The sequence below is a fragment of the Amycolatopsis sp. NPDC028719 genome, from assembly GCF_055565395.1.
On sequence record NZ_JBVHUL010000007.1, the window covers coordinates 309,989 to 364,527 of the forward strand.

The following is a 54,539-nucleotide window of genomic DNA, read 5'->3' on the forward strand; positions in this document are numbered from 1 at the left end:
TCGGCGACCTCCCCGCCGACCGGGTCGCCTGGGGCTTTCCCCAGGCCGGTGGCGGTTTCGACGCGGACGGCGTGCTCCGTGCGGGGCTGCTGCCGTCGGTCGTCTTCGGCACCCTCGGCCGGCCCCCGGCCGACCGGGAACGGGCCGCGCGCCAGGCGTTTCGAGAGGCCGGGTTCCGGCTCAAGGAGCGGCCCGACTTCCGCGGCTGGCTGTGGGTCCATTTCGTGTCGGACGCCGGCCTGTTCTCACAGGGCTTGAAGCGGGGTTCCCTGTCCGAGCTGGTGGGGGCCGGGGGCGACCTGCGCGAGGGGCTGCTGGCCGGCCGGGAGCTGCTGCCGCTCCTCCGGGCGCGCGGCGTCGACCTGCGACGGCACCGGGGCGGTGTGCTGCCGTTCCGGGCGCCCACCTGGCTGACGGCCCCCGCGCTCGCCTGGCTGACCGCTCATGTCGCGCTCGCGCGCGTGAGTCTCGCCGCGCACTCCGACCCCGACGCCGAGGAACCACGTGAGGTCTGCCGGGACACCCTGGCCGAAGCACGACGGCTGGGCGTCTCGGTACCGCGGCTGGAAGCGGCGGAGCCGTATTTCGCCCCGGAGCGGAAGGAAAAGTCATGACCACCGCCGAGAAGCACGAGTTCCCCATGGCCCGCACGTGCCCGTTCGCGCCGCCGCCGGCGTACGAAGAGATCCGCGAAGGAGAGCCGGTCTCGCGGGTTCGCCTGCCCGACGGCGGGCAGGGCTGGGTGGTCAGCCGCCACGAAGACGTGCGAACGGTGGTGAACGACCGGCGGTTCAGCGCAGACCGGCAGCACCCGGACTTCCCGGCGCTGGTCGAGGGCGAGGCGGCGTCCCGGCGGCCGGACGAGGAGCGCATGCTGATCGCGATGGACGCGCCCGAGCACGGGCCGGCGCGCAAAGCCGTGCTCGGCGAGTTCACGGTGCGCCGGCTGGAGGCGCTGCGGCCACGGATCCAGGAGATCGTCGACCGGCGGATCGACGCGCTGCTGGCCGGCCCGAAGCCCGGTGACCTGGTGGAGGCGCTGTCGCTGCCGGTTCCGTCGTTGGTGATCTGCGAGATGCGCGCAACCCGGAGCAGCTCGCGATGATCGAGGCCGACCCGGACACCACGCTGAACGCGGTCGAGGAAATGCTGCGGTACTTCACGATCGTCGACGTGGCGACGGCCCGGCTGTGCGTCGAAGACATCGAGGTCGGCGGGCAGCTGATCCGCGCCGGCGAAGGCGTGCTGGCGCTCGGTTGTTCGGCCGACCGGGACCCGCGGGCGTTCGAGAACCCGGACGAGCTCGACATCGAGCGCGGCGCGCGCCACCACCTCGCGTTCGGGTTCGGGCCGCACCAGTGCCTCGGCCAGAACCTGGCCCGGATGGATCTGCAGATCGTGTTCGACACGCTGTTCCGCCGCGTCCCCACGTTGGCGCTCGCGGTGGATGTCGCCTCGCCCGCGTGCCGTCGATCCTGTCCGCCTGGCCCGGTGGTGCGGGCAGCAGCTGGGCAGCCCACCGGCGGAGGAGATGTTCAGCTCCGGGTTCCTGTCTGCCGTCATGGGGCTGCGGCTGGCCGACGGCCGAGAGGTCGTGGTCAAGGTTCGTCCGGACTCGCCGCGGATCGCGGCCTGCGTCGAAGTCCAGCGCCGCCTGTTCCAGGCCGGCTATCCCTGCCTCCGGCCGCTCACCGGCGCCGTGCCTTTCGGTGGCGACGTCGCCACCGCGGAGGCCTACGTCCCCGGCGGTGCGCTGCTCCCGAGTGCGGAGCACGCGGCCGAGGCCTTCGCCGAGGCGTTCGCGCGGCTGATCCGGCTGGCCCCTCGGCCGGCCGAGGTGTCCACGCTCGATCCGGCGCCGTCGTGGGCGGCCTGGAACCACGCCGGGGACGGGTTGTGGCCGTGCCCGGAGGAAGACCCTGATGCCGACCTCGACGAGGTGGCCGGGCCGGCGTGGATCGACGATGCCGGGCGCCGTGCCCGGGACCGGCTGCGAGACAACGGCTCCCCGGCGGTGCTCGGCCACTGCGACTGGCTTGCCGGCAACCTGCGCTGGAGCGGGGACGCGCTGCTGGTGGTGCATGACTGGGACAGCGTGATCGCTGAGAGCGAAGCCGTCTTGGCCGGCTTCGCCGCCGCGCTGTATTCGACCGTCAAAGTGGACGAACTGGCCACCGTCGAGGACACGGAGCGGTTCCTCGACGCGTATTGCCGGGCGCGGGGCCGGGAGTTCGGCGCCGGCGAGCTCCGGCGGTCGTGGGCGGCGGGCGTCTGGACCAGGGCCTACGACGCCAAGTACCAGCACGCGGCCGGGCGGCCCAGCACCTCACTGACGGAGGATGAGGCCCGCGAGCGGCTCCGTCGGGCGGCGTCGCCGCGGTGCTGCTGAAGACGTCGGCGTCCCGCCATACCCGGGGCGGAGCGGAGCCGGCCGCCGCTCACGCACAGCGTCCGCTGCGAGCGAAATCACCCGACCCACAGCGCGATCGACTCCGAATCCCGTTCCGGCATGAATTCCTCACAGCGGCGAGAGGTGGGAAACGATGAGCCACGGACGGGAACTGGTGGACGAGCGGGACGCGGCCCGCCGGGTCGACGAGGTCACCGGCGCGCTGGAGCAGCTGACCGCGGCGCTGGACGAGGACGAGCGGCTGCCGGTGATCCTGCAGCGCGTGTGCCGGCAGGTCGTGCCCGCGGTGCCCGACACCGACCTGGCCAGCATCACGCTGTTGCGCGAGGGCGCCCCCTACACCGTCGCGGCCACCGGCGACGGGGCTCGCCGGATCGATCAGGCCCAGTACGACACCGGCCAAGGACCGTGCCCGGAAGCCGCCCGCACCGGGACCCTGCAGCGGTACGCCGGCAATGACGCGGCGGCGCGGTGGCCGCAGTTCGCCGCGGCCGCCGGCACGGACACCGTGGCCGGCTACCTGTCGGCGCCGCTGTTCATCGACCGTGAGTACCAGGGCTCGCTCAACCTCTACGGCACCGCCGGCCAGGGCTTCGGCACCCTGGACGTGGCGCTGCCGGAGCTCTGCACCACCGCCGCCGAAGCCGCGCTGCGCCCGCCGCTACACCGCCGCCCAGGAGACCATCGAGCAACTGCGCACCGCCCTGTCTTCCCGCGCGGTGATAGACCAGGCCGAAGGCATCCTCATGGCGCTGCACCGCATCTCCGCCGACGACGCGTTCGGGCGGTTGGTCGAGCAGTCCCAGGAACCGGACGGATGAACATGGTGACCGAACCGCCGGGCGAGCGCGATCCCGTGACGCCCGGCCGCACCGGCTCCGAGGTGGTCACCGTCCGGGCCGGGGCGGAGCTTCCCGATGCGCGCGTCGCGACGAAGACCTTCGCGCCCGCCTGGGACGCGCCCGCCGGTGCCGAGGTCGTCATCGACCTGTCGGCCGTGACCTACCTGCCGCTGGAAGCCGTCGTTCCGCTGGTGACCCTGGCCCGCCACCGCGAGGCTCGGGGCGGCGCGGTGCGGATCATCACCTCACCGCAGGCCCACCGGAAGCTCACGCTGCTCGGGCTGCACGCCGTGCTCACGCTCCACCCCGCCGGCCGAAGACACCACCCGTATGGACACTTCGCGGCTCAGGTCGCGGTGCGCCCACCGTCCACGTCGAGGATGGCGCCTTGCACGAAACTCGCCTCGCCGCCGGCGAGGTAGGTGATGGCAGCGGCGATCTCTTCGGCCGCCGCCGGCCGTCCGGCCGGTGCCGCGGCGGCCATGCGGTCGAGTCCCGGCCCGAAGCTCCGGGTCCCCTCGGTTCGGGTGGGGCCCGGGCTGACCGCGTTGACCCGCACGCCGTCCGGCCCGAACTCGGCCGCCCAGGCTTTGGTCAGCAGGGCCAAGGCGGCTTTGCTGGAGCCGTACACGGCGAAGCCGGGCATCCCGAAACGGGCGGCCATGCTCAGCACGTTGACGATGGTCCCGTGGCCGCGGGCGGCCATGGCGGGTGCCAGTCCGGCCACCAGGAGCAGCGGTGCCCGGACGTTCACCGCGTAGACGGAGTGCAAGTCGTCGTCGTGGACATCGGCCGTCGGTGCCGGGGCCGGATAGACGGCGGCGTTGTTGACGAGGACGTCGACGTGTCCGCCGCCGAGGTCGGCGGCTTGGCGGGCCAGGGCGCGTACCGAACCGGCGTCGCCGAGGTCGGTGGCGAGGAAGTCGGCCTTGCCGCCCGCACGGCGGATCGCGGAGACGACCGCGTCGCCTCGGGCGGTGTTCCGCCCGCCGACGATCACATGGGCGCCACGTCCGGCGAGCGAGACCGCCACCGCCCGGCCGATCCCGCTGGTGGCGCCGGTGACGAGAGCCGTGGAACCCGGCAGGTCGGTAGTCACTCGAAGAAGTCCTTTCGGTGGTGCACGGGAAAGTTCAGGCTCGGTCGTGGACGGTGATGGCATAGCCGTCGGGGTCGGTGAAGGTGAACGTTCGCCCGAACGGGCCGTCGAAAGGCGCCACCGTGATCGGGACGCCGCCGCCGGCCAGCCGGTCGTGCAGCGCTTGCGGGTCGTCGGCGCCCAGCCACAGGACGACCCCGGCACCGGGATGGGGTGTGACGGCGTCGAGGTCGACGCCGGGTAGCGCCTCGCGGACGGCGAACGCGGGCGTCGTGGCGAAGACGACGGCGTGCGCAGGAGCGCCCGGCGCCCGCTGCAGCCCGAGCTGGGATACGTAGAAGTCCGCGGCGCGGCCGAGGTCGCGAACCTGCAGGCCGATGAAGTCGGGGCCACTGACGGTCATGCCATCTCCTCCGAGAGTGTGTCAACATGCTGACACGCACATCTTGTGTCAGCATGTTGACATGAGTCAAGAGCAGATTCTTCAGCCGGTCGACGAGTCGGTCGGGTACATGCTGAAGAAGGCGTCCACCGCGCTGCGCTCGGCGATGGATCAGGCGCTGCGGCCGCTGGACCTGACAGTGCCGCAGTACGCGTGCCTCGAGGTGCTGCGACAGCGGCCGGGACTGTCCGGAGCAGAGCTGGCCCGTGCGGTCTTCGTCTCCCGCCAGTCGATGAACCTGGTGCTGAAGGGCTTGGAAGACCGGGGATTGCTGACGCGGCCGCCCGTGTCCGGCCACGGCAAAGCCCTGCCGACGGAGCTGACCTCCGCCGGCCGGGAACGGTTGCTGGCCGCGAGTCAGGTGCTCGGCGTCGTGGAGCACAAGATGCTCGCGGCGTTGGCGCCGGCCGCCCGGCGTCGGCTGTGCGCGGACCTCGCGTCCATCGCGGCCGCACTGGGCGACGAGGCCGGGCCGGGCGGAAGCTAGTGTCGCGCGTCGAAAGTCGTTGACGGCTGCGGGTTCTGGGCGGTGGGTCGCGCGATGACATGAATGAGTCATTCACTGCGTCGGGCGAGGTGAATGGGTCATTCACCGCATCGGCGCGGCCGGGAGTCTGGGCGCGCGGGTTGACTTCGCCGGAAGTCCGGCGAAGGCGAGGATGTCGTCGTAGTAGCCGTCGGCGGGCGCTAGGCACGACGGCGGGACACTGGGGCCTTGAAGCGGGTCAGAGCTTCTTGAGTCGCCGCCGGTTGACCGTCAGGACCTCGTCCGACAGGTCCGGGGCCGCGTCGGCGATCGCCCGGGAGAGGAGCAGTGCGCCGACCATCTGGCTGAACAGTGCCACCGCGCGCTCGCGGGCTTCGGCGGGCGTGAGTTCGGTGCCGGACTGACGGGCGCGGTCGAGCAGCATGTCGGTGATGGTGGCGAAGTAGCCGTCGAGCCCGCGCCGGTATTCGGCCTGGGCGGCGGCGCCGTGGCGGCCGGCGTCGGAGACGAGGGCGGCCGAGGCGCAGCCGATCTCCGGGTGGTCCCGGTGCTCGGCGTTGACGTACTCGTCGATCATGTCGTGCAGGGCCGCGCGCGCCGAGCGGGGGTGCGCTTCCCGGATGGCGTCGAGCGTCTCGAGCGAGTCGGTGAAGCCCTGGTGGAGGACTTCGAGAGCGAGGTCGTCCTTCGAGGCGAAGTGGTTGTAAAACCCGCCGTGCGTCATGCCGGCCGACTTCATCAGCTCCTCGATGCCGATGCCGTCGATGCCGCGCAGCCGGAATCCCGCGCCGGCCGCGTGGACGATCTTCTCGTGGTTGAGCCGCTTCTGCTCCTGCGTGATGCGGGGCACGTCGACCACCTCCCTGGCGAGCTCGCCACCGATGATACTCATCATCAAACCGAGTGTCCACGGAGGAGTCCGGCTTGACAGTTAATGATGACGACTGCAATCATAAATTTTGATGATGGACGTCATCGAAAACTGAGGGGACGGTCATGAACTTCGGAACCATCGGCGCCGGGACGGTCGCGCAGGCGATCGCGGGCCACCTCGTGACGGCCGGCCACCAGGTGACGCTCGCCAACAGCCGCGGCCCGGACACACTGCTCGACGTCGTGACCCGGCTGGGGCCGCTCGCGAGCGCGGGCGCACCCGCGGATGCGGCCGCCGCCGACATGGTCTTCCTCGCCGTGAGGTGGCCACAGGTCGGCGACGCGCTGGCCGGGCTGCCCGAGTGGAACGGCCGCATCCTGGTCGACACCACCAACACCTTCGCCGACCTCGAGGACGGGACGGCGAGCGAGTTCGTCGCCGACCGTGCGCCGGGCGCGCGCGTGGTCAAGGCCTTCAACACCCTCCACGCCCCGTACATCGCCGCCGATCCCCGGCACGCGGAAGGACGGCAGCTGCTGTTCTACGCCGGTGACGACAAGGCCGCCAAGGCGGAGTTCCACGCCGTCGCCGACGCCCTCGGATTCGCGCCGGTCGACGCCGGGACGCTGCGCGAGGGTGGCCGCCTGATGCAGGTCGGCGGCCCGCTCTCGGCACTGCACGCCCTGAAGCAGGACTGAAGCCATGAAAGCCTTGGCCTATGAGAAGGCACACTCGCTCGACGCGTTCGCCATCGAGCTGACCGAAGTCGCCGAACCCCGGCTGCGCGACGGTGACCTGCTGGTCGAAGTCCGGGCGATCGGCATCAACCCGGGCGAAGCCGCGATCCGGCGGACGCGCAGCGCCGAACCCGGCGGACGGGTCGTCCTCGGCTGGGAGTTCGCCGGGGTCGTCGCCGCGGCCGGGCCCACGGCCACCGGGTTCGCTGTCGGGGACCGGGTGCTGGGTACCGGCGACTTCACCCGCGACGGCAGCTGGGCCGAGCGCGTCGCGGTCGACCACCGGGTGGTGGCCAAGATCCCGGACCGGCTCGCGTTCACCGACGCCGCGTCGCTGCCCATCGGTGTCCTCACGGCCTGGGAATCGCTGTTTCGCGACCAGGACGCGCTGCTGCCCGGTGTCGGCCGCGTGCTCGTCGTCGGCGGAGCCGGCGGCGTCGGGTCGATGGCCACGCAACTGCTCAAGGCCGCGACGCCGGCCTTCGTGATCAGCACGGCCTCGCGGCCCGAGTCGCGGGAGTGGGCGACGGCGATGGGTGCCGACCTGGTCGTCGACCACCGCGGCGACCTGGCCGGGCAGCTCCGCACGGCGGGGATCGACCACGTCGACCTGGTGTTCTCGACCTCGGGCACCAGCAGCCACCTGGGGGCGATCGTCGAGGTGCTGCGCCCCTTCGGTCACCTGGCCGCCACCGACCTCACCGGCTCCTTCGACCCGGGGGCCTTCGCGGGCAAGTCGCTGTCGCTGCACAGCGAGATGGTGTTCAGCAAGATCGTGGCCGGCGGTGACGCCGGCAGCCAGGGCCGGATCCTCGCCCGGGCGGTGGACGACGTCGCGGCGGGCCGGCTGCGCCCGATCGTCACCACCACGCTCGAGGGGTTGACCGCCGAGACCATGAAGACGGCGCACACCCTTGCCGAAAGCGGCCGGACCATCGGGAAGACCGTGATCCGGGTAGCCGGCTGAAGCCGGTGAACGCGTTTACTCGACGAAAGGAATTCCCTGACATGACAACGGATCTGCTCGACGGTGAGTACGTCCCCAGTGCCGACGCGACGACCCGCGGTCAGGTCGAGCTCTACGAGCGCACCGACGGCCGCGAAGGCGCGACGATCGAGGGTGGCCCCGTGGTGGTGGTGACCATGCGCGGCGCCCGTTCGGGCAAGCTGCGCAAGGTCGCCCTGATGCGCATCGAGCGTGACGGCGTCTACGCCATCGGCGCGGCGGCCGGCGGCCAGGCTCGCAACCCGAGCTGGTTCCACAACCTCGTGGCGAACCCGACGGTGCAGCTGCAGGACGGTCCCGACCGCCGGCTGATGACCGCCCGGGTGGCCGAAGGTGCGGAGCGCGAGAACTGGCTGGCCTACACCGAAGAGCTCTACCCGTTTTTCGCCGGCCTTCGCGCCCGGGCGATCGAGGCCGGCAACCGCGAGGTGCCGCTGATCCTGCTCGAACCCACCGAGAGCTGACCGGACCCGGCACGGGCGCCCGGGGCGCGCACCCAGGGTGCTGGCAAAGTCGGTCGCCGGCCCGCGCCGGTCGCTGCCGCCTGAGCTTTCGAACGGCGTACTGGTGTCGCCAGATCTCCGAGCCGCCCACGCGGACCTGACTTCGCCGGGACTCCGGGGTTCGGACCCGGGCGCCCGCCGGGAATCGCTTTCGTGGAATCCATTCGTTCCTTTTCGAGTCGGCCGACAGAAGTGAAACTTTCATTTCCGGCTGGACGTCCATTCGAAATCTGTGCTACAACCCGAATACCCTTGAGCAGACTTCCTATGTCGAGGGGTCGAGGATCTCCGCCGAAGGGATTTCGCATGCCCGGGCTCAGCTCTCCGTTCCGGCTCTTGGTGACTGCCGCGCTACTCGTGCTGGCCGTCGGTGGCTCTCCGCCGAGTGCTGCCGCCACGACGACGGCCCAAGCGGCCACGCCGAGCGCCGGGTGCGGCAAGAGTCCCACGCTCACCAGCGGCAAACGCACGATCCAGAGCAACGGCAAGAGCCGCAGCTTCATCCTGAAGATCCCCGACACCTACGACACCAGCACACCGCACCGGCTGGCCTTCGGCTTCCACTGGCTGGGCGGCACCGCCGAGCAGGTCGCCTCGGGCGGGAGCGACGGCTACGCCTGGGCCTACTACGGCATGCAGTCGCAGTCGGGCGACTCCACGATCTTCGTGGCGCCCCAGGGCCTCGACAACGGCTGGGGCAATTCCGGCGGCGAGGACGTGACCTTCACCGACGACCTGGTCCGGCTGATCGAGAACGACCTCTGCGTCGACACGACGCAGCTGTTCTCCGTGGGCTTCAGCTACGGCGGCGCGATGAGCTACGCACTCGCGTGTGCCCGGGCGAACGTCTTCCGCGCGGTCGCGGCGATCGCCGCCCCCGGCGCGATCAGCGGGTGCAGCGGCGGCACCCAGCCCATCGCCTACCTGGGCATCCACGGCGTGTCGGACAACATCGGCGCCGGACGCGGTTTGCGGGACACCTTCGTCCGCAACAACGGCTGCACCCCGCAGAACGCCCCCGAACCCGCGGCGGGCAGCAAAACCCACTACCTCACCGCCTATTCGGGCTGCCGGACCGGCTACCCGGTGGTCTGGGCCCCGTTCGACGGCGGCCACCAGCAGGGCCCGGTGGACGGCTGCACCGGGTGCGAAAGCGGCGCGCGGAGCTGGACGAAGACCGAGATCTGGAAGTTCTTCAGCCAGTTCGGCGGCACCGACCCGAACCCCGCCCCGCCGGTGCAGGCCGGCGTGAACTACTCCCTGGTGGCCGCGCACAGCGGCAAGTCCGCGGACGTCAGCGGGGCGTCCACCGCCGCGGGTGCCGCGCTGGTCCAGTGGGCTCCGCACACCGCGGCGAACCAGCAGTTCGACTTCCTGGCGACGAGCGACGGGTACTACCGGATCCGCGCCCGGCACAGCGGACTCGTCCTGCAGGTCGCGAGCACGGCCTCCGGTGCGGACATCACCCAGCAGCCGGACACCGGCGCGACGACCCAGCAGTGGCGGGTGACCGACCAGGGCGGCGGCGCGGTGAGCCTGCTCAACCGGGCCAGCGGCCTCGCCATGGACGTCTGGGGCGCCTCGACCGCCGACGGGGCCCGGATTTCGCAGTACGCCGCCTCCGGCGGCACCAACCAGCGGTTCCAGCTCCAGCGCGCCTGAGGATCGGAGAACGCAGATGCCCGACCTGACCCGGAGACAGGCGATCCGGCTGGGCGCCGCGGTGGTGCCCCTCGTGTGGACGGCGACGGCGCGGCCCGGCTCGCCCGCGCCCGCGGACGTCCGGGCGGTGAACGACCTCGCGCTGTGGTACGACAAACCGGCCGGCACCGAGTGGCTGCGCGCGCTGCCGATCGGCAACGGCAGGCTGGGCGCCATGGTGTACGGCAACACCGACACCGAACGCCTGCAGCTCAACGAGGACACGGTCTGGGCGGGCGGCCCCCACGACTACAGCAACACCCAGGGCGCGGGGGCGCTGCCGCAGATCCGGCAGCTGGTGTTCTCGAACCAGTGGACGCAGGCGCAGTCCCTGATCGACCAGAAGATGCTCGGCTCCCCGGCCGCCCAGCAGCCGTACCAGCCCGTCGGCACCCTCAGCCTCGCGCTCTCCGGCGGCAGCGCCGCTTCGTACCAGCGCTGGCTCGACCTCACCACGGCCACTACGGTCGTCACCTACGTCGCGAACAACGTGCGGTACCGGCGCGAAGTGTTCGCCAGCGCCGTGGACCAGGTGATCGTCCTGCGGTTGACGGCCGAGACACCCGGCTCGATCTCGTTTTCGGCGTCGCTGGGCACCCCGCAGCGGGCGACGACGTCCAGCCCGAACGGCACCGCCATCGCGCTGGACGGCGTTTCGAGCGACAGCCGGGGCATCGCCGGTTCGGTCCGGTTCCTCGCCCAGGTGAGCGCCACCGCCGAGGGCGGGAGCACCAGCAGTTCCGGTGGCACGCTGCGGGTGTCCGGCGCCAACGCCGTGACGCTGCTGATCTCGGTCGGCACCAGCTACGTCGACTACCGCACGGTGAACGGGGACTATCAGGGCATCGCGCGGTCGAGGCTGGCCGCCGCCCAGGCGCTCTCCTACGACGCGCTGCGCAGCCGGCACGTGGCCGACTACCAGAAGCTGTTCGGGCGGACCACCCTCGACCTCGGCCGCACCGCGGCGGCCGACCAGCCGACCGACGTCCGGATCGCCCAGCACAACAGTGTCAGCGACCCGCAGTTCGCCGCCCTGCTCTTCCAGTTCGGGCGCTACCTGCTGATCTCCTCCTCGCGGCCGGGCACCCAGCCCGCCAACCTGCAGGGCATCTGGAACGACCAGCTGAACCCGTCGTGGGAATCGAAGTACACGCTCAACGCCAACCTGCCGATGAACTACTGGCCGGCCGACGTCACCAACCTCGCCGAGTGCTACGAACCGGTGTTCGCCATGATCTCCGACCTCGCGGTCACCGGAGCCCGCACCGCGCAGGTCGAGTACGGCGCCCGCGGCTGGGTCACCCACCACAACACCGACGGCTGGCGTGGATCCTCCATCGTGGACTTCGCGCAGGCCGGCATGTGGCAGACCGGCGGGGCCTGGCTCGCCACCATGATCTGGGACCACTACCGGTTCACCGGCGACGTCGAGTTCCTGCGCACGCGCTACCCGCTGCTGAAGGGCGCCGCCCAGTTCTTCCTCGACACCCTGGTGACCGAGCCCTCGCTGGGCTACCTGGTCACCAACCCGTCGAACTCGCCCGAGCTGAACCACCACGCGAACGCGTCCGTGTGCGCGGGGCCGACGATGGACATGCAGATCCTCCGAGACCTGTTCGACGGCTGTGCCGGCGCGTGCCAGGTGCTGGGCGTCGACGCCGCCTTCGCCGACCAGGTCAAGGCGGCCCGGCAGCGGCTGGCGCCGATGAAGGTCGGCTCGCGCGGGAACGTCCAGGAATGGCTCTACGACTGGGTGGAGACCGAGCGGACCCACCGGCACATCTCGCACCTGTACGGGCTGTACCCCAGCAACCAGATCAGCAAGCGCGGCACGCCCCAGCTGTTCACCGCGGCCCGCAAGACGCTCGAACTGCGCGGCGACGACGGCACCGGCTGGTCACTGGCCTGGAAGATCAACTACTGGGCCCGGATGGAAGAGGGCGCCAAGGCACACGACCTGCTCCGGCTCCTCGTGCGCACGGACCGGCTGGCGCCCAACATGTTCGACCTGCACCCGCCGTTCCAGATCGACGGCAACTTCGGCGCGACGTCCGGCATCGCCGAACTGCTGCTGCACAGCCACAACGGCGAGCTGCACGTGCTGCCCGCGCTGCCGCCGGCCTGGCCGGCCGGCAGCGTCACGGGCCTGCGCGGCCGCGGCGGCTACACGGTCGGCGCGGCTTGGAGCAGCGGCTCGGCGACGCAGCTGACCATCACGCCGGACCGCGACGGCGACGTCAAGGTCCGCAGCCGGATGTTCACGGCGACCTACGAAGTGCTCGACACCACGAGCGGCGCCAAGGTCCAGCCGGTGACCGTCGAGGCCGATCTGGTCCGCTTCGCGGGCCAAGCGGGCCACACCTACCGCGCCACCGCGCTCGGCGGACCGCCACCGGTGGTGGAACCCGGGGTGAACTACCGGCTCGTCGCCCAGCACAGCGGCAAATCGGCCGACATCAACGGCGGCTCCACCAGTGCCGGGGCGGCGTTGATCCAGTGGCAGGCCACCAGCGGACCGAACCAGCAGTTCGACTTCCTCGCTTCGGACGGCGGTTTCCACCGCATCCGATCCCGCGGCAGCGGTTTGGTCCTCCAGGTCGCGTCCACCGCCACCGGCGCCGACATCACGCAGCAGCCGGACACCGGCGCGACGACCCAGCAGTGGCGGGTGACCGACCAGGGCGGCGGCGTGGTGAGCCTGGTCAACCGCGCGAGCGGCCTCGCGATGGACGTGTGGAGCGCGTCGACCGCCGACGGCGCGCGCATCTCGCAGTGGACCGTGACCGGGGCCGCCAACCAGCTTTTCCAGCTCCAGCGCGGGTGAGGAGGCCGGCCACGCGATCCGGGACACCGTCGACCGGACCCTCGAAGTGCCCCGCCCGGGGCGGGGCTGTCATCGGGAGAGCTGGAGGTCGACGAACCGGGGCCGGTTGTTGTCGATGTTCGCGTAGAGGTCGGCGAGCTTCTCGCTGTTCGTGTTGTACGAGATGACCAGGTGCCCCGGCCGGCTGATCTCCGGGTGCGCGGCGACGTTGTAGGTGTAGCGGCCGTTCCCGGCCTCCGGCGCGGTGTACACCGTCTCGCCGCCGGTGAAGGGACCGGCCGGGGTCCTCGCGTGGTAGGCGTGGATGGTGTCGGTCAGGCCCGAGTCGAACGTCGTCAGCAGGTATTCGCCGCCGACCGGGGTGACGCCGAAGGAACTGCCGACGTTGCCGAGCAGCCGCGCCGACGCCGCCGGGTCGCCCGTCCAGCCGGCCGCGGTGCGGAACTGCCACGGCCCGTCGAGCCGGCCGATCGGGGCGCGGGCGAGGTGCAGGTACTTCGTGAAGCCGTCCCCTTCGACGCCGTAGATGTAGGTCCACGCGCCGTCCCGCATCAGCTCGGTGCCCCACTGGACGCCGCCGGCCGAAGGCACGTCGGTCAGCTTTTCGAGCCGGAACGTGTGCGGGTCGAGGGTCGCGAGCTTCGTGCGCGTCCAGGCGAAGTTGAACGGTGGCGGGTCGTCGGTCGGCTGCTGCTCGAATTCGAGGACGCGCAGCTTGCCACCGTCGACGATGCCGTCGCCGTTCCAGTACCAGTGGTCGTTCGGCACGCCCGGGCTCTGCGGCGTCGGCCCGACGAGCGATCGCGGGTGCTTCGGCGGGCCGGGTGCGATGGTCGTCAGCAGGTGCTTCGCGTCCGATGTGGACAGTACGGCCGAGTTGTGCGTGAACGGCGATGACTCGGGCAGGCTGTCGTCGGCGCGCACCGGTCCGAAGAAGGTGTCGTTGAACAGCCACGCGACCAGTCCGGACGGCAGCGTCGTGGAGTAGGTGCCGTCGCCCGCGGCCCAGCCGACGCCGGATCGGCGGCCGAAGTCCTGCCAGCGCTGGGTGAGCGCGGTGTCGGCCTGCGCGCCGACGATCCGCAGCGGCCGGCCGGCTGCCGCGGCGGGCCCGGCCAGGGCGAGCGAGGCGATGACGGCGGCGCACAGCGCCAAGGTGCGGCGGGCGATCATGAGCCCGGTCCTCTCCGACGAGGCTGACAACGTTGACAACGGCTTCAGTGTCGGGCCGCGTTGTCAGCGTTGTCAACGCATGGAGCAGGACAGAAACGTGGTCAAGAGCGCGTCGGTTTCCGCCTGATTGCCACGAGTCGCCGGTGAATCCGGCAGGCCCGGCCGGCGGGTACGGCATGCCGTACGGGACGGGTGCGGCCTGGCGCTTGGCCGAGGTGAGCCTGACGAGACCGATGACCCCGGCGACGACGCCGCGCCGTTCGCGGAGCTTCAAGATCAGCGCGACGGTCGTGCCGGCGGCTGCGCCCGTGCCGAGTCCCGAGAAGGCGCGGCCGGCCATCAGGAGGCCGCCGGCGCCGGCGAAGGCGGCCAGCAGGACGCCGATGAGCAGGAAGCAGGTCCCGGACGACGGTGCGCCGACGGTAATTTCGCTGCGAAGAACACGCGTTACACGGCCCGTCCGAGCACCCAGGGATCGCTGCGAAGGGTGTCAGCCTGATTTATAGTCCCACCGTGGCGAGGCATTCCGCCGTTCACCTGGCGAACCTGGATCTCAACCTGCTGGTGGTGCTGCGGGAGCTGCTCCGGGAGCGGAACGTCACCCGGGCGGCGGCTCGGCTCGGGGTGTCGCAGCCCGCGGCGAGTGCCGCGCTCGCCCGGTTGCGCCGGCACTTCGGCGACGAACTGCTCGTGCGGTCCGGGAACGGCTATGTGCTGTCCGCGCTCGCCGTTCAGCTGGCCGACCCGGTCGAGGCGGTGTGCACCGGCGCGGAGCGGCTCTTCGGGACCGGTCACGACTTCGACCCCGGTGCGTCCGCCCGCGAGTTCACGCTGTTCATGGCGGACTACACGATCGAGGTGCTGGGCTCGCGGCTGTCCGCGCTGCTCGCGGAGCAGGCGCCGGACGTCCAGCTGCACGTCCGGCTGGTGCGGGAGGCGTTCGCGAGCGACATCGCGGACACGATCCGCTTGATCGACGGGATGGTGGCACCCCCGGCCGGCCGCTTCGAGCTGCCCGACGTGCGCTCGGTCGCCTTGTTCACCGACCGCTGGGTCTGCGTGGTCGACGCGGCGAACGCCGGGGTGGGTGCCGAACTCGGCCTCGAACAGCTCGCCGCCATGCCGTGGGTCGCGCCGTTCCAGCCGGATCGCGGCTTCCCGCCCGCCGCGCCGATGAGCCGTCAGCTCGCGCTCTTCGGCATCCAGCCGAAGATCCGCGTCCGCGTCGAGAGCTACCAGGCCGTACCGCACTTCGTGGCGGGGACCGACCGGGTCGCGCTCCTGCAGGAACGTCTCGCCACGCGCGTCGCCGGACGTCTCGGCCTGCGCGTCCTGCCGTGTCCCGGTGATCCGGAACCGATCGTGGAACGGTTCTGGTGGCACGCCGGCTACGACGGCGACCCGGCCCACCGCTGGCTCCGGACCGTGCTGACCGACCTCGCTCGCGACCTCCGGGTATAACTCCGGCTGATACTCCCGCAGCGCGATTCTCTATTTCCGGGGGCGCGGCACCGCGACCTAGCGTGTGATCCATGCCGCACCCCCTCACCGAGCTGAAGGTCCACACCGTCCGCAAGCCCGCCGGCGCGAGCGCCCACCAGGTCGCCGCCGACGTCTGCGTCGTCGGCGCCGGCATCGCCGGGCTGTCCGCCGCCATCGAGTCCGCCCGGCTCGGCCGCGACGTCGTGCTCGTCGACGCGCTGCCGGTGCTCGGCGGCCAGATGGTCAACTCCCTGATCGGGTTGTTCTGCGGGGTGTTCGGGAACGCCCCGGACTACCGCCAGCTGACGCACGGGATCTTCGACGACATCTTCCGCGACCTGGACGCCACGGGCGACCTCTTCCGGCAGCGACGGCACACGATGACGGTCGGCTACGACGAAGTGGCGCTCGGCCGGTGGGTCGAAGACACCGTGCGGGAGCACGGCATCCGGGTGATCACCGGCGCGGCGATCACCGGCGTCGTGCGCGGCGGCGACCGCATCGACTCGGTCACCTTCGCGACCAGGTACGGCCCGGTCGACGTCGCCGCCACCGGGTTCGTCGACGCGAGCGGGGACGCCTCCCTGGTCTGGGAGGCGGGACTGCCGTGCCGCCTGCCGGAGCGCGAGATCTACGGCTCGCAGCAGCTCGTCGTCGAGCACGTCGCCGAGCAGGCCGCGCCCGAGCCGGACGAGCTGGCCGAGCGCGTCGGCGCCAAAGCCGCCCAGTACGGCCTGCGCCGGCACGACGGGCTCGCCTTCCACTTCCCCGGCCGGGGGACCTCGGTGCTCAACATGACGCACATCGAGGCCCCGCTCGAGCCGATCGCCGCGGCCCAGGCCCAGCTCGAAGGCAAGGCCCAGGCCGATCGGGTGGTGGCGTTCCTGCGGGCGGAGTTCCCCGAGGCGTTCGGGAGCGCCCGCGTCCGGGCTTACGGACTCCCCGGCCGGCGGCAGACGCGCTGGGCGCAGGGAGTGCACCAGCTGACCCTCGACGAAGTGCGGGCCGGCACGCGCTTTCCCGACGCGGTCGCGCGGACCGCGTGGCCGGTGGAACTGCACGACACGGCCGAGGGCTACGTGTGGGAGACGTTCGGGCCCGAGCACGTGCACTACGTCCCGTTGCGCTCGATGACCCCGCCTGACGTCCACAACGTCCTGGTCGCGGGCCGGTGCGTCGACGGTGACGCGGCCGCGCTGTCGAGCGTGCGCGTGATGGGACCGTGCGGGGCGATGGGCATGGCCGCCGCGCACGCCCTGGACCTGGCCGGGAAGGACAGCGTGCACGACGTCGACCACGGCGAGCTGGCCGGCCGGCTGGCCCCCAACCTCGAGAACTGAAGCGGAGGAAACGCGATGGTCCGCAGCGACTTCCCGCCCGGCTCGGTCCGCTGGGCGACCCGCCGCGCGCAGTGGCGCGCACTCGGGCTCACCGACGAAGACCTCCGCAAGCCGAAGATCGCCGTCGTCAACTCTTCGTCGGATCTGGCGATCTGCTTCAGCCACCTCGACGAGATCGCGGCGCGGGTCAAGCAGGGGATCGCGGCCGCCGGCGGACTGGCGTTCGAGGTGCGCACGACCGCGCCGAGCGACTTCATCCACTCGGCCGGGCACGGCGGCGGGTACATCCTCTCGGCGCGGGACCTCATCGTGAACGACATCGAAGTCGGCGTCGAGGGCGCGCAGCTGGACGGCATGGTCTGCCTGGCCAGCTGCGACAAGACCGCACCGGCCCAGCTGATGGCCGCCGGGCGGCTGGACCTCCCGACCCTGCTCGTCGCCTGCGGCTACCAGCCCAGCGGCTGCTTCCGCGGCGGCCACTGCGACATCGAGGACGTCTTCCTCCACGCCTGCGGCAAGTCCACTGTGGACGAGCTGACCGAGATGAGCGACGGCGCCGTCGGCGGCCCCGGCGTTTGTCCCGGCATGGGGACCGCCAACTCGATGCACGTCGTCGCCGAAGCACTCGGCATGGCGCTGCCGGGAACCACCCCCGTCGCGGCGAACTCGCCGTCGATGTGGGCCGCGGCCGACGCCGCCGCGGCGCGCATCGTGCGGATGGTGGAGGAGGACCTGCGCCCCCGCCGGATCATGACGGCCGCCACGTTCGGCAACGCCGTCCGCGTGGCCCTCGCGGTGGGCGCCTCGATCAACACCGTGAAGCACCTGCAGGCGGTGGCCGAAGAGTCCGATGTGGACGTCGACGTCCTCGGCCTCTACGCCGAGCTCGGCGCGGACACCCCGGTGGTGTCCGCGGTCCGGCCGAACGGGCCGCACCTCATCGAGCAGTTCGAGGCCGCGGGCGGCGCGCGGGCGGTGCTGAAACAGCTCGGCGACCTGATCGACCCGGCGCCGATGACCGTCAGCGGCTCCACGGTGGGCGACAACGTCGCCGCGGCCGAGGTCGCGGACCCGGAAATCATCCGCCCGGCCGGCCGGCCGTTCACCACCGAGCCGTTGATCGTGGTCCTCCGTGGGTCGCTGACCCCCGACGGCGGGATCGTCAAGCTCGCGGTCGGCGACGAGCGGCCGGCCGCCTTCACCGGCCCCGCACGGTGTTTCGAAAGCCAGGAGGACGCGGTCGCCGCGCTGGCGGACGGAAGGATCACCGTGGGCGACGTCGTGGTCGTCCGCGGGCTCGGACCGCGGGGCCGGCCCGGCATGGGCATGGCGTCGCAGATCGTCTTCGCCCTCGACCGCGCCGGGCTCACCGGCCAGGTCGCCGTGGTCACCGACGGCCAGCTGTCCGGGCTCGTCAACCGCGGCATCGTCGTCGGCGAGGTCCGTCCCGAAGCCGCCGACGGCGGTCCGCTGTCCCTCGTCCGCGACGGCGACACCGTCCACATCGACCTGCCCGGACGGGTCTGCGAGCTGCGCGTCGAGCCCGGCGAACTCGCCGCGCGAAAGCCGCAGCCCGTCACGGACCACCACGAGACCGGCTGGTTGTCGGTCTACCGGCGCACCGTGCGCCCCCTTGGCCAAGGAGCCGTGCTGCGTCCTTGACACGAGAGCCCCTCCGCACCCCCCGACCAAGGCACCCCCACGACCCGGAGGCCGCAATGGCGCTGCCCGAAGTCCCCCCGTCCACCGTCATCACCGAGGCCGACGAACGGCGCTCCGCCCGCGGCGGCGCGTTCTCGATGTTCGTCGACAGCTTCGACGTCTACCTGCCCGCGCTCGTGCTGCCGGCCGCCATGGCGTACTTCATGCCAGCGAACCTGTCGCCGGAGATCCGCGCGACGTTCACCACGCTGCTGTTCACGGTCGGGCTGCTCGCGCGGCCGATCGGCAGCGTCATCTTCGGCAACCTGTCCGACCGGATCGGCCGCAAGCCCGTGACCATGATCAGCGGCTGGGGCTTCACGATCGTCACCCTGCTCATCGGGCTGCTGCCCGGCTACGCGGTGTGGAACTACGGCGCGATCGCCGTGTTCGCCGTGCTGCGGCTGATCGGCGGGATCTTCCTCGCCGGCGGCTACGCCGCACCGATGCCGCTCGCGCTGGAACAGGCGAAGCCCGCGCGGCGCGGCCGGGTCGGCGGGCTCATCGGCGTCGGCGCACCCGGCTCGTTCCTGGTGATCAACCTGCTCCTGCTCGGCCTGCTCGACGTCCTGCCCCACGGCGGTTTCCTGTCCTGGGGCTGGCGGATCCCGTTCTTCCTCGGGTTCGTGCTCGGCCTGGTGTACCTGTGGCACTACCGCGGCGTGAAGGAAGACGACTCGGTGTTCCGGGGGCGCCGCACGGGGCGGCAGCCCGTGGCGGAGCTGTTCACCACGCACCGCGCGCTGTTCTTCAGCGTCTTCCTGTTCACCTGCGGGTACTGGTTCGCCACCCAGATGTCGGTGTCGTTCCTGCCGACCCTGCTGGTGCAGGTGCTGGACCAGAGCCCGCGGATGTCCTCCACGGTCGAGATCATCAGCTCGGTCCTCACGATCGTCCTGATCCTGGTGCTCGCCGCGGTCGGCCAGCGGATCGGCCGGCGCGCGCTGCTGATGCGCTGGGCGCTGGTGCTCACGTTCGTCGTGGGCGGCGCGTTCGCGGTGCTCGCGGTGGCCGGCCGGGCCGGGGCGCCGACGTGGGTGATCGGGCTGATCGCCGTGGTGGCGAAGGTCCTGCCGTCCGCGCCGCTCGGCGTCATCCTGGTGTACCTCAACGAGCGGTTCCCGGCATCCGTGCGGGCGAGCGGGTACGGCATCGGCTACATGTTCGGGCTGATCCTGCCCGGGCTCTACACCTTCTGGCTGCTGGCGCTCAGCTCGATCATGCCGTACGAGTTCACCCCGATCGCGCTGATCGTCTTCGGCGGCCTGCTGATGTTCGAGGCCGTGCGCCGGGGTCCGGAGACCAACGGCGTCGCCGACCCGGTCCCGGCGGCCGCCCGGCAGGAGGTCGCGCCGTGATCCTCACCGACGACGAAAAGGCCATGCGGGACGGCGCCGACGGGCCCGCGGTCGCGGCGGCCATGGACCTGCTCATCCGCTACGGCGACGCGCTGGGTGCCGAGCACCTGTGCGACACCCGCAACGTCGCCGGGACGAGCACCCAGCCGTCCCCGGTGAAGGCGAAGCTGGTGGCCGAAGGCGGCTGGAACAAGGCGTTCGCGGTGCTCAACCTCGACTGCGACGACGTCGTCGAGATCCCCGACATGCGAGTGCCGACCTGCCAGCTGCAACAGGGCTTCGGCCCGGATTCCGTCGGCGTGGTGCCCTACCCGAAGGAGTTCGTCGAGCTGCAGAGCGACGCCGAAGCGTTCTACGGGCGGCGCGGGGTGAACATCCTCGCCACCTGCACGCCGTACCAGGTCGGCAACCTCCCGGTCCGCGGCGAGCACTGCGCGTGGATGGAGTCGTCCGCGGTCGTGTACGCCAACTCCGTGCTCGGCGCCCGGACCAACTGCGAAGGCGGGACGTCGACCGGCGCGGCGTCGCTGACCGGGAAGATCCCGTGCTGGGGCAACCACCTGCCGGAAAACCGGTTCGGCACGCACCTCGTCGAAGTGGACGCGGGCGTCCGCGACTTCATGGACTGGGGCATGCTCGGCTACTTCGCGGGCGGGCTGGTCCAGGACGAACGCCCGGTGGTCACCGGGGCGTTCCCGCGGCCTGATCTGGTGGACCTGAAGCACTTCGGCGCGGCCGCAGCGTCTTCCGGCGGGGTCGAGCTGTACCACCTGCCGGGGATCACGCCCGAGGCACCGACGGTCGAAGCGGCCTTCGCCGGCCGCCCGCCTTCCGCCGTCCACTATGGACCCCGGGAGCGGCGCGAGGTCTACGAGACGCTGAACGACCAGGGCCGCTCGACCGACGTCGACTTCGTGCTGCTGGGCTGTCCGCACGCGTCGATCGACCAGATCCGCGCCGCCGCCCGCGCCCTGGACGGCAAGCGGCTGCACTCGGGCACGCAGTTGTGGATCATGACGCCCCGGGCACTCAAGGCGGTCGCGGACCGCAGCGGCTACACGGCCGTGATCGAGGCGGCGGGCGGGCGACTGCTCGCGGACTCGTGCCCGGCCATGTCCCGCGTCGCGCCGCCGGGCACCCGCGTCTTCGCCACCGACTCGGCGAAACAGGCGCACTACCTGCCCGCGATCCTCGGGATCGAGGCGTGGTTCGGCTCCCTGGAGGACTGCGTGGACGCCGCGGTCACCGGGCGCTGGCGAGGTGACCTGCGATGACGGTCCTGCGCGGCCGGACGATCGTCCCCGGCGTCGTCGAGGGTGAAGCGCTGGTGTCGCACGAGACGATCTCGGGCTGGGGCGGCATCGACCCGGCCACCGGGACGATCATCGAGCGCCGCCACGAACTGCACGGGGTGTGCTTCACCGGAAAGATCCTCGTCTTCCCCGGGGCGAAGGGATCGTCGGGCTGGTCGGGGTTCTTCCAGTCGACCCGCCTGCTGGGCACGGCGCCGCTGGGCATGATCTTCACGGTGGTGACGACGAAGGTGGCACTGGGCGCGGTGGTGACCCGGGTGCCCGCGCTGAGCGACCTCGACCACGACCCGGTCGAGGTGATCCACACCGGCGACCGCCTCCGCCTCGACGCCGACCACGGCCTCGTGGAGATCCTTTAGTGCGCCCATGATCGGCAGCCGAGCGCTTGACTGTCTTGTGCGCTTCGAGCGAGACGGGGGAGTTCGCGGCGAGCACCGCGACCGGCCGGTCGCCCCGCGCGGCCTGAGCCCGGTCGCGGTAGGCCGTCGGCGTGGCCTGGCCGACGTGCTCACGGGGCGCTCCTCTCCAGCCGGGCGAACCGGCTGCGGTGGAAGACCAGCGGGCCCACGGCGGGCTCGGCGTCGGCGCCGCGGACGCCGAGGGTGGCGATCAGATGGTCGCCCGCCTCGAATTCGGTGTCCAGCGTGCACACGAACCGGGTGGGGCCACCGAGGACGTGCACGGCGCCCTCCGGGGTCGCCGCGGTGGCCAGTCCCGCGAACCGGTCGCCGTCGCGGGCGGCCAATGCGCGGGCGGCCGCTTCGTGGCCGTCGGCGAGCACACTGATCCCCAGTGCGGGCAGCGTGCGCAGAACCTTCCAGGTCCGCGAAGCCCGTTGCACGCAGATCGCGACCAGCGGCGGATCGAGCGATACCGGGACGAAGGTGCTTACGGCCATGCCGACCCGGACGTCGCCGTCGACCCCGCAGACCGCGACCACCCCGCTCGGGCAGGTGCCGAACGCGTGCCGCAGCGCCTTCTGGTCGAGTCCGCCGATCGTGATCATGGTCGTGTCCTCTCCGGGGTCCGTGCGGTGAGCCGCCGCCGGATCGCGAGCAGCTCGCGCGGTGCGTCGAACGCGGTGGCGCCCACCAGCTCGCCGCCGTCGTGGTGCAGGAACAGGCCGTCCCGGCTGGTCGTGGTGGTGGCCGCGTCGCCGCGCCCGACGTGCTGGATCCGCACGCCGTGCTGGTCGGACCAGACGTCGCCGGAGGTGGTGAATTCCGTGGCCGGGCGGGTGCCGGTCAGCGCGCGGGCGACCCAGGAGGCCTGTTCGCGGGCGGCGGTCCAGTGCTCCGTACGCGTTTCGCGGCCCGTGACCGGGTCGAGCCGGCGGGCGCAGTCGCCGATCGCCCAGACCGCGTCGGCGACCGCGAAGTCCGGCCCGCACCGAATGCCGCCGAGAACGTCGAGCCCCGATCCTTCGAGCCACCCGGTGGCCGGGACGGTGCCGACGCCGACCACGACGATGTCGGCGTCGAGGCGGGTGCCGTCGGCGAGTTCGACGGCCTCGACCCGGTCACCGCCGCGGGCCGCGGTCACGCCACGCCCGCACAGCACCCGCACGCCGTGGTCGCGGTGCAGCGCCGTGACCCGGTCGGAGACCGGTGCAGGCAGCACCCGGGCCAGGACCCGGGGCGCCGCTTCGACGATCGTGACGTCGAGGCCGAGTGCGCGCGCCGAGGCGGCGACCTCGCCGCCGACGAACCCGCCGCCGACCACGACGAGCCGGGAGCCGCGGGCGAGGTCGGCTCGCAGGGCCAGTGCGTCCTCGCGGGTGCGCAGGTAGTGCACCCCGGCCCGGCCGTCCAGCCCCGGGATCCGGCGGGGCCGGGCCCCGGTGGCGAGGACGAGCGGGCCGAACCGGAGCGGGCCGCCGGTGGTGGCCAGCCGCCGGTCGGCGAGGTCGAGGCCGGTCGCGGTGTGTCCCGGCCGGTGGTCGACGCCGAGGTCGCGCAGCGCGCCGGGCGGGAGCAGGGCCGGTGCCGGTGCCGAGGTGGTCAGCATTTCCTTCGACAGCGCCGGTTTGTCGTAGGGCAGCCACGGTTCCCGGTCGAGGAGGACGATGTCCTCGTCGAACCCGTGGGTGCGGAGTGCCTGGGCGGCCCGGACTCCCGCGACCGACGCGCCGACGATGACCGCCGGCGCGGTCATCGGGCGGAGAGCCGGATCGCCCGGGCCGGGCAGTCCGCCTCGGCTTCGCGGAGGGCGGCGTCGTCGCCCGCCACCGGGTGGCCGTCCCGGACGACGGCGAGAGCGGTGTCCTCGTCGAGGTCGAAGACGTCGGGCGCCGCGACGACGCAGTTCCCGTAGCCGCTGCAGAGCGTCGTGTCCACGTCGACGTGGTAGGTCATCGCGGCCTCACCCCTTCTCGAAGCGCACGGGCAGGGCGGCGGGCCCGAAGTGGGAGCCGCCGCGAAGGCCGGTCCAGGTCGCCGCGCCGTCCCGCCGCAGCGGCGGGTAGCCGGCCAAAGTCGTCAGCAGGATCGCCAGTTCGGTGCGGGCCAACGCCGCGCCGAGGCACTGGTGGATGCCCCAGCCGAAGCCCAGGTGGCCGCGGGCGTCGCGGCCGGGGTCGAAGCGGTCGGGGTCGGGGAACCGGTCCGGATCCCGGTTGGCGGCGGCGAGCGAGGCCAGCACGGCGTCGCCTTCGGCCAGCCGGGTCCCGCCGAGCTCGGCCGGGCACGTGGTCCGCCGGGCCGCACCCTGCGCGGGGCTGCGCAGCCGCAGCATCTCCTCGACGTACCGGGGCGCGAGGGCCGGGTCCTGCCGCAGCCGCTCTTGGTGCTCGGGGTGTTCGACCAGCAGGTGGACCAGTGAGCTCGCGGAGTTCATCGTCGTCTCGTGCCCGGCGACCGCGAACGTCGCGAGGATGCCGGCCTGCTCGCCGGCGGTGATCGGGTGGCCGTCGGCTTCGGCGTCGAGCAGGGCCGTGATGAAGTCGTCCGGCCGGGCCGCGCGGTGTTCGGCGAGCTCGTGGTGCATGAGCTCGTGGATGTCCCGGTCCACGGCCGCGAAGTCGACGCGGTCGTCGTCGGCGGCGATGCTGTCCCACATCCGCTCGGTGAGCTCCCGGAACCGCTCGACGGTGTCCGCCGAGAACCCGACGACCTCGGTCAGCACCCGCAGCGGCAGCGGCAGGGCGACCTCGCGGACGAAGTCCCCGCCGCCGCGGGCGGCGAAACCGGCGACGAGGTCGGTGACGGTCCGCTCCAGGAACGGCTTGAGCCGCCGGACCCGGCCGGGGGAGAGCGCCTCTGTCATCAGGCGGCGGTAGGCGGTGTGCACCGGGGGGTCGAAGTCGATGGGGATGGCGCGCTGGGTCCCGTTGACCGGCAGGCGGTGCCCGGACGCGGAGGAGTAGGTGGCCGGGTCCCGCAGCACTTCGCGGACGTCGTCGAACCGGGTGACCAGCCAGAACCCGCCGCGCCGCTCCGAGCGGACGACCCGGTTCGCGGCGCGCGCGGCGGTGTAGGCGCTCCACACCGTCGGCTCGGTCAGGGCGGGGTCGTACGGGTCGAAGTCGAGCGTCGGTGGATGAGCGTGCGACACGGCGGTCACCGCCCGGTTTCGCGGGGGCCGACGTACCCGGTCTGCCCCGCTTCGGAACCCAGGGCGAGCACGGGACCGTTCAGGTCTTCCTGCCACACCAGGGCTTCCATCCCGATCTGCAGCGGGTGGTCCTGGACGGTGTAGACGCCGAGGCCGTCCGGCCCCTGGTAGTGCGCGTGTTCCAGCCAGCCCGGCGCCGACAGCAGGAGGTCGCCCGCTTCCCAGCTGATGTCCTGGCCGTCCACGGTGCTGACCCCGGACCCGGCGAAGTGGTAGTTGATCGCGACGGAGGAGTGCCGGTGCCCGCGTCCGCGCGGCCGGGCCGGCAGCCCCGGCGGCATGAACGAGGCCGTGACGAAGAAGTTGTGCGTCGCGCCCTGCTTGCGCTGGGTGGCCGGGTTGTACAGCGCCATGATCGTCCGCCCGCCGTCGCCGGCGCGCTGCGACAGGTGCGGCGCGACCTCGGCCCACGGCCAGTGCAGCGCCCGGGATTCGACGACCTCGACGTCGACCAGGAACTCGTAGCCGCGAAGGCGGGCGCCCCGGTCCCCGATGGCGATGTCCGGCGCGGTGCCGCGCGTGTAGGCGGTGCTGCCGGGCTCGGCGTCGCCGTCGCCGGCGGGCCGCCAGTCCTCCGGCAGGTCTTCGGCGTAGTGCACGCCCAGTTTCTCCAGCAGCGCGGCGTTCGAATAGCTCAGCCGGGCCCACACTTCGCCGGAGTCGTTGTGGAAGCGGAACGGCTTCATGGACGGGAGGTTCGCGGCATCGAGGTGCGCGAAGGGAATGACACCGCCGTCCACTTCGATGCGGCCGCGGCCGGCGATGCCGATTTCCACGCGGTGGGCGTTCTCGCGCAGCGGTGCCGTCGTTTCACCGGGGTTGAGCACCTCGATCGTGACGGAGATGCCGGGCGCGAGGCCGAGCCCGGGCGCGGTGGCCGACGGGTGCACGATGCGGGCGGCCCGGCGGCCGTTGGCCGGGCGAGGCGCGCGGGCGAGGCGCTCGATCTCGGCCTCGATTTCGGCCCGGGCGATCTTCAGCGGGGTCCACGGCTGCGGCGTCGCGGCGGCGTGCCCGCTGACGTCGACCATGCGGGTGGCGCTCACGGTTTCGGTGGTGCTCATCAGGCTTGGCCTTCCAGGAGTGGTTCGGTGGCGGGAAGCACCTCCGCGGTCGCGGCGGGCGAGCCGCGGAGGGTCAGGGCGGCGGCGAGGCTTACCAGCCCGGAGACGGCGAGGTAGAGGGAAACGGCGGTCGCGGCACCGGTGGCGGTGTAGAGGAGCGTGGCGACGATCGGCGCGATCGCCCCGCCGAGGACGCTGCCGATGCCATAGGCCACCGACGCTCCGCTGTAGCGGATCGCGGCGGGGAAGGCCTCGGAGATGAAGGCGCCGTAGGGACCCGACGCCAGCCCGATCCCGATCCCGGCGACGGCGCAGGCGGTCAGCGTGCCCGCGGTGGAGCCGGTTTCGAGCAGCCAGAAGTACGGGAACGCCCATAGCGTGAGGAGCACGGCGGCGGACGCGACCACCCGGCGCCGGCCGAGGCGCTGGGCGAGCAGCGCCCCCAGCGGGATCGCGGCGGCCCAGACCAGCGCGCTCACGATCGTCACGACGAACATGACCGACGCGGAGACCAGCTTTTCGGCGGCCACGTAACCCAAGGTGAAGACGAGCAGCACGTTGCCCAGCGCGGAGGCGACGATGTTCACCCCGGCCGCGGGGACCCAGGTGCGCGGCGCGCGGAACACGTCGGCGATCGGTGCCCGGCGCACCTCCCGGCGGTCCCGGAGCCGGTTGAACTCCGGGCTTTCCGCCAGCTTGAGCCGCAGGACCAGGCCGAACGCGACGAGCACGGCACTGACCAGGAACGGGATCCGCCACCCCCACACGGCGAACGCCGGGCCGTCGATCCCGAGGCGGACCAGGAGGAACACCAGGCTGCCGAGGACGATTCCGAGGGGCAGCCCGATCTGGGGCAGGGAGCTGTGGAGGGTGCGCCGGGACGGCGTGGCGTGCTCGAGCGCGAGGAGGGTGGCGCCACCCCACTCGCCGCCGACGCCGAGGCCCTGGCCGAACCGGAGCACGACGAGCAGGACGGGTGCCGCCACCCCGATCGCCGAGTAGGTCGGCAGCAGTCCGATGAGGACGGTGCCGATGCCCATGATCAGCAGCGACAGCACGAGCATGCTGCGCCGCCCGATCCGGTCGCCGAAGTGCCCCATCAGGGCGCCCCCGACGGGCCGGGCGACCATGCCGACGGCGAAGGTCGACAACGCGGCGAGGGTGCCCGCGGCGGGGGAGGCGCTCGGGAAGAACGCCCGGCCGAACACCAGGGCGGCGGCCGTGCCGTAGATGAAGAAGTCGTACCACTCGATGGTGGTGCCGACGAGGCCCGCGAGCGCGACCCGGCGCGATCGTCTCGCAGGTGCGGGGGAGCCGGACATCGTTGTCTCTCCTTGCTCGCTGTGGTCTCAGGTTTCGGTGAGCAGGGCCGCGCCCTGGCCGAGCAGGGCCCGTACTGCGCGGATGCCGTCGTCGGAAAGGTCCGTGAGCGGCGGGCGGACGCGGGCGGAGCGGAGCAGGCCCCGCTCGCGCAGCACCCACTTCGCCGGCGCCGGGTTCGTTTCGACGAACAGCAGGTCCACCAAGGGGTGCAGGCCGTAGTGCAGTTCGCGGGCGGTGGCGTGGTCGCCCGCCTCCCAGGCTTCGTACATGCGGGCGACGGCGGTGGGCGCGAGGTTGCTGACGGCGCTGATGAAGCCGGCCCCGCCGAGGGCCAGCAGCGGCAACCCGAGCAGTTCGATGCCGGACCACACGAGCAGTTCGGGGCCGCACAGCTTCAGCACGCGGGAGAAGTGCTCGAAGTCCTTGGTGGTTTCCTTGATCCCGACCACGTTCTCGTGCTCGCGGAACAGCCGGGCGACGGTGTCGGGCGCGATGTCGACGGCCGTGCGGGACGGCACGTTGTAGATCACGATGGGCAGGTCGGGGAACTCCCGCGCGATCGTCGAATACCAGCGGTGGAGGCCGTCCTGGGTCGGCCGCGCGTAGTACGGGGTGATGACCAGCACGGCGTCCGCACCGGCGTCGCGCGCGGACCCGGTGATCTCCAGCGTTTCCTCCAGCTTCGCCGAGCCCGTGCCGGGGACGAACGGGACGGCGTCGTCGACTTCGGCCGCGATCGTGCGGATGGCGGCGATCCGCTCGGCGACGCTTTGGGCGGACGGCTCGCCCGTCGAGCCGCCGACGGAGATGCCGTGCGAGCCCGAGTCCAGCTGCCAGCGCACCAGCTTCCGCAACGAGGTCAGGTCGAGCGCGCCGTCGTCGGTGAACGGCGTGACGACCGGGGCGAGGGAACCGCGGATCCGGGTGGGGTCGCTTCGGAACTTCATGACGTACCTCCGATGAGCAGCCGGGCGACGGCGAGATCGGACAGTCCCATGCCCATGCCCTTGAACACGGTGGGGCGAGTGCGGTCCGGGCGCGTCACCTTGCCCGTCACCACGTCGGCGAGCGGGTGGACCGCGTGCCACTCGGCTGCGGGAGCCGAGCCGAAGTGCTCCCGCAGCTCCCGCGAACCGCGGCGCGCGTTCGGTTCGCTGTCGACGACGACCAGCCCGGCGCTGTCCAGCAGTTCGTGGTGGAACTCGGCGTGGGTCGGCAGGATCGCGCCCACCGCGTTGAGGTGGGCGCCACGGGCGAGGTGTTCGGGCCGCAGGAACGGCTCGGCGGCGCGCGTGATCAGGGTGACGATCGGCGCGTCCTCGGTGGCTTCGGGCACCGAAGACGCCACTGCGACGTCGAGGCCCAGCCGGTCGCGGACCTGCGCGGCGAGCGCTTCGGCTTTCGCCGCGGTGCGGTTCCACACCCGCACCCGCCGCACCGGGCGCACGGCGGCGACCGCTTCCACCTGGCGCAGCGCCTGCCGCCCGGCGCCCAGCACGGCCAGTTCGGTGGCGCCGGGGTCGGCGAGCCAGCGGGTGGCGAGCCCGGACGCCGCCGCGGTCCGCAGCGCGCCGGCCACCCCGGCCTCGGCCAGGCCCCGCGCCGATCCGTCCACTGTGGAGAAGATCGTCATCAGCGCGGTCGCACCCAGCGGGGTGTTCACCCAGGTCTTGAAGACGGCGAGCTCGTCGTCGCGATCGACCGCACCCAGCGCGTGCGCGCTGCCGCGGGCGTCGCCGGCCGGCCAGGTGGCCATGGTCTTGTCCAGGTTCCACGCGGTACCCGCGGCTTCGTGGGTGAGCACCTGTTCGAGCGAGTCGATCACCTGCGGCAGCCGCAGTGCGGCGCTGACTTCGGCTTCGTCCCAGAGTTTCACCGGGCGACCCCCGCTCGCCGGGAGGCGGCGACCGGCTCGTCGACCACGCCGTTGCGCAGCACACCCACCCCCGACACCTCCACTTCCAGTTCGTCGCCGGGGGCCAGGAACCGCGGCGGGTCCATGCGGAACCCGATGCCCCGCGGCGTCCCGGTCGCGATCAGGTCGCCGGGGCGCAGCGGGGTGAACGTGCTGACGTAGGCCACGATGTCGGCGAAGCCGAAGGTCAGCCGGTCCGTCGAGTCGTGCTGGACCACGGCGCCGTTGAGGCGGGTGGTGACCCGCAGCGGCTCGGTGCCGAGCTCGTCGGTCGTGGTCAGCCACGGGCCGGCCGCGCCGCTGCCGGCCCAGTTCTTGCCCGCGGTGGCCTGGCTGGAGTGCAGCTGCCAGGTCCGGACGCTGTTCTCGGCGAGACAGGTGACGCCGGCGACGTGCCGCCAGGCGTCCTCGGCCGGGATGCGGCGCCCCGCCTTGCCGATGACCAACGCCGCTTCCCCCTCCCAGTCCAGCGAGTCCGCGTCGGCGGGGCGCACGACGGGAGTCCCCGCGCCGACCAGGGAGTCGGCGAACCGGGTGAACAGGGTGGGATGCGCCGGGGCGGTCTCGTCGCCGCCGCGGCCGGACTCGCTCGCGTGCGCCGCGTAGTTGAACCCGACGCAGAGGATCTTCGGGTGGGCGCCGACCGGCGGCTCCCAGGACACCGAGGCCGGATCGACGCGGGGATCGTCCGCCCGAGCCGGAACGGGGTCGCGAAGCAGGTCTTCGAACGACGGGACCCGGTGGTCGAGCCGGGCGATCCCGTCGTGGTCGACGACGCCGAAAGCGGGAGCGCCCTCGGCGGTGCGGAACCGGGCGAGCCTCACACCGTCACCGCCGCCGGGACACCACGGGTCACGGGGGCTCGCAGCCCCCGCTCTTCCAGCAACGGCAGCACATCGCGCGTGAAGTCGGCCAGGCCGGCGTCGTAGTCGACCCACGTGAGCAGGGCCCCGTCGATGCCCGCCGCGCTGAGCAGCTCCAGCCGCCCGGCGATCGTCTCGGCGGTGCCGACGAGCGGGAAGCCGCCGGCGCCCGCGGCGAACCGCTGCCGCATCGTCGCGGCGACCACGGGCGGCATCGTCTGCGCTTCGATGCCCTGCAGCCGCATCCACGCGTCGACGCTCTCGGTGTCCTCGTACTCCACCGAGAACCGGCGCAGGTAGGCGTCCGCCTCGGCCTGGGTGTCGCGCTGGACGACGACGGTGTGCGTCCAAACCTTCACGTCGCGGCCGAACTCCGCGCGGGCCATCGCCTTGTAGCCTTCGACCTGCTGCCGGATCTTGGCCTCGTCCTCGCTCTGCACGATCACGAAGCACAGGTCGGCGTGCTCGGCGGCGAACTTCATCCCCCGCGGGGACCCACCGGCGTTCATGATCGGGATGCGGCTCTGCCGCGGCTTCGGCATCGACACCCCGCCGACGACGTCGAAGAACTTCCCGTGGAAGTCGAACTCCTCGGTCTCGTGCCACAACCGCTGGAGCACCTCGAGCCACTCGGCGAGGTGGTCGTAGCGCTCGTCGTGCTCGCGCAGCGGTGCGCCGAACATCTCCAGCTCGGGCCGGTTCCAGCCGCCCACGACGTTGAGCGCGAACCGCCCACCCGAGATGAGGTCGACCGTCGCGGCCTGCTTGGCGGCGACGATCGGGTGCATCGTGGGGGCGTGCGAGGTGGCGAAGACCCCGATGCGCTCGGTCGCCGCCGCGATCCCGGCCGCCCAGGTGAACGGGTCCATCACCGTGCCCGCCCGGTGCAGCGGCCGGTTCGGGGCGTAGCCCTTCCAGCGTGCGAACGGCACGACCGCCTCGAACCCGGCGCGGTCCGCGGCCTGCGCGGTGCGCAGCGAGAAGTCCCAGGACGTCGTGGGCGCTTCCGGCACGCGGGTGAGCGCGGCGCCGGAGCCGTTGGTGCAGAACAAGCCGAGCTTGAGGGTGTTGTCGCCGAGCAGCGGGTTCATCGCAGACCTCCTCGTCTGTGGTGGCACTCACGCTAAGGAGGCGGTTCCGATAACACCACTACCGATAATGGGATGGAGCTATACGAGAACTCTTATGGCGTGCTAGCGTCCGGCTCGTGGATTCCCGCGTGCCGCTGCGCCGTCTCGAGGTGTTCTGCCTCGTGGTCGACGAGGGCGGCGTCACGCGGGCGGCCGAACGGCTGATGGTCGCCCAGCCCGGGGTGTCCGCCCAGCTGCGCTCACTGGAGAAGTCCTTGGGTGCCACCTTGTTCGTGCGAGCGGGCAGTACCCTCACCCTCACCGAAGCCGGCCAACGGTTCTACCTGTGGGCCAAGGAAGTGCTGGCGGGCAGCGTCCAGGTGCAGCGGGACGTCGACGAGCTCGCGGCGGGGACGGCGGGCTCCCTGACCGTGGCCTCGAGCATGGCCATCGGCACCTACCTCCTCCCGCCGCTGGTGACGGACCTGCGCGTCGACCGCCCGCGCGCCGACATCACCGTGCACATCAGCGAGCCGAAGGCGGCGTTGCGCGACGCCGAAATCGGCGGGGTCGACTTCGCGGTGACCACCTGGCTCGACGACCCGCTCCCGGACACCCTGCAGGCGGAGAAGCTCTGGGAAGAACCGCTCGTGCTCGTCGCCGCCCCGCGGGGACCGCCGGACGCGGACGCGGTGGACCTGGCCGAAGTCGGGACGCTGCCACTGGTGGGGGTTCCGAAGGACGTCGCGTTCCACCGGATGGTGGTCGACCAGCTCCGGCGGCACGGGATGCCCGAGCTCCCCGCGGTCATCCGCCTCGGCCACGCCGAAGCGATCAAGCGTGCCGTCGCGGTCAACAACTGGGTCGGCTTGGCGCCCCGGTACTGCGTGGAGGACGACGTGGCGGCGGGGCGCCTGCGCACCGTGGCGATCCGGGACGCCACACTGGTCGAAGGAATCGGTCTCTACCACCGCAGCGCCAAGTACTTCTCACCCCTGCAGCAGGCCGCCCTCGCCGCATTGCGCCGCACTGCCGAGCGCAAGCGGCCCGCACGCGAGTCCTGACCACCCGGAGCTTCGGGCTCTTCCCTGGCACCCAGCCGGTGCGAGCCGGACATGGTGCCGGAGATCCTCGCCCGCCCGGTAACCCTTGCACGCGGCCGTGCACGGCCCTGAGAAGCCGGGCGGCTGAGATGCGGAACGCGGGCCCCAAAAGCTCGCCGAGCACTGGGAAGCCGCCATCGACGAAGCGGCTGGGACGGCTCTGGACCCCGCCTGCCGGGCTCGGCTCCAGGCCCAGACGGCTAACCGGAGGTCAGGTTCTGCGTGCCCATCGCCGCCAGGAAGGCGAGCTTGTCCCGCGCGTCGGTGCCCGGCCGGGGTGTGTAGACCACGACCCGGAGGTTCGAGCCCTGGGTGGTGAGCACGTCGGAGTCCAGGTCGACCGGACCGAGTTCCGGGTGCTCGATCACCTTGTGCCCGCTCTGGTGCTCGGCGACCGACGCGGCCGCCCACAGTTCCCGGAAGCGGGGTGCCCGCCGCAGCCGGGTGATCAGCGTCTTGACGTCCGGGTCGCCGGGGTAGCGGCTGGTCGTGGCGCGCAGGTCGGCCACGAGGGACTCCTCGAACGCGGCCCGCTCCCCGGGGCTGAACCGCGCTGGGTTCGGCATGCCCTCGAACTGCATGAGCAGCAGGTTGCGGTGGTCCTCGGTCACCGTCGTGGGGTCGCCGAAGCTCGCGGCGAACAAGGGGTTCCAGTGCAGCAGCTGCCAAGTGGCGTCGTACACGGCGAGCGGGTGGCTCTCGAGCCGGTCCAGCAGGCGGCGGACGCTGCCGGGAATCAGCCGGGGGACGCGGTGCGGGTCGGCCGCGTGCCCGGCCAGCCGCATGAGGTGCGCGTACTCGGCGTCCGACAGCTGCAGGGCCCGGCTCAGCGCGGTGCAGACCTGTGCGGACGGCTTCGCCGCGCGTCCTTGCTCGAGCCGGACGACGTACTCGATCGAGATGCCGGCGAGGACAGCCAGTTCTTCGCGGCGGAGTCCCGGAGCCCGGCGGGGTGCCTTGTGCGGGAGGCCCGCACTCGCCGGATCGAGGCGATCGCGCCACGTCCGCAGGGCCCGGCCGAGATCATCCATGCGGTGATTGTGCTCCCCAGGCGCCCCCTTCGTGGTGGTACTGGCTGTACCAGGACATGCCGTGGCTGTTTCCCGCGTGCGTCGCGGCGCACGGTGATCTCATGAACGCGACGAACTCCAGCACCCCCGCCGAACTCGTGGTCGTCACCGGCGCGAGTACCGGCATCGGCCGGGCGACCGCGCGGCGCCTGGCCGCCGACGGCTTCCACGTCCTCGCCGGCGTCCGCACCGAGGCCCCCGCCGCGGAGGTGAAGGCCGAGGGCGTCGAACCGGTGCTGCTCGACATCACCGACGAGGGCCAGGTGGCCGCGCTCGCCGACCGGGTCGGCGCGGACCGCCGCCCGCTGCGCGCCGTGGTCAACAACGCCGGGATCGCGGTGAACGCCCCGATCGAGGCGCTGCCGCTGTCCGACTGGCGTCGGCAATTCGACGTCTCCGTGTTCGGTCAGGTGGCGGTCATCCAGGCGCTCATGCCCGCTCTGCTGCGGAGCAAGGGCCGCATCGTCAACATCGGCTCCACCGGCGGGAAGGTCGCCATGCCGGGCTTCGGCGCCTACTCCGGCGCGAAGTTCGCCATGGAAGCCATCAGCGACTCCCTGCGTCGCGAGGTGGAGCCGTTCGGTGTCGGCGTCGCCGTGATCATCCCCGGTGCGGTCCGCACCCGGCTGACCGAACGCGGGAACGCGACGGCGGACCGGCTGATCGCCGGCATGACCCCGGAGCAGCGCACCCGCTACGCCGGGCTCACGAAAGCCTTCCGCGCCACCACGGAATCCTGGGGCACCGGCGGTCTGGACGCGAGCGTCGTCGCCGACGTCGTCGCGAAGGCGATCCACGCGCGGAAGCCGCGGACCCGCTACACCGTCGGTCGCGACGCCGCCGTGATGACCCGGCTGACGCACCTCGTCTCCGATCGTCTGCTCGACCGGATGGTGCGCCACACGATGGGACTCTGAGTCCGGCGCCGGCCCCGAAAGCCCGGAGTCGAGCGGTTCACGCACGCAACCGCCGAGGTGGGCTTGCCGCTGGCGCTGCTCGTCGCCGGCGGCAAGTCGAGTGCGGCATCGATCGCCTCGACGCCGGTGAGGTCAGGAAGACGTCAGGCAGAAGGGGTGGCCGGCCGGATCCAGCAGGACTCGCCGGCGTCCGCCGCCGGGCTGGTGGTCCGGTTTGGCCGCCCCGAGTTCCAGCGCCAGCTCTTCCGTCGCGTCGAGGTCGTCGGCGCGGAGATCCAGGTGGAACTGCTGGGGCACGTCCTGACCTGGCCACTGCGGAGCCCGGTAGCCGTCGACCCGCTGGAATCCCAGGTCGCAGCCGGAGCCGTCCGTCAGGGCGACGAACTCGTCCGTGCCGAAGAGCTCGCGCATCCCGGTCAGCCAAGCCGCCGCACGCGATCGCCGGTCGCGGCCACACCGTACGCGCCGCATCCACCGCTGCGGTAGCGGTTTTCCCTGGCTCAGAGCAACGCCGCGATGGGGTCAGTCGTGCGGTACTACCGGTGTGCCATCGAGGAAGTCCCGCAGGATCTCGGCAAACCGCGCCGGCTGCTCCTCGGCCGCGTAATGGCCGCAGTTCTCGAGGATCACCTCGGTGACGTCGTCGGCCGCGAGCCGCATCGTTTCGGCCACCAGTGCGCCGCCGTACTGCGCGCCGCCGATGGCCAGCACCGGCAGCGTCAGCGGGGTCTTCCGGCGCTGCTCGTTCTGCGCGATCGTCTCGTCCAGCGCCCGGTAGTACCCGAAGCTCGCCCGCAGCCCGCGAGGATCCGCGACGATCGCATCGACGTAGACGTCGACGGCGTACGCGGGAATCGCGTCCGGCGTGGCGGCCTTCTTGGCGAACTGGTAGCCGAAGAACAGCCGCTCCCGCCCCCGGACCAGTTCCTCGTTGAGGTCGGTGAGCCGGTTGAAGCCGAAGTGCCAGAGCCGCTGGTTGACCGCGGCCGGGCCGAAGACCGACGGGGTCGGCGTGAGACCGGGGATGATGGCGTCGACGACGGCGAGCCGGCCGACCCGCCCGGGGTGATCGGCCGCGAGGGCGTATCCGGTCCACATGCCGATGTCGTGGCCGGCCACGTCGAACCGGTCGTGCCCGAGCGCGGCCATCAGCGCGACCAGATCGGCGGCCAGGGTGCCGGCGTCGTAACCGTCGTCGGGCTTGTCGGAGAGCCCGGCGCCGCGCGAGTCGACGGCGACGACGGTGTGCTCGCGGGCGAGCGCGGGCATCACTTCCCGCCAGGCGTACCAGGTCTGGGGCCAGCCGCCGACCAGCAGCAGCGGCGGGCCGTCCCCGCCGGTGACCGCGTGCAGCCGCAGCCCGTCCAAGTCCACGAGCCGGCTGGTGAAGACGTCGGTGAACCCGTCGGGCAGCCGCAGCGAACTCAAGCTCGTCGGCCTCATCTTGGAACGATCGGTGCAACTTGTCATGCCGGGGACTTTACGCATGATGGAACGATCGGTGCAAGATGTGTAGGCTGCTGAACCATGGCGGGCCGCAAGCAGTTCGACGTGGACGAGGCGTTGCGAGGAGCGATGCACGTCTTCTGGCGCTGGGGCTATTCGGAGGCCTCGATCGACCGCCTGACCGAGGGCACGGGCCTGGGCCGGAGCTCGCTGTACGGCACCTTCGGCGACAAGAGCACTCTCTTCCGGAAAAGCCTCCGGCGGTACGCGCAGACCTACCACCCGCTGTACGAGCAAGCGCTGTCCGGCCCGCACCCGAGCCCGAGCGCCGTGGTCGCCGCCTACCTGCGGGTCACCCTCGACCGCATTGCCGACCCGACGGTCCCGGACGGCTGCCTGCTCACGGTGTCGGCAACGCAGATCCCGGCCCTCGACGCGGAGGGCCAGGCGATGGTCCGCGAGATGATCGGCGGGTTGCGGGCGATGCTGGAGCAGGCGCTGCTGGCGGCGGGAGCCGATGAGCAGGAGGCGGCCGAGGTGGCGTTGTGCACGCTGGCGACGAACAAATCCCTGGCGGTGCTGAGCCGCGCCGGCTTCTCGAGCGACGACCTGGCAACCGTCGCCGCGGCCGCCGCCCGCATCCCCGGGAGTCACTTCGCCGGTCCGTAGCCTTCCGATGTGGACGAGAACCAGGGCCGCTGGGCCGCGATGGTGGAGCAGAGCCAGTCCGGCCAGAGCGCGGAGGCCTGGGCGGTGGGGCCGATCCAGCCTGCGGACAGCCGGGACCACGCCCGGGCTGTCGCGGCCGAGCTCGCCATGACCTACCGGCCGACCCACCCGCGGCGGCTGCGGCGCCGGTCGGTGTTCCGGCAAGGCGAAGACACTTTGTTCGTTCTGCTGGAGGGCATGACCGGCAAGTTCCACCTGCGGATCACCGTGGTGCGGCTGGTCGCCGATCTCGACGGCGAAGGCAGGCCGTTCGAAGGCTGAACTGCCGGGCCGGCTCGCCACGTGTGGTGGGAGTCGGTCAGGGGACATCCCGGGTTGCCTTCACGGAGTCGGGCGGTTCGATTACCCTGAGTGTGATCGTCGATGCCGGACCAGGGAGATGGTTGTGTCAGCCGAGGTCAGGACGGCCGGGGCGAACGCGCCGGTCGGGGTGGATCCGAGCCGGGCCAGCGTCGCGCGGATGTACGACTACGTGCTGGGCGGCAAAGACCACTACCAGGTCGACCGGGACGAGCTGGAGCGGCTGCGGCAGGTGATGCCCGAGGTCGCGGACCTGGCCTTCGAGAACCGCCGGTACCTGATCCGGGTGTGCCGGTTCCTCGCCGAGCGCGCCGGCGTCGAGCAGTACCTCGACTGCGGGTCGGGTCTGCCGACCACGGAGAACGTCCACCAGGTCGTCCAGCGCGTGGAGAAGCTGTCGAAGGTCGTCTACGTCGACAACGACCCGGTCGTGGTCGCGCACGGCCGGGCGCTGCTGGAAGAGAACGACCGGACGCGGTTCATCGCGGGCGACATCTTCGAGCCGAAGTCGATCCTCGAGCACGACACGGTGCGGCAGCACCTGGACTGGTCGCGGCCGATCGCGCTGATGTTCGTCGCGACGCTGCACCACCACAAGGGCGACCGGCACCGCCCGGCCGAGATCATGCGCGAGTACGTCGAGGCGCTGCCGTCCGGCTCCTACGTCGCGCTGTCGCACCTGTTCGACCCGGGTGAGGGCGGCGACCACGACACGATGGCGGCCTTCCAGGAGGCCATCGCGAAGGGCTCCCTGGGCGGGGCGACCGCCCGGACCGAGAGCGAGATCCGGGAACTGCTCACTGGTTTGGAACTGGTGGAACCGGGCGTGGTGCTGCTGGCGAACTGGTGGCCGGACGGGCCGAGCCTCACGCCGCTCAACCCGGCGCAGCGGCTCATCGCCGGGGCAGTGGCCCGGAAGCCCTGACCGGAAACCCCACGCGCCGAGAGTGGCGGTGATCAGCGGCGCGGGGGAGCGGGGCCTCAGCCGAAGACGCGCCGCTGGATCTCGCGGCGGTAGTCCTCCAGCGTGTTGTCGAGGTGCACCGCGGCGGCTTGGGCGGCCGCCTCCGGGTCGCCGTCCCGGATCGCTTCGTAGATCGCCGCGTGCTCTTCGACCGCCTCCGCGGCGTGCCCGCCCACCGTGCCGTGGAGGCCGATGGTGCTGGACTGGTGCTGCAGCCGCCGGACTTCGCGCACGGCCGCCAGGAGGAACTGGTTGTGGGACGCGGCGGCGATCCCGAGGTGGAAGTCTTCGTCTCCGCGGTCGAACAGCGCCGCTTCGCCGGTCACGTGTCCCTGGCGGCAGGTCTCCGCGGCCGCTTCGATCGACCGGAGCTCGACCGGGGTGGCCCGGGTGGCGGCCAGCCTGCTGGCGGTCATCTCCTGGACCCGGCGGAACTCGAACAGCATGTACACGTGGTCCAGGTCGGTCGGCAGGAAGAGGCCCGACCAGCGGGCCGACCCGAGCATCCCCTCGTCGTCGGCCACGTAGAGGCCGCGCCCCTTCTGCGCGCGCACCCGCCCGACGGCGGAGAGGATCTTGATCGCCTCGCGCACCACGGTCCGGGAGGCACCCAGCCGGGTGGCGAGTTCGTTCTCCGTCGGCATCCGGTCACCGGCCTGCAGCTGCGACTCGGCGATGAGCCGGAGGATCTGCTCGGCGACGCGTTCGTACCCGGGCCGGTAAGCGGCCTCCGCGGGCGGCCCGGGCTCGCCTGCTGCGCGCAACTCGTCCACCCAGTCGTCTCCTTCATCGGCGGCTCAGTGTCATGAACCCTACATCTGCCCGACCGCCGCAACAATGTGTATGACTTATTTTCTCGCCCTTGAGGTCTTGACGCAGCGGCCTCCACCAGCTGTGATGGGGCGCTATAAAGACCGCCCGCAGAAATGTGTACGACACATATGACGTGTTCGCTACCTCGTCAGGTGTGACCTGCGGGTCCCACGATGAAGTGGAGTACCTCATGACAGTTCAGGTGCGCGCCTCCGGAGCCAGAGGCTCGTCCGGGCGCCGCAGGCGGTACGCGGGCCTGGTCGCCGGCGTCGCGGCCGTCCTCGCCGTGGTCACGGCCTGCGGCAACGGCGGGAGTGGCGGCGGGGCCCAGGGCGGGTTCCAGCCGGTGCAGCAGACGGGCGGGAAGATCACCGTCTGGGTCGATGCGACGCGGCTGCCCGCGGCCCAGCTCTACCAAAAGCAGCACCCGTCCGTGCAGATGGACATCGTCACCTACGACGGGGACGCCAACGGCTCGAACTACCTGCAGACCAAGGTGAGCCTGTTCAACCGCACGCGCAGCGGCTGGCCGGACGTGGTGTTCAGCTCGCAGAACAACGAGGTCACCTGGGCGGTGCAGGCCGGGTTCACGGCGCCGCTGAACAAGGGCCGGATCCCGGAGGCCACCCTGAGCGGCTGGACCGCCGGCGCCAACGACCCGTGCACGGTCGAGGGCACGCTGTACTGCCTGCGCAACGACCTCGCCCAGACCGTCCTCTGGTACAACGCGCCGCTGATGCAGTCGTGGGGCTACCAGGTGCCCAAGACCTGGGAGGAGTACCAGGCGCTGGGCCGGCGCGTCGCCACCGAGCACCCCGGCTACCTCGTGGGCACGGCCGGCGACAACTTCACCCCGGAGATCTACCTCTGGGCCTCCAAGTGCGGAGCCAACGAGGTCACCGGCCCGAAAGCGGTCAAGGTGAACACCACGAGCGCGAACTGCACCCGGATGGCGTCGCTGCTCGACACGCTCGTCAAGAACCGCACGATGTCCACCAGCAGCGTGTTCAGCTCCGACTTCGCCAAGAACTCGGCGGACAAGATCCTCATGATGCCCGGGCCGTCGTGGTTCGGCGGCTCGGTGTTCCAGGAGTCGTTCAAGACCCCGGCCGGGCAGATCGCCGCGGCCCCGCTGCCGCAGTGGGCCGGCGACCCGTCCCCGTCGGTCGGCAACGTCGGCGGCGGCACCTGGCTGCTGTCCGCCCACAGCGCCAACCTCAAGGACGCCACCGACTTCCTCACCTGGGTCACCACTTCGGACGAGTACCAGGGCAAGGTCTCGCCGGGCTACCCCGCCTACGCGGCGGCGGCGAAGACCTGGCTGGCGAAGCAGTCCTCGAGCAAGTACTACGCCAACGACGTCGCGGCCCCGCTGCAAGCCGCCGCCCCGCAGGTGTGGCCGGGGTGGGGCTACGGCCAGTTCAGCCAGGAGGCGGTCTGGGCGTCGACCGTGACACCGGGGCTGACCGCCGGCAAGACGATCGTCTCGATGCTGCCCGAATGGCAGACCGCGATCACGAACTACGCGCGGTCCAACGGGTACGAGGTCAGCCAGTGACCACCGCCACCCCGGCCACCCGGCCGGCCGGGACCCCGTCGCGGCGACGGGTGTTCTGGCCGGGCCGGGCCGGTCACCTGTTCGTCGCCGCCTACGTCGTCCTGCTGATCGCCTTCGGCGTCGTGCCCACGGTGTACGCGGTGTACTTCGCCTTCACCGACGCGGGGGACAACTTCGCCGGCTTCTCCAACTTCGTCGAAGCCGCCACCGACTTCCGGTTCTTCTCCGCCGTCGGGCACGTGGCGCTCTACCTGGTGTGCTGGCTGGTTTCCCTGGTCGTGTTCGTCGTCGGGCTCGCGCTGCTGCTGCACCGCCTGACCTCGAGCGGGACCAGCAAGGCGCTGCGCTTCCTGTACTACATCCCGGGTGCGCTGGCCGGGGCCGCGAGCGTGCTGGTGTGGCTGTTCATGCTGGACCCGTCGGTGAGCCCGGTGAGCGCTCTGCTGCGCGCGGCCGGGTTCGACACCTTCGGCGAGGTCGTCGCGCCGGAGCACCTCCCGGTCCTGTTCACGCTGATCGCGTTCTGGACCGGGGCGGGCGGCTGGATCGTGGTGATGTACGGCGCCCTGAACAACATCCCGCCCGATCTGCTGGAGGCGGCCCGGATCGACGGCGCGAGCGTGTGGCAGACGGCGTGGCGCATCCAGATCCCGTTGCTGCGCAAGTGGATCGTCTACATGGTCATCCTGGCGTTCGCCGGCGGCACCCAGCTGTTCGTCGAACCGCAGCTGCTGTCGCAGGCGAGCGTCGGCGTCGCCGGCCGGGACTACTCGCTCAACCAGCTGTCCTACGACTTCGCCTTCCAGAACAACAACGTGAACACGGCCGCGGCGATCTCGGTCGAGCTGCTGGTGGTCGGGCTCGTCGTCGCCGGCGTGTTCGTGGCCCGATCGGGGTTCTTCGATGCCGACTGACATCCGCGTTCCCGCGCCGGCGAACGAGTCGCTGCGCCGCCCGGCCCCGCCGCGGCTGCGCGGCACCCGGAAGCTGCCGAACCCGCTCGCGGTCCTGGTGCTCGTGCTGTTCCTGGTGTTCTTCGTGCTCCCGGTGGGGTGGCTCCTGCTGGCGGCCACGAAGACCGACGACCAGCTCGTGCACGGCAACCCGCTGTCCTTCGGCTCCTGGCACGCGCTGGCGGACAACTGGACCGCGCTCACGTCCTTCCAGGACAACGCGATCTTCCTCTGGCTGGGCAACTCCGCGCTGTATTCGTTCGTGGCGCTCGCGATCACGCTGTGCGTGGCGATCCCGGCCGGCTACGCCCTCGCGATGACCGAGTTCCGCGGCCGGCGCACGCTGCTGGTCGCGACGCTGGTCGTGATGCTGATGCCGAACGCGACCCTCGTCGTGCCGTTGTTCCTCGAGGTCAACGCGGTGCACCTGATCGGCTCGATGTGGTCGATCATCCTGCCGTACTCGTTCTACCCGTTCGGCGTGTACCTGACCTACATCTACTTCAGCACCGCGGTGCCCCGGGACCTCATCGCGGCGGCGAAGCTCGACGGCTGCTCGTCGTTCGGCGTGTTCCGCCACGTCGCCCTGCCGCTGGCCACGCCGATCGTCGCGCTCGTCGGCTTCTTCAGCTTCGTGGCCAACTGGACCAACTACTTCCTGCCCTACGTCCTGCTGCCGGAAAGCGGCCAGTTCCCGGTCCAGGTGGGCCTGGGCACGTTGCTGAACTCGGTTCCCCAGTTCAACCCGACGGTCGGCACGACGGCCGTGGAGCGGCCGGAACTGGCCCTGGCCACCTTGCTGGCGATCACGCCGGTCCTCGTGGTCTTCCTCTTCTCCCAGCGTTTCCTGGTCGCCGGGATGCTGGCCGGCGCGACCAAGGAGTAACGGATGTATCCCGTCATCACGGCCTCGGTACCCCTGCTCGAACCACCGGGCTGGGCGATCGCCGAGCGCGAGCTGTTCGCCCTGCTCGACCGGGCGTGGCGCCGGTTCGCCCGCGACTTCACCGGCCCGGACGGACGGCTGGCCTACGAGGGCGAGCTCACCACCCGCGACGGCGTCGACGACTTCTACGAGACCTTCTTCAACTGGCCCCAGCTCTACCTGCTCGGCGGCGCCGGCGACCTGCTCGCCGAGTCCGAGCGGCACTGGGAGGGCGTCACCCGGCAGCTGACCGAGCTCGGCATGCTGCACGACGAGTACGAACGCGGCTACGACTGGTTCCACCAGGGCGAAAGCCTGCTGCTGCTGTACTTCCTGTGCATGGCCGCGCCCGAGCGGTGGCGCGAGCGCGCCCTGCGGTTCGCGGAGCTCTACGTCGACCCCGCCCACGGCAACTACGACCCCGCGCACCGCATCATCCGCCGTCCCCACAACGGCAGCGACCCGGCGCGCGACGGCCTCTTCGACGGCGGCTCGTACCCGTGGCTGCCCCGGGAAGCCGAGACGTACGGCTTCCCGCTGGAGTGGCTGCTGCCCGCGGACGCCGAGGAACCCCCGCGGGAGCGCGACCCCCGGCTCGGCGAGCAGATGCGGCGCCGGACGGGCACCGGCGACACCGCGGTCAACCTGGCCGCCTCCGGGCTCGTCTTCAACGCGCTGCTGCTGTCCGGCGACCAGCGTTACCGCGACTGGCTTGCCGAATACGTCGGCGCCTGGCGGGACCGCGCCGCGGCCAACAACGGCATCCTCCCCGACAACGTCGCGCCCGACGGCACTGTGGGCGGCCTGCTGGATGGCCGCTGGTACGGCGGGCACTACGGCTGGTCCTGGCCGCACGGCTGGTACAGCGTCGGGCACGCCGCCGTCGTCGCCGCGTTGTCGGCCGCGCTCGCCACCGGGGACGAGAGCTTCACCGACTTGGTGCGCCCGGCGCTGGACGAAATCATCGGCCACGGCAAGGTGATGGCCTTCACCGAGGCGGACTCCAGCCTCGACACCAAGTGGTCGGTGCAGCTGCGGGAAGACGTCGACACGCCGACGCTGCACGTCCCGTTCCGCCACGACGACCGGGGCTGGTTCGACTACAACCCGATGCTGATGGGCGTCCCGGTCGCGCTGTGGCACCACACGGCCGCACCCGAAGACCGCGAACGCCTCGAGCGGCTGCGCGCGGCCGGCGGCCACGACTGGCGAACCGCGCGGCCGTTCCGCAGCAAGGAGGAGGCCGGGCACGAAGAGCCGTGGTTCGCCTACCTGGCCGGGGACAACCCGGACTACCCGGAGCGCATCCTGGCCGCCGCCCAGGCCCAGGTGCGGCACCGGCTGACCCGCATGGAGCGCTACCGCTACCGGGACGTCCCCGAGGCCGACATCCACCTGTGGCAGCAGTCCAACCCCGTGGTCACCGAGGCGCTGGTCCAGCTCACCTGGGGTGGTCCGCAGGTGGTCTACAACGGCGGGCTGCAGCAGGCCCGCGTCCGGTACCACGACGCGGACGCGCGGCGCCCCGGCCTGCCCCCGTCGGTGGCGGCGCTGGTGTCCGGCATCGACCCCGAGGCGACCGTGGTCGAGCTGGTCAACCTCGACCCGGAGGCACCGCGGTCGGTGATCGTCCAGGCCGGGGCGTTCGCCGAGCACCACATCCGCGGCGCGACGTTCACCGTCTGCGACGACCCCTCCTGGATCGGCGGCCTCTACGACTACGGCCACCGCGAACCGGTCGTGACGACCGCGTCGATCGACCTCGACGGTCCGTGGCTGCGCGTGGACCTGCCGCGGTCCACCCGGATCCGCCTGACCCTGCGGCTCGCCCTGCGGGCCCGGACGCCGTCCTACGCGACCCCGTTCGACGAGCGTGCCGCATGAAACGAGGACCACTCGGCGGCACCGGGCTGGAGGTCTCCGAACTCGGCTTCGGCGCCGCCCCGCTGGGCCGGTTGCCGCGCGGCGGCGAACGACGCGGCATCGACGCCGTCCACACCGCACTCGAACTCGGCATCACCTTCTTCGACGTCTCCCCGTTCTACGGTAACGCGGAAGCCGTGCTGGGCAAGGCGTTGCGCGGTGTCGAGCGCTCGGACTACGTGCTCGGCACCAAAGCCGGCCGGTACGGCGAAGCAGACTTCGACTTCAGCGCCGGCCGAGTCACCCGCAGCGTGCACGAAAGCCTCGACCGGCTGGGCACCGATCACCTCGACCTCGTGCAGTGCCACGACGTCGAGTTCGGCGACCTCGACCAGGTCGTGCACGAAACGATTCCGGCCTTGCGTGCCTTGCAGGAGACGGGCCTGGTCGGCGCCGTCGGCGTGACCGGCTTTCCCTTGCCCGCGCTCGCCTACGTCGTCGAACGCACCCCCGTCGACACGATCATCTCCTACTGCCAGTACACGCTCCAGAACCGGCGGCTCGCCGCGTGGCGGGACCGGTTCGCGCGCCACGGCACCGCCGTGATCACCGCGTCCCCGCTGTCGATGGGAGCCCTGACCAACCGCGGGGCGCCGTCCTGGCACCCCGCGCCGGAAGACATCCTCCGGCGGTGCGCGGAGGCCGCCGCGTCGTGCCGGGACCGGGGCGAAGAACTCGCGCGGGTCGCCCTCCAGTTCGCGGTGACGACCGGTGGTTTCGCCTCGACGCTGGTCGGTGCCGCCGACCCGGAGGAGGTGCGCCGGGACGTCCGCTGGATCACCGAGCCGGTCGACGACGACCTGCTGCGCGCCGTCGAGGAGTGCCTCGAGCCGGTCCGCGACCGCTCGTGGCCCAGCGGCCGCCCGGAAAACCAGGAGCCGGGAGGCACGGCGTGACCGCGGTCCTCGACTCCCACGTGCACTTCTGGGACCCGCGGCAGCTGCGCTACCCGTGGCTCGACGACGTCGGCCGGCTGAACCGGCCGTTCACCCCGGACGACTTTCCCGCCCGGCACGACGTCATCGTGGTCGAGGCGGGGCGGACCCCGGCGGACGCTGCCGCCGAGATCGCGTGGATCCGGCGCGAAGCGCAGCGGCACCCGTGGATCCGCGGAATCGTCGCGCACGCCGACCTCGAACAACCTGCGACGGCGACCCGATTCGCCGGCGACCCGTTCGTGGTCGGCGTGCGGCGCAACGTGCAGGACGAAGCCCCGGGCTTCCTCGGAGGCGTGGATTTCCGCGCGGGCGTCCGGCTGCTGGGGGAGACGGGGCTTCCGTTCGACGCCTGCGTCCGTGCGCACCAGCTGGCCGAACTGACCGCACTGGCCGAAGCCTGCCCGCGGACCACCATCGTCTTGGACCACCTCGGCAAACCGTCGCCCGGCGGGCCCGGGTACGGCCGGTGGCGCCAGGACCTGCGGCGGCTCTCCCGGCACGCCAACGTGCGGTGCAAGCTGTCCGGCCTGGCCACCGAGACCACCCCGGGTACCGCCCGCTCGCAGGTGGTCGACGCCCTGAAGGAAGCCCTCGACGCGTTCGGGCCCGGCCGGTGCCTGTACGGCAGCGACTGGCCCGTGATGACCCTGGCCACCGACCACGAGGCGTGGCTGGACGTCGTCCACACCGCGCTCGACGGTCACCCCGCCGAAGCCGTTCTCCGCCACAACGCCGAGAAGACCTACCTCGCACGCGCTGCCCTCGGGCAAGCAGGACGAAAGGACCCGGAATGAGTGCCCCACCGCAGAACCCGCCCACCCGGCGGGTCGCCTACTCCGGCCGCCGGAGCCTGGTCGTCGAGGCGGCGGATCCCGTGCCCCCGCCGCCCGGCCACGTCCGGATCGACGTGGCCTACACCGGGATCTGCGGCACCGACCTGCACATCTACCACGGAGACATGGACAGCCGCGTCCACCCGCCCGGCGTGCTGGGCCACGAAATGTCCGGGCGGGTCGCGGAGGCCGGTGCCGGCGTCGAAGGCTGGCGGCCCGGCGATCCCGTGACGGTCATGCCCTTGCGGTGGTGCGGCGAGTGCCCGGCCTGCCGGGCCGGCCACACCCACATCTGCCACCGCCTGGTGTTCCTCGGCATCGACGCGCCGGGGGCGATGCAGAGCAGCTGGACCGTCCCCGCCGAAACCTTGGTGCGGCTGCCGTACGACCTCCGGCTCGACCACGCCGCGCTGGTCGAGCCCGTCGCGGTGGCCGTGCACGACGTCCGCCGGGCCGCCCTGCAGCCGGGCGAGCGGGCCCTGGTGGTCGGTGGCGGCCCGATCGGACTGCTCATCGCCCTCGTCGCCCGCCGGACCGGCGCGGTCGTGCTGCTGGCCGAACCGGACCCGTTCCGCCGTTCGGTCGCGGAAGGACTGGGCCTGACCGCGCTCGACCCGCGCGCCGAACACTTCGCCGAAACCGTCGACCAGTGGACCGGCGGGGCCGGCGCGGCGGTGGCCTTCGAGGTGTCCGGGGCCGAAGCGGGCGTGGCGACGGCGATCGGCGCTCTGGCCACGCGAGGCCGGCTGGTCCAGGTCGCCATCCACCCGGCGCCCCGGCCAGTGGACCTCCACCGGTTCTTCTGGCGTGAACTGACGCTGGTCGGCGCCCGCCTGTACGACCGCGACGACTTCACCGCCGCGGTCGGGCTCCTCGGCGAAGGCGCGATCCCGGCCGACGCCCTGATTTCGCGGACCGAACCCCTCGACCGGGCCGGCGAGGCCTTCGCGGCCCTCGAATCCGGCGCGGGCGTGATGAAGGTCCTCATCGACTGCGGCGCTTCCGGGGAGTCTCGATGACCCCGCCTTCCCCGTTCGACCTCACCGGCCGGCTGGCGGTGGTCACCGGCGCGCGCCGGGGGATCGGCCTCGGCATCGCCGAAGCGCTGGCCGCCGCCGGCGCGGACATCGTCGCCGTCAGCGCCCAGCAGGAGCCTTCGGGCAGCGAGGTCGAAAAGCGCGTCACCGCGCTCGGCCGCACCTGCACCGCGCTGAGCGCCGACTTCGCCGACCGCGCCGCCGTCGCGGAGCTGGCGGACGCCCTCGCCGACCTCGGGCGACCGGTCGACATCCTCGTCAACAACGCGGGCACCATCGCCCGGGCCCCGGCCGCCGAACACCCCGACGCCGACTGGGACCGCGTCCTCACCGTAGACCTCACCAGCCAGTTCACCCTCACCCGCGAGGTCGGCCGGCGCATGCTCGAGCGCGGCCGGGGCAAGATCGTGTTCACCGCCTCGCTGCTGAGCTTCCAAGGCGGCATCAACGTTCCCGGGTACGCCGCGGCGAAATCGGGCATCGCCGGGCTCACCCGCGCCCTGGCCAACGAATGGGCGGGACGCGGCGTGAACGTCAACGCGATCGTCCCCGGCTACGTCGAAACCGACAACACCCGAGCGCTGCGAGCGGATCCCGGCCGCTTCGCCGCGATCCTCGACCGCATCCCGGCCGGCCGCTGGGCGCGGCCCGAGGACTTCGGCGGCGTCGCCGTCTTCCTGGCGTCGGCGGCGTCGGACTACGTGCACGGCGCACTGGTCCCCGTCGACGGCGGCTGGCTCGGCCGCTGACCGCTTCCCGCTTCCCCACCGCAGGATCCTCAAGGAGGATGAGCATGCGTCACCCCGTCGAGAAGGTGCTGGCGGCGCTGGCCGTCACCACCGCCGCCGCGGCACTGACCGCCGTCCCGGCACAGGCAGCCGGGCTCCCCGGCTTCACGATCGTCGTGGCTCCCCACGGCGGCGATACGTTGCAGCACGCCCAGAAGCTCGCCCGCACGCTGTCCGCGCGCGCGGACGTCCACGTCGAACTCGCGGGCGGCACGTACCGGCTGAGCGCCCCGCTGAAGTTCACCGGTGAAGACTCCGGCCGGGGCGGCCACACCATCACCTGGCAGGCCCGCGCCGGCCAGACTCCGGTGCTGTCCGGCGGCCAGGCCGTGACCGGGTGGCAGCTGCACGACCCGGCGGCGAACGTCTTCGTCGCCGACGTGCCGAAGGGAGCCGATTCGCGGCAGCTCTACATCGACGGCGCGTCGGCTCCCCGGGCCGCGATCACCATCGCGCGCACCGACGTCCAGGTCACCGGCACCGGCCTGACGATCGTCAACCCGGCGTTGAACTACCTGGCGTCCCTGCCCGCCCAGAACCGGATCGAAGTGGAGAGCCAGAACTCCTTCACCGACCGGTACGCGCCGGTGCAGAGCATCTCCGGCACCACCATCACCATGCAGCAACCGGCCTGGAACAACAACAACTGGGGCTACGACACGCTCGCCCGGCCCTTCGCGGGCGGGACGCTGCTGCTGGAGAACTCCTACGCCTTCCTGCAGACCGGGCAGTGGTACCTCGACCCGGCCGCCGGGAAGCTGTACTACAAAGCCGCGCCGGGACAGTCCCCGGCGGGCAAGGACGTGGAACTGCCGCGCCTGACGTCGTTGCTCCAGGTGAGCGGAACCTACGACCGCCCGGTCCGCAACCTGGCCTTCCGCGGCCTGGGCTTCGAGCACACGACCTGGCTCGAGCCCGGCACGTCGATCGGCTACGCCGACCAGCAAAGCGGCGCGTTCCTCGCCTCGGCGTTCCCCCAGCCCGCCGACTTCCTGACGTCCTGCCAGATCGGCTGCCCGCAGTTCGAAGCGGCCCGCAACAGCTGGCACCAGGTCCCCGCGGCCGTCCAGGTCTCGGCCGCGGACACCATTTCGTTCGAGGACAACACGTTCGCCCACCTGGGCCAGGTCGGCCTCGGCATCGGCAACGACGCGAACGCCCACGCCAGCGGCGTCGGGCTCGGCGCGTCCGGCATCACCGTCCGGCGCAACACCTTCACCGACGACGCCGGCTCCGGCATCGTGGTCGGCGGCGTGCAGCCCGACGCGCACCACCCGGGCAACCCGGCGATGACCACCAAGAACGTCACCATCACGGACAACCTCGTCACGAACGTGGCGCGGGACTACAAGGACATGGCCGGGATCCTGAGCACCTACGTCACCCACGCGGTCATCGAGCACAACGAGGTGTCCGACCTCGCCTACGACGGCATCGACGTCGGCTGGGGCTGGGGCGCCAACGACCCCGGTGGCAGCCAGGACTACCGCAACCGCGGCCTGTACGCCTACCAGCCCGTGTACACGACGCCGACCACGCTGAAGGACACCGTGGTCCGCTACAACCTGGTGCACGGCACCAAGAAGGTCTTCCACGACGGGGGCAGCATCTACAACCTCTCCGCCGACCCCGGCGCGGTCATCGACCGGAACTACATCTACGACAACCACACCACCGTGGGCCTGTACCTGGACGAAGGATCGCGGTACGTGAGCCTGTCGGGCAACGTGATCCAGGACGCCGGAGTCTGGGCGTTCACGAACGCGAGCAGCACCAACAACACCAACGACAACACGTTCACCGGCAACTGGTACAACACGGGCGCCACCCAGGTCGCGACCGGAGCGCCGCACAACAACGTCCTCGACGGCAACGTCAAGATCACCGACGGCAGCTGGCCTGCTGCCGCGCAGGACGTGATGCACAACGCGGGCATCTCGCCGCGTTAGCGCCCGGAGCGGTAGTCCGCGATCACCGTCATCGGGTGGTCGTCCCCAGGCCGAAGATCCTCGCCGCGTTGCCCCCGAGGTACAGGCGGGTCGTCTCGGCGTCCAGTTCGAGGCTGTCCAAGTGTTCCAGGCACCGTTGCGGGGTGAGCATGGGCCAGTTGGTGCCGAACAAGACCCGGTCACGTCCCCGGCCGCGCAGGTAGTCGATCAGCGTGGCGGGCACGCGATGGGCGGCGTAGGCGGACGTGTCGACGTAGAAGTTCGGGTACTTCGTGGCAAGGGAGACGACCTCGTCGAGCCACGGGTGGCCGACGTGCCCGCCCACGACGACGAGGTCGGGGAAGTCCAGCAGCACGTTGTCCAGGTAGGGGATGGGGCGACCGGGCTCGGAGGGGCACAGCGGGCCGGTGTGACCGATCTGGGTGCACACCGGCACGCCGAGTTCCACGCAGGTGGCGTACAGCGGGTAGTAGCGGCGGTCGTCCGGGGGCAGGTTCCACAACCAGGGGACGACGCGGAGGGCGACGAACCCGAGTTCGAGCACGGCCCGCTTGAGTTCGCGGATCGCGGCGACCGGGTGGGACAGGTCGACCGCGGCCACGCCGTGGAAGCGGTCGGGGGCCTGGGCCACGGTGGCGGCGACTTCGTCATTGCCGATCAGCACGCCGGAAGGGCCCCACCAGCCGCAGATCAACGCCCGGTCCACCCCGGCCGCGTCGTAGGCGGAAAGCATGTCTTCGACGGACGCCGGGGTGAGATCCGGTTGACGGGTCCAGCGCAGCACGGTGGACATCCAGGGCTGGGCGAGGAACTTGTCGTTGGGCACCTGCGCCCACACGTCCACGGTCAACGAACGGCTGGTGGTGGTCATGGATTCGTACGGTAGTGACCACGCGGCAGAGGGGAAAGGAAGTATCCAGGAGGCGAATTCGGCTGTCCGCGAAGCGAACACTTCACATCCGGTGACCCGAGACGTCGACCGGCGCTCCACTACCGCTTTGCCCTGCGGACGCGGAGGACCATGAGCAGCAGTCCGCCGAGGACGATGAGCGACGCCCCGAGCCACACCAGCGGGCCGACCCCGGTGCCGGCCGGGCCGGACGTGGTGCCGTAAGTCTCATCGCCACCGTTGGTGCCGGTGGCGGTCCAGCTCGTGCCGAGGCCCGCACCGGGGGAGCCGCTCGTCGTTTCGCCGCCGGTAGCGGACGTCACGTCCGTGGTGGTCGCCGTGCTCGTGTCGGTGTCCGAAGTGGATGGCGTTGTGGTGTCGGTGCTCGGGGAAGTCGTCGTCTCGTCGGTGGTCGCCGGCGGGGTGCAGCCGGGGGTGGTGAACGTGTTGTCGTCCAGGGAGACCTGGCCGTTGCGGGCCAGGGCGCGCCCGGCGACGACGGTGCCGGTCGTCACGGTGCTCGCGGAAGCCGTGATCAAGGTGGAGGCGACCTGGAAGATCCAGACGGTGCCGGAGGTGCCCTGGCCGTCCAGGGTCAGGGTCCCGCCGAGGGCGAGCGGGCCGCTGGACTTGTAGACGCCCCGGCCAGGGTCCGGCCGACGAGGTCACCCGCGACGTTCGCGGTGGGCGCGCGCGGCCGGCGGCGTCCTCGTAGGCGACGACGAGCTCGGACTGGGCTTGGCCGGCCACGGCATCACCCGCGTGCGTGGCACCGGCGGCCGTGCCGGGTGGGAACCCGGTGATGGCGGTACCGGGCCAGACGCCGAGGTCCCCGTCCAGGGTGCTCGGGCCGGTGTTGGTCACCGTCTGCCCGCCCGGCACGGAATAGGACCCCGCGGTGCCGAGCCCGACGGGCGCTTCGGCGGCCACGGCCTGCGGTGCTCGATCACCAGCCCCAGGACCAGGCGCCCGGGAGATCCGCCGCCAGGCGATCCTGGACACCGCGGCAGAGATGCTCGACCGGATGCCGATCAGCGACGTCACCCTCAACGACCTCAGCCGCCGCAGCAACCTCGCCAAGTCCGCGATCCTCAAGTACTTCGAATCGCGGGAAACGATCCTCCCGGAACTGCTGGACCGAGCCTGGCGACGGTGGACCGCCGACCTCGGCCGCCACCTCGCCGAGCGGCCGAGTGAAGAGACGGCCGCTGAACGCCGTGGTGCCGAGCTGGCCACCGTGCTCAGCCGGACGCTCGCCGGCTATCCCCAGCTGTGCGAACTGCTCAGCGCGCAAGCCGGCGTGCTGGAGCACAACGTCTCAGCCGACGTCGCCGGCCGCTACAAGAAGGCCGCGTTCGCCAGTGTCGCGGCCTTGGCCGAACTGGTGCGCGGCCGCCTGCCCGAGCTGGGGGACAGCGCCGGGCAGCTCTGCGGTGAGATCATCATGGCCACCGGCGCCGTCTGGACGCATTCCCGGCCGTCCGCCGGCATGCTCGCCGCTTACGACGCGATCGGTGCCGAGCCGCGGGCCACGGCCCAACGAGCCAGTTCCGCCGCTGGCTTCTTCCCCGACGGCAGCCGGCGGACGGAAACCCGGTGAGCCTGGTCGATCCCGCGGCCCGGCAGCTCGTCCCGGATCACGCTGACGCGCCGTTTCGCCATGGTCACAACCCATCCACGAGAGTGTGCCCGGTGCGGCGGTGAGACCCGCGTTCCAGTGGTCGGCCCGGTGCCGGGGTAGTTCCCGCGGACATTCGCGGGAACTACCCGGGAGCCGTGGCCGACTTCTCCGGCATGGACTGTCAAACGGCCTCCGGCCCGACTGTTCGACACGGCGGATGAAGGGAGCCCGATGTCCATCGACGAGCGCGAGGAACGCGCGGCGGAGCCGGTGGCCGAGCCGAGGGCCGGCTGGGCGTCGATCCGTCCGCTGCTGCTGCGGGTGCACTTCTACGCGGGGGTCTTCGTCGGCCCCTTCCTGCTCGTGGCCGCGGTCACCGGCCTCGCTTACGTCTGGGCACCCCAGGTCGAGCAGGCGGTCTACGACCACGAACTGCACGTCCCGGCGGCGGCCGAAACCGTCCCGCTGGAGCAGCAGGCGGCGACGGCCCGGGCCCTCGTGCCGGACGGCACCCTGACCGGAGTGCGGCCCGGACCGGCGCCCACCGACAGCACGCAGGTGATCTTCGACCGGCCCGGTCTCGAGCCCAGCTTCCACTGGACGGTGTTCGTCGACCCGCACACCGGCGACGTCCGCGGCCAGCTGGAGACCTACGGTTCCGGGCAGGCGATGCCACTGCGGGGCTGGATCGACGTCCTGCACCGGAGCCTGCACCTCGGCGACTTCGGCCGCCTTTACAGCGAACTGGCGGCCAGCTGGCTGTGGGTGGTCGTGCTGGCCGGGCTCGCGCTCTGGCTCGGCCGGCGCCGCCGCAAGCGCGCGTCGGCGCCGAGCCCGCGGGCCAAGCTGCTGACGTGGCACGGCCGCACCGGCCTGGTGCTGGCGATCGGGCTGCTGTTCTTGTCCGCCACCGGGTTGACCTGGTCGCAGTACGCCGGGGACAGCATCACCGAGCTGCGCTCGCAGCTGGACTGGACCTCACCCTCGGTGTCGGCCACGGTCCCCGCGTCGAGCGGGCGTGACATCGGGTTGGACGGCGCCCGCGAAGCCACGTTGCGGGCCGGGATGACCGGCCCGGTCGAAGTGCGCCCGCCGGCCGCGCCCGGCCAGGCCTACGTCGTGGCGCAAATGGGGCGCAGCTGGCCAGTGCAGGCCGACTCGATGGCCGTCGACCCCGCGACCGGAACCATCACCGACACTCTCCGGTTCGCCGACTACCACCTCGCGGCCAAGCTGAGCACGTGGGGGATCGACGCCCACATGGGCTTCCTGTTCGGGATCTGGAACCAGATCGTGCTCGCCCTGCTGATGGTCGCGCTGATTGCCGTGATCGTCTGGGGCTACCGGATGTGGTGGCTGCGCCGGCCGACGCGCGGCGAAGCCCGGTTCGGACGGCTGCCCGCGCGAGGAGCGTGGCGGCGGATCCCGGGACGGGTGCTGGCGCCGGCGCTGGTCGTGGTCGCCGTCGTGGGCTACTACCTGCCGTTGTTCGGGTTGTCGCTGCTGGGGTTCGTCCTCGTGGACGGGTTCCTCGAGGTACGACGGCGGAAGGTGGACGCGTGATCGCGGCGGAGGGCCTGCGCTGGATCCTGACGGTGGTGTTCGTGGCGACCGGGGCGTTCTGCGCCTACCGATGCACGCGGCAGGGGACCGGCGCGGAGCGGGTGGGCGACGTCCTGCACGTCGTGATGTGCGTCGCGATGGTGGCGATGGCGTGGCCGGCGGGCATGGGGCTCGCGCGGTTGCCGCAGACTGTCCTGTTCGGACTCGCCGCGGTGTGGTTCGCCGGTGTCGCGGTGACCGGTGCGGCACACGCGGACCACGGCGGCCGCCGGGCGGCGATCTACCACGTGGTGATGATGGCGGCCATGGCGTGGATGGTGTTCGTGATGCCGCGGGCGATGGGTGGCATGTCCGGCGTCGGCGACATGACGGAGATGCCGGGACACCACGGGATGGCGATGCCCGTCTCCGGCGCCGGCGGCGGCGCTCCGGCCGACGTGCGGGTCGTCGCCCTCGTGCTGCTGGCCGCGTTCGTGGTGGCGGGCCTGGTCTTCCTGTGCCGCGCGTTCGACGACGCGCGGGCGTCGGGGCCACCCTTGCGCTTCCTGGGCCGCGGCGCCGACGGCGCGATGGCGCTCGGCATGGGCCTGATGCTGCTGACCATGGCTTGAGCCTACTGTCCGAAGTGGACGCCTGGCGTGCGTGACCACCGGCCGGATGACGGTCACCGGTGTCCACCCGGCGCCCGCCGAGACCGGCTCCGAGCACGCCATCGCCACGGCTGTCGTGACGGCTGCGCGGAACTCGCCGACCTGCCCGAGGTCACCGAGTTCACGGCGCTGCCCGGGTTGGATACACAGGCCACTGTGGATGGTCGAGTCGTCCTGGCCGGCAGCCGGAAGCTGTTCGCCGAACGTGCCGTCGTCCTCGAGTCCGAAGACGAAGCGCACATCGACGCAGCACACAGCCGCCGCGGTGCCGGTGCTCGTCGCCGTCGACGGCGAGGTCGCCGGGCTGCGTGCTGCTGACCGGCGACCACGAAACAGCGGCCCGGGCCGTCGGCACGGAGATCGGCGTCGACGAGGTTCGTGCGGGCGTGCGTCCGCGGACAAAGCCCGGGCGGTCGGGGACCTGCGCGCGG

At 71.8% G+C, this 54,539-nt stretch carries 53 protein-coding genes and 4 pseudogenes (2 of these 57 running past the window's edge); 36 read left to right on the forward strand and 21 right to left on the reverse strand.

From position 1 onward, the window contains the following. The 6 genes and pseudogenes from ACZ4TR_RS32115 to ACZ4TR_RS32140 form a co-directional block, all read left to right on the forward strand. Positions 1–614 carry the 3' portion of a ketopantoate reductase family protein gene (locus tag ACZ4TR_RS32115; protein WP_465291242.1) on the forward strand. 352 nt of this gene lie to the left of the window's left edge, so only the last 614 of its 966 coding nucleotides appear in the window; the start codon falls outside the window, past its left edge; the stop codon is at positions 612–614. Next, complete coding sequence (locus tag ACZ4TR_RS32120; protein ID WP_465291244.1) at positions 611–1,105, forward strand: cytochrome P450 family protein; 495 nt, start codon at positions 611–613, stop codon at positions 1,103–1,105. The genes ACZ4TR_RS32115 and ACZ4TR_RS32120 overlap by 4 nt, the downstream gene beginning before the upstream one ends. Beyond that, positions 1,084–1,443: pseudogene (locus ACZ4TR_RS32125) on the forward strand (cytochrome P450); the annotation flags it as partial. The gene ACZ4TR_RS32120 and the pseudogene ACZ4TR_RS32125, both read left to right, overlap by 22 nt. Positions 1,444–1,447: 4 nt before the next feature. Further along, positions 1,448–2,389, forward strand: a complete 942-nt coding sequence (locus ACZ4TR_RS32130; RefSeq protein WP_465291246.1) for a phosphotransferase — start codon at positions 1,448–1,450, stop codon at positions 2,387–2,389. Positions 2,390–2,543: 154 nt separating this feature from the next. Next, positions 2,544–2,999: pseudogene (locus ACZ4TR_RS32135) on the forward strand (GAF domain-containing protein); the annotation flags it as partial. 130 nt (positions 3,000–3,129) lie between these two features. Then, complete coding sequence (locus ACZ4TR_RS32140; protein ID WP_465291471.1) at positions 3,130–3,231, forward strand: ANTAR domain-containing protein; 102 nt, start codon at positions 3,130–3,132, stop codon at positions 3,229–3,231. 367 nt (positions 3,232–3,598) lie between these two features. On the opposite strand, the gene ACZ4TR_RS32145 is transcribed toward ACZ4TR_RS32140, so the two are convergent. Beyond that, a complete protein-coding gene (locus tag ACZ4TR_RS32145; RefSeq protein ID WP_465291248.1) occupies positions 3,599–4,351 on the reverse strand; it encodes an SDR family NAD(P)-dependent oxidoreductase in 753 nt (250 codons plus the stop codon). A gap of 34 nt (positions 4,352–4,385) precedes the next feature. Further along, positions 4,386–4,754, reverse strand: coding sequence for a VOC family protein (locus ACZ4TR_RS32150; RefSeq protein ID WP_465291250.1), 369 nt, complete (start codon positions 4,752–4,754; stop codon positions 4,386–4,388). Positions 4,755–4,815: 61 nt separating this feature from the next. Here ACZ4TR_RS32150 and ACZ4TR_RS32155 point away from each other — a divergent pair, with 61 nt between their 5' ends. Beyond that, the gene (locus tag ACZ4TR_RS32155; RefSeq protein ID WP_465291252.1) at positions 4,816–5,280 is read left to right on the forward strand and encodes a MarR family winged helix-turn-helix transcriptional regulator; all 465 of its coding nucleotides are present in this window, start codon (positions 4,816–4,818) and stop codon (positions 5,278–5,280) included. 238 nt (positions 5,281–5,518) lie between these two features. Here ACZ4TR_RS32155 and ACZ4TR_RS32160 read toward each other — a convergent pair whose 3' ends face one another. Then, the gene (locus ACZ4TR_RS32160; protein WP_465291254.1) at positions 5,519–6,175 is read right to left on the reverse strand and encodes a TetR/AcrR family transcriptional regulator; all 657 of its coding nucleotides are present in this window, start codon (positions 6,173–6,175) and stop codon (positions 5,519–5,521) included. Between the two features lie 101 nt (positions 6,176–6,276). On the opposite strand from ACZ4TR_RS32160, the gene ACZ4TR_RS32165 reads away from it, so the two are divergent. The 5 genes from ACZ4TR_RS32165 (at position 6,277) to ACZ4TR_RS32185 (ending at position 12,925) form a co-directional block, all read left to right on the forward strand. Continuing rightward, the gene (locus ACZ4TR_RS32165) at positions 6,277–6,852 is read left to right on the forward strand and encodes an NADPH-dependent F420 reductase (RefSeq protein ID WP_465291256.1); all 576 of its coding nucleotides are present in this window, start codon (positions 6,277–6,279) and stop codon (positions 6,850–6,852) included. 4 nt (positions 6,853–6,856) lie between these two features. Further along, positions 6,857–7,858: a zinc-binding dehydrogenase gene (locus ACZ4TR_RS32170; protein ID WP_465291258.1), complete on the forward strand. Its 1,002-nt coding sequence runs from the start codon at positions 6,857–6,859 to the stop codon at positions 7,856–7,858. A gap of 41 nt (positions 7,859–7,899) precedes the next feature. Then, the gene (locus tag ACZ4TR_RS32175) at positions 7,900–8,361 is read left to right on the forward strand and encodes a nitroreductase/quinone reductase family protein (RefSeq protein ID WP_465291260.1); all 462 of its coding nucleotides are present in this window, start codon (positions 7,900–7,902) and stop codon (positions 8,359–8,361) included. A 345-nt stretch (positions 8,362–8,706) separates the two neighbouring features. Beyond that, positions 8,707–10,062: an RICIN domain-containing protein gene (locus tag ACZ4TR_RS32180; protein WP_465291262.1), complete on the forward strand. Its 1,356-nt coding sequence runs from the start codon at positions 8,707–8,709 to the stop codon at positions 10,060–10,062. 16 nt (positions 10,063–10,078) lie between these two features. Continuing rightward, positions 10,079–12,925 (forward strand): glycosyl hydrolase family 95 catalytic domain-containing protein, encoded by a 2,847-nt coding sequence (locus ACZ4TR_RS32185; RefSeq protein WP_465291264.1) that lies wholly within the window; start codon positions 10,079–10,081, stop codon positions 12,923–12,925. 69 nt (positions 12,926–12,994) lie between these two features. Here ACZ4TR_RS32185 and ACZ4TR_RS32190 read toward each other — a convergent pair whose 3' ends face one another. After that, entirely contained in the window at positions 12,995–14,098 is a 1,104-nt protein-coding gene (locus ACZ4TR_RS32190; protein ID WP_465291266.1) for a DUF5005 domain-containing protein, read from the reverse strand. A 513-nt stretch (positions 14,099–14,611) separates the two neighbouring features. Here ACZ4TR_RS32190 and ACZ4TR_RS32195 point away from each other — a divergent pair. From ACZ4TR_RS32195 to ACZ4TR_RS32220, 6 genes are all read left to right on the forward strand, one after another. Then, positions 14,612–15,559: a LysR substrate-binding domain-containing protein gene (locus ACZ4TR_RS32195; RefSeq protein WP_465291268.1), complete on the forward strand. Its 948-nt coding sequence runs from the start codon at positions 14,612–14,614 to the stop codon at positions 15,557–15,559. A 71-nt stretch (positions 15,560–15,630) separates the two neighbouring features. Beyond that, complete coding sequence (locus ACZ4TR_RS32200; protein WP_465291270.1) at positions 15,631–16,920, forward strand: FAD-dependent oxidoreductase; 1,290 nt, start codon at positions 15,631–15,633, stop codon at positions 16,918–16,920. Between the two features lie 15 nt (positions 16,921–16,935). Next, positions 16,936–18,582: a dihydroxy-acid dehydratase gene (gene ilvD / locus ACZ4TR_RS32205; RefSeq protein WP_465291272.1), complete on the forward strand. Its 1,647-nt coding sequence runs from the start codon at positions 16,936–16,938 to the stop codon at positions 18,580–18,582. Between the two features lie 56 nt (positions 18,583–18,638). Continuing rightward, positions 18,639–19,979, forward strand: a complete 1,341-nt coding sequence (locus ACZ4TR_RS32210) for an MFS transporter (RefSeq protein WP_364513681.1) — start codon at positions 18,639–18,641, stop codon at positions 19,977–19,979. Next, positions 19,976–21,253, forward strand: a complete 1,278-nt coding sequence (locus ACZ4TR_RS32215) for an aconitase X (protein WP_465291274.1) — start codon at positions 19,976–19,978, stop codon at positions 21,251–21,253. Before ACZ4TR_RS32210 ends, ACZ4TR_RS32215 begins: the two co-directional genes overlap by 4 nt. Then, positions 21,250–21,651, forward strand: coding sequence for an aconitase X swivel domain-containing protein (locus tag ACZ4TR_RS32220; protein ID WP_465291276.1), 402 nt, complete (start codon positions 21,250–21,252; stop codon positions 21,649–21,651). The genes ACZ4TR_RS32215 and ACZ4TR_RS32220 overlap by 4 nt, the downstream gene beginning before the upstream one ends. 149 nt (positions 21,652–21,800) lie before the next feature. On the opposite strand, the gene ACZ4TR_RS32225 is transcribed toward ACZ4TR_RS32220, so the two are convergent. The 10 genes from ACZ4TR_RS32225 to ACZ4TR_RS32270 are packed head-to-tail and all read right to left on the reverse strand — an operon-like array spanning position 21,801 to position 31,160. Continuing rightward, complete coding sequence (locus ACZ4TR_RS32225; protein WP_465291278.1) at positions 21,801–22,298, reverse strand: flavin reductase family protein; 498 nt, start codon at positions 22,296–22,298, stop codon at positions 21,801–21,803. Next, positions 22,295–23,446 carry an NAD(P)/FAD-dependent oxidoreductase gene (locus ACZ4TR_RS32230; RefSeq protein WP_465291280.1) on the reverse strand — a complete coding sequence of 384 codons (1,152 nt, stop codon included), beginning with the start codon at positions 23,444–23,446 and terminating at the stop codon, positions 22,295–22,297. The genes ACZ4TR_RS32225 and ACZ4TR_RS32230 overlap by 4 nt, the downstream gene beginning before the upstream one ends. Then, complete coding sequence (locus ACZ4TR_RS32235; protein ID WP_465291282.1) at positions 23,443–23,646, reverse strand: ferredoxin; 204 nt, start codon at positions 23,644–23,646, stop codon at positions 23,443–23,445. Before ACZ4TR_RS32235 ends, ACZ4TR_RS32230 begins: the two co-directional genes overlap by 4 nt. A gap of 7 nt (positions 23,647–23,653) precedes the next feature. Next, positions 23,654–24,844 (reverse strand): cytochrome P450, encoded by a 1,191-nt coding sequence (locus tag ACZ4TR_RS32240; protein ID WP_465291284.1) that lies wholly within the window; start codon positions 24,842–24,844, stop codon positions 23,654–23,656. A 5-nt stretch (positions 24,845–24,849) separates the two neighbouring features. Further along, positions 24,850–25,968 carry a cupin domain-containing protein gene (locus tag ACZ4TR_RS32245; RefSeq protein WP_465291286.1) on the reverse strand — a complete coding sequence of 373 codons (1,119 nt, stop codon included), beginning with the start codon at positions 25,966–25,968 and terminating at the stop codon, positions 24,850–24,852. Beyond that, positions 25,968–27,290, reverse strand: a complete 1,323-nt coding sequence (locus ACZ4TR_RS32250; protein WP_465291288.1) for an MFS transporter — start codon at positions 27,288–27,290, stop codon at positions 25,968–25,970. Before ACZ4TR_RS32250 ends, ACZ4TR_RS32245 begins: the two co-directional genes overlap by 1 nt. Before the next feature lie 27 nt (positions 27,291–27,317). Next, complete coding sequence (gene dapA, locus ACZ4TR_RS32255) at positions 27,318–28,238, reverse strand: 4-hydroxy-tetrahydrodipicolinate synthase (RefSeq protein ID WP_465291290.1); 921 nt, start codon at positions 28,236–28,238, stop codon at positions 27,318–27,320. Continuing rightward, on the reverse strand, positions 28,235–29,167 hold the full coding sequence (locus ACZ4TR_RS32260; protein WP_465291292.1) for an ornithine cyclodeaminase family protein: 933 nt from the start codon (positions 29,165–29,167) through the stop codon (positions 28,235–28,237). The genes dapA and ACZ4TR_RS32260 overlap by 4 nt, the downstream gene beginning before the upstream one ends. Further along, positions 29,164–30,030, reverse strand: coding sequence for a fumarylacetoacetate hydrolase family protein (locus tag ACZ4TR_RS32265; protein WP_465291294.1), 867 nt, complete (start codon positions 30,028–30,030; stop codon positions 29,164–29,166). The genes ACZ4TR_RS32260 and ACZ4TR_RS32265 overlap by 4 nt, the downstream gene beginning before the upstream one ends. After that, positions 30,027–31,160 (reverse strand): LLM class flavin-dependent oxidoreductase, encoded by a 1,134-nt coding sequence (locus ACZ4TR_RS32270; RefSeq protein WP_465291296.1) that lies wholly within the window; start codon positions 31,158–31,160, stop codon positions 30,027–30,029. Before ACZ4TR_RS32270 ends, ACZ4TR_RS32265 begins: the two co-directional genes overlap by 4 nt. A 116-nt stretch (positions 31,161–31,276) precedes the next feature. On the opposite strand from ACZ4TR_RS32270, the gene ACZ4TR_RS32275 reads away from it, so the two are divergent. After that, positions 31,277–32,203: a LysR family transcriptional regulator gene (locus ACZ4TR_RS32275; RefSeq protein ID WP_465291298.1), complete on the forward strand. Its 927-nt coding sequence runs from the start codon at positions 31,277–31,279 to the stop codon at positions 32,201–32,203. Positions 32,204–32,442: 239 nt separating this feature from the next. Here the strand turns inward: ACZ4TR_RS32275 and ACZ4TR_RS32280 are convergent, their stop codons facing one another. After that, positions 32,443–33,273, reverse strand: a complete 831-nt coding sequence (locus ACZ4TR_RS32280; RefSeq protein WP_465291300.1) for an MmyB family transcriptional regulator — start codon at positions 33,271–33,273, stop codon at positions 32,443–32,445. A 101-nt stretch (positions 33,274–33,374) separates the two neighbouring features. On the opposite strand from ACZ4TR_RS32280, the gene ACZ4TR_RS32285 reads away from it, so the two are divergent. After that, complete coding sequence (locus ACZ4TR_RS32285) at positions 33,375–34,229, forward strand: SDR family oxidoreductase (protein ID WP_465291302.1); 855 nt, start codon at positions 33,375–33,377, stop codon at positions 34,227–34,229. A gap of 132 nt (positions 34,230–34,361) precedes the next feature. On the opposite strand, the gene ACZ4TR_RS32290 is transcribed toward ACZ4TR_RS32285, so the two are convergent. Both ACZ4TR_RS32290 and ACZ4TR_RS32295 read right to left on the reverse strand, forming a co-directional pair. Next, a complete protein-coding gene (locus tag ACZ4TR_RS32290) occupies positions 34,362–34,640 on the reverse strand; it encodes a VOC family protein (protein WP_465291304.1) in 279 nt (92 codons plus the stop codon). Between the two features lie 111 nt (positions 34,641–34,751). Further along, a complete protein-coding gene (locus tag ACZ4TR_RS32295) occupies positions 34,752–35,672 on the reverse strand; it encodes an alpha/beta fold hydrolase (protein WP_465291306.1) in 921 nt (306 codons plus the stop codon). Positions 35,673–35,756: 84 nt separating this feature from the next. Between ACZ4TR_RS32295 and ACZ4TR_RS32300 the strand changes: the two genes are divergently transcribed. From ACZ4TR_RS32300 to ACZ4TR_RS32310, 3 genes are all read left to right on the forward strand, one after another. Beyond that, positions 35,757–36,344, forward strand: a complete 588-nt coding sequence (locus ACZ4TR_RS32300) for a TetR/AcrR family transcriptional regulator (RefSeq protein ID WP_465291308.1) — start codon at positions 35,757–35,759, stop codon at positions 36,342–36,344. Positions 36,345–36,353: 9 nt separating this feature from the next. Next, positions 36,354–36,665 carry a hypothetical protein gene (locus tag ACZ4TR_RS32305; RefSeq protein WP_465291310.1) on the forward strand — a complete coding sequence of 104 codons (312 nt, stop codon included), beginning with the start codon at positions 36,354–36,356 and terminating at the stop codon, positions 36,663–36,665. A gap of 118 nt (positions 36,666–36,783) precedes the next feature. Further along, positions 36,784–37,629, forward strand: a complete 846-nt coding sequence (locus ACZ4TR_RS32310; protein WP_465291312.1) for an SAM-dependent methyltransferase — start codon at positions 36,784–36,786, stop codon at positions 37,627–37,629. A 56-nt stretch (positions 37,630–37,685) separates the two neighbouring features. Here ACZ4TR_RS32310 and ACZ4TR_RS32315 read toward each other — a convergent pair whose 3' ends face one another. Then, positions 37,686–38,441: a FadR/GntR family transcriptional regulator gene (locus ACZ4TR_RS32315; RefSeq protein ID WP_465291314.1), complete on the reverse strand. Its 756-nt coding sequence runs from the start codon at positions 38,439–38,441 to the stop codon at positions 37,686–37,688. A 230-nt stretch (positions 38,442–38,671) separates the two neighbouring features. On the opposite strand from ACZ4TR_RS32315, the gene ACZ4TR_RS32320 reads away from it, so the two are divergent. From ACZ4TR_RS32320 to ACZ4TR_RS32360, 9 genes are read left to right on the forward strand one after another with little or no spacing between them, the layout of a single operon-like run. Continuing rightward, positions 38,672–40,039 (forward strand): ABC transporter substrate-binding protein, encoded by a 1,368-nt coding sequence (locus tag ACZ4TR_RS32320; protein WP_465291315.1) that lies wholly within the window; start codon positions 38,672–38,674, stop codon positions 40,037–40,039. Continuing rightward, entirely contained in the window at positions 40,036–40,953 is a 918-nt protein-coding gene (locus ACZ4TR_RS32325) for a carbohydrate ABC transporter permease (protein WP_465291317.1), read from the forward strand. Before ACZ4TR_RS32320 ends, ACZ4TR_RS32325 begins: the two co-directional genes overlap by 4 nt. Beyond that, a complete protein-coding gene (locus tag ACZ4TR_RS32330; RefSeq protein WP_465291319.1) occupies positions 40,943–41,878 on the forward strand; it encodes a carbohydrate ABC transporter permease in 936 nt (311 codons plus the stop codon). The genes ACZ4TR_RS32325 and ACZ4TR_RS32330 overlap by 11 nt, the downstream gene beginning before the upstream one ends. Before the next feature lie 3 nt (positions 41,879–41,881). After that, positions 41,882–43,801, forward strand: a complete 1,920-nt coding sequence (locus tag ACZ4TR_RS32335; RefSeq protein WP_465291321.1) for a DUF8034 domain-containing protein — start codon at positions 41,882–41,884, stop codon at positions 43,799–43,801. Further along, a complete protein-coding gene (locus ACZ4TR_RS32340; RefSeq protein WP_465291322.1) occupies positions 43,798–44,736 on the forward strand; it encodes an aldo/keto reductase in 939 nt (312 codons plus the stop codon). Before ACZ4TR_RS32335 ends, ACZ4TR_RS32340 begins: the two co-directional genes overlap by 4 nt. Next, on the forward strand, positions 44,733–45,572 hold the full coding sequence (locus tag ACZ4TR_RS32345; RefSeq protein WP_465291324.1) for an amidohydrolase family protein: 840 nt from the start codon (positions 44,733–44,735) through the stop codon (positions 45,570–45,572). Before ACZ4TR_RS32340 ends, ACZ4TR_RS32345 begins: the two co-directional genes overlap by 4 nt. Further along, positions 45,569–46,630 (forward strand): zinc-dependent alcohol dehydrogenase, encoded by a 1,062-nt coding sequence (locus ACZ4TR_RS32350; protein WP_465291326.1) that lies wholly within the window; start codon positions 45,569–45,571, stop codon positions 46,628–46,630. Before ACZ4TR_RS32345 ends, ACZ4TR_RS32350 begins: the two co-directional genes overlap by 4 nt. Further along, a complete protein-coding gene (locus ACZ4TR_RS32355) occupies positions 46,627–47,397 on the forward strand; it encodes an SDR family oxidoreductase (protein ID WP_465291327.1) in 771 nt (256 codons plus the stop codon). The genes ACZ4TR_RS32350 and ACZ4TR_RS32355 overlap by 4 nt, the downstream gene beginning before the upstream one ends. 44 nt (positions 47,398–47,441) lie before the next feature. Further along, on the forward strand, positions 47,442–49,385 hold the full coding sequence (locus tag ACZ4TR_RS32360; protein WP_465291329.1) for a right-handed parallel beta-helix repeat-containing protein: 1,944 nt from the start codon (positions 47,442–47,444) through the stop codon (positions 49,383–49,385). A gap of 28 nt (positions 49,386–49,413) precedes the next feature. On the opposite strand, the gene ACZ4TR_RS32365 is transcribed toward ACZ4TR_RS32360, so the two are convergent. The 3 genes and pseudogenes from ACZ4TR_RS32365 to ACZ4TR_RS32375 form a co-directional block, all read right to left on the reverse strand. Further along, positions 49,414–50,256, reverse strand: a complete 843-nt coding sequence (locus ACZ4TR_RS32365) for an amidohydrolase family protein (RefSeq protein ID WP_465291331.1) — start codon at positions 50,254–50,256, stop codon at positions 49,414–49,416. Positions 50,257–50,375: 119 nt separating this feature from the next. Further along, a pseudogene (locus ACZ4TR_RS32370) lies at positions 50,376–50,906 on the reverse strand (ice-binding family protein); the annotation flags it as partial. Between the two features lie 61 nt (positions 50,907–50,967). After that, positions 50,968–51,276 (reverse strand): annotated as a pseudogene (locus ACZ4TR_RS32375) (ice-binding family protein); the annotation flags it as partial. On the opposite strand from ACZ4TR_RS32375, the gene ACZ4TR_RS32380 reads away from it, so the two are divergent. The 4 genes from ACZ4TR_RS32380 to ACZ4TR_RS32395 all read left to right on the forward strand — a co-directional run. Continuing rightward, positions 51,173–51,874: a TetR/AcrR family transcriptional regulator gene (locus tag ACZ4TR_RS32380; protein WP_465291333.1), complete on the forward strand. Its 702-nt coding sequence runs from the start codon at positions 51,173–51,175 to the stop codon at positions 51,872–51,874. The pseudogene ACZ4TR_RS32375 and the gene ACZ4TR_RS32380 sit on opposite strands and share 104 nt — an antisense overlap. Positions 51,875–52,126: 252 nt before the next feature. Then, positions 52,127–53,458: a PepSY-associated TM helix domain-containing protein gene (locus ACZ4TR_RS32385; protein WP_465291334.1), complete on the forward strand. Its 1,332-nt coding sequence runs from the start codon at positions 52,127–52,129 to the stop codon at positions 53,456–53,458. Beyond that, the gene (locus ACZ4TR_RS32390) at positions 53,455–54,069 is read left to right on the forward strand and encodes a DUF5134 domain-containing protein (RefSeq protein WP_465291335.1); all 615 of its coding nucleotides are present in this window, start codon (positions 53,455–53,457) and stop codon (positions 54,067–54,069) included. Before ACZ4TR_RS32385 ends, ACZ4TR_RS32390 begins: the two co-directional genes overlap by 4 nt. A gap of 304 nt (positions 54,070–54,373) precedes the next feature. Beyond that, positions 54,374–54,539, forward strand: partial view of a hypothetical protein gene (locus ACZ4TR_RS32395; protein ID WP_465291336.1) — the 5' portion only. The gene runs 104 nt beyond the window's last position; the window shows 166 of its 270 coding nt (coding positions 1–166); its start codon is at positions 54,374–54,376; the stop codon falls past the right edge of the window.

Bases quoted from the DNA above. Each gene is read 5' to 3' on its own strand.
- ACZ4TR_RS32120 (WP_465291244.1), top strand. From the start codon at position 611: ATGACCACCGCCGAGAAGCACGAGTTCCCCATGGCCCGCACGTGCCCG.
- ACZ4TR_RS32130 (WP_465291246.1), top strand. From the start codon at position 1,448: ATGTCGCCTCGCCCGCGTGCCGTCGATCCTGTCCGCCTGGCCCGGTGG.
- ACZ4TR_RS32150 (WP_465291250.1), bottom strand. From the start codon at position 4,754: ATGACCGTCAGTGGCCCCGACTTCATCGGCCTGCAGGTTCGCGACCTC.
- ACZ4TR_RS32155 (WP_465291252.1), top strand. From the start codon at position 4,816: ATGAGTCAAGAGCAGATTCTTCAGCCGGTCGACGAGTCGGTCGGGTAC.
- ACZ4TR_RS32160 (WP_465291254.1), bottom strand. From the start codon at position 6,175: ATGATGAGTATCATCGGTGGCGAGCTCGCCAGGGAGGTGGTCGACGTG.
- ACZ4TR_RS32165 (WP_465291256.1), top strand. From the start codon at position 6,277: ATGAACTTCGGAACCATCGGCGCCGGGACGGTCGCGCAGGCGATCGCG.
- ACZ4TR_RS32170 (WP_465291258.1), top strand. From the start codon at position 6,857: ATGAAAGCCTTGGCCTATGAGAAGGCACACTCGCTCGACGCGTTCGCC.
- ACZ4TR_RS32175 (WP_465291260.1), top strand. From the start codon at position 7,900: ATGACAACGGATCTGCTCGACGGTGAGTACGTCCCCAGTGCCGACGCG.
- ACZ4TR_RS32180 (WP_465291262.1), top strand. From the start codon at position 8,707: ATGCCCGGGCTCAGCTCTCCGTTCCGGCTCTTGGTGACTGCCGCGCTA.
- ACZ4TR_RS32185 (WP_465291264.1), top strand. From the start codon at position 10,079: ATGCCCGACCTGACCCGGAGACAGGCGATCCGGCTGGGCGCCGCGGTG.
- ACZ4TR_RS32190 (WP_465291266.1), bottom strand. From the start codon at position 14,098: ATGATCGCCCGCCGCACCTTGGCGCTGTGCGCCGCCGTCATCGCCTCG.
- ACZ4TR_RS32200 (WP_465291270.1), top strand. From the start codon at position 15,631: ATGCCGCACCCCCTCACCGAGCTGAAGGTCCACACCGTCCGCAAGCCC.
- ilvD (WP_465291272.1), top strand. From the start codon at position 16,936: ATGGTCCGCAGCGACTTCCCGCCCGGCTCGGTCCGCTGGGCGACCCGC.
- ACZ4TR_RS32210 (WP_364513681.1), top strand. From the start codon at position 18,639: ATGGCGCTGCCCGAAGTCCCCCCGTCCACCGTCATCACCGAGGCCGAC.
- ACZ4TR_RS32220 (WP_465291276.1), top strand. From the start codon at position 21,250: ATGACGGTCCTGCGCGGCCGGACGATCGTCCCCGGCGTCGTCGAGGGT.
- ACZ4TR_RS32225 (WP_465291278.1), bottom strand. From the start codon at position 22,298: ATGATCACGATCGGCGGACTCGACCAGAAGGCGCTGCGGCACGCGTTC.
- ACZ4TR_RS32230 (WP_465291280.1), bottom strand. From the start codon at position 23,446: ATGACCGCGCCGGCGGTCATCGTCGGCGCGTCGGTCGCGGGAGTCCGG.
- ACZ4TR_RS32235 (WP_465291282.1), bottom strand. From the start codon at position 23,646: ATGACCTACCACGTCGACGTGGACACGACGCTCTGCAGCGGCTACGGG.
- ACZ4TR_RS32245 (WP_465291286.1), bottom strand. From the start codon at position 25,968: ATGAGCACCACCGAAACCGTGAGCGCCACCCGCATGGTCGACGTCAGC.
- ACZ4TR_RS32250 (WP_465291288.1), bottom strand. From the start codon at position 27,290: ATGTCCGGCTCCCCCGCACCTGCGAGACGATCGCGCCGGGTCGCGCTC.
- dapA (WP_465291290.1), bottom strand. From the start codon at position 28,238: ATGAAGTTCCGAAGCGACCCCACCCGGATCCGCGGTTCCCTCGCCCCG.
- ACZ4TR_RS32270 (WP_465291296.1), bottom strand. From the start codon at position 31,160: ATGAACCCGCTGCTCGGCGACAACACCCTCAAGCTCGGCTTGTTCTGC.
- ACZ4TR_RS32280 (WP_465291300.1), bottom strand. From the start codon at position 33,273: ATGGATGATCTCGGCCGGGCCCTGCGGACGTGGCGCGATCGCCTCGAT.
- ACZ4TR_RS32285 (WP_465291302.1), top strand. From the start codon at position 33,375: ATGAACGCGACGAACTCCAGCACCCCCGCCGAACTCGTGGTCGTCACC.
- ACZ4TR_RS32290 (WP_465291304.1), bottom strand. From the start codon at position 34,640: ATGCGCGAGCTCTTCGGCACGGACGAGTTCGTCGCCCTGACGGACGGC.
- ACZ4TR_RS32295 (WP_465291306.1), bottom strand. From the start codon at position 35,672: ATGAGGCCGACGAGCTTGAGTTCGCTGCGGCTGCCCGACGGGTTCACC.
- ACZ4TR_RS32300 (WP_465291308.1), top strand. From the start codon at position 35,757: ATGGCGGGCCGCAAGCAGTTCGACGTGGACGAGGCGTTGCGAGGAGCG.
- ACZ4TR_RS32310 (WP_465291312.1), top strand. From the start codon at position 36,784: ATGGTTGTGTCAGCCGAGGTCAGGACGGCCGGGGCGAACGCGCCGGTC.
- ACZ4TR_RS32320 (WP_465291315.1), top strand. From the start codon at position 38,672: ATGACAGTTCAGGTGCGCGCCTCCGGAGCCAGAGGCTCGTCCGGGCGC.
- ACZ4TR_RS32330 (WP_465291319.1), top strand. From the start codon at position 40,943: ATGCCGACTGACATCCGCGTTCCCGCGCCGGCGAACGAGTCGCTGCGC.
- ACZ4TR_RS32335 (WP_465291321.1), top strand. From the start codon at position 41,882: ATGTATCCCGTCATCACGGCCTCGGTACCCCTGCTCGAACCACCGGGC.
- ACZ4TR_RS32340 (WP_465291322.1), top strand. From the start codon at position 43,798: ATGAAACGAGGACCACTCGGCGGCACCGGGCTGGAGGTCTCCGAACTC.
- ACZ4TR_RS32350 (WP_465291326.1), top strand. From the start codon at position 45,569: ATGAGTGCCCCACCGCAGAACCCGCCCACCCGGCGGGTCGCCTACTCC.
- ACZ4TR_RS32355 (WP_465291327.1), top strand. From the start codon at position 46,627: ATGACCCCGCCTTCCCCGTTCGACCTCACCGGCCGGCTGGCGGTGGTC.
- ACZ4TR_RS32360 (WP_465291329.1), top strand. From the start codon at position 47,442: ATGCGTCACCCCGTCGAGAAGGTGCTGGCGGCGCTGGCCGTCACCACC.
- ACZ4TR_RS32365 (WP_465291331.1), bottom strand. From the start codon at position 50,256: ATGACCACCACCAGCCGTTCGTTGACCGTGGACGTGTGGGCGCAGGTG.
- ACZ4TR_RS32385 (WP_465291334.1), top strand. From the start codon at position 52,127: ATGTCCATCGACGAGCGCGAGGAACGCGCGGCGGAGCCGGTGGCCGAG.